Here is a 55,762-nt window from a genome sequence, read left to right as displayed (position 1 = left end):
TGGTCCAGCCGTGGTCGAGGCGCCCCACGGCGAGCGAGGAGGGCAGGAAGCCCGTGCCGGGGCGCCGCGGGTCCTGGATCGTCGCCATCGCCAGCCACAGCACGAAGGAGCGCACGACGGGGTGCTCGAAGCGCTCGTGCACCACGTCCCAGGCGCTGCGGCGCCGCAGCTCCAGGTAGCGCCGCGTGTCGTCGTCGTCGGGCTGCGGCAGGTGCGAGCTCCAGCGTCCGTGCGCCGCGCCCAGGCCGCCACGCCACTCGGCGACCATGAGCTCGAAGGCACGGGCGTCGGCGCTGGACCACCGCGCGAGCTCGGCGGTGGTCGCCGCGAGGTCCGGCCGCATGACCAGCAGGTCGCCGTCGTCCTGCGGCATCACCACGGCGGGGTCGGTGGTCAGGTAGCGCAGCCCCTGGTCGGCCACCAGCCCGAGCTCGTCGTCGCGCACGAGCGGGTTGTTCTGGATCAGCACGTGGGCGCTGCTGCACGAGTCGTGCGAGAAGCCCGGCAGCGTCAGCGCCTCGGTGCGGGTGTTGCCGCCGAGCGACGGCTCGGACTCCAGCACCACGACCTCGAGGCCCGCCCGCGCGAGGTACGCCGCGCAGACCAGCGAGTTGTGTCCCGCGCCCACCACCAGCACCTCGGCGCGCTGGGGCGTGTCGTGGGTGTCGCGTGGGTCGGCGGCTGGTGGGGTCGCGCTCGGGGTCATGGATCGTGAGCATCGCGGCTGCCACAACCGTTTGCAAGAGTCCGGCGCGCAACCGGTCTGATCCACCCCTGCCGCTGGGACGGCGTGATCGGTTCGTTGCGGTGTGACGCTTGACACGGTGTGGCGTCGTTCACAAGACTGCGAAGCCCGCAATCGTTTGCGGCACCACGAGGAGGAAAGATGTCCCACTCATTGTCCCGCCGGGGCGCGGCCCTGGCCATGACCGGTGTGCTGGCAGCCACGCTGGCCGCGTGCGGAAGCGGCGGCGACTCGGGCGGCTCGGACTCCGACGACCCCATCCGCATCGGCTCGTCGCTGCCGCTCACCGGTGAGTTCTCCCAGCCCGGCAAGGCCGCCAACGAGGGCTACGAGGTGTGGGTCGAGATGGTCAACGAGGCCGGCGGCCTGCTCGACCGCGAGGTCGAGCTCATCGTCAAGGACGACGCCTCCAACCAGAACACCATCGTCGCCGACTACAACGCGCTGATCAGCCAGGACAGGGTGGACCTCCTCCTCGGGACCTTCTCCTCGCTGCTCAACCTGCCCGCGTCGGCCGTCGCGGAGAAGAACCAGATGCTCTACGTCGAGCCGGCCGGTGGCTCGCCCGAGCTCTTCAGCCGTGGCTTCGAGTACCTCTTCTTCGCCCAGCAGTCCACGGCCGACCGCCAGGGCCTGCTCTTCGCCGAGTACATCGCCGGCCTGCCGGAGGCCGAGCGGCCCAAGACGGCGGCGTACCCCACGCTCGACGACCCCTTCGCGATGCCGGTGGTCGAGGGCATGCGGGAGATCCTCGAGGAGGCCGGCATCGAGACGGTCTACAGCGAGACCTACGCGATCGACACCAAGAACTTCGACTCGCTGGTCTCCTCGATGCGCAGCGCCGACCCCGACATGGTGGTGCACGGTGCGCAGTTCGAGGACGGCATCGGCATGACCCGCGCGATGCTCAAGGCCGACTTCACCCCCGACGTGCTCTTCCAGACCAATGCGCCGTCCTTCCGGCAGCAGTACGAGGAGTCCGTGGGCGCGGAGAACACCGAGGGCGTGACCTTCGGCGTGAGCCACTCGCCCGAGGCCGACAGCCCCGGCAACCAGGAGTTCGTCGACAAGTACGAGGAGATGTTCGGCACCCGCGAGGTCCCGGAGGACGCCGCCGACGGCTACGCCGCCGGTCAGGTGCTCCAGGCGGCCGTCGAGGCGGTCGGCAGCATCGACGACCAGACCGCGCTGGCCGACTGGCTGCGTGAGAACGAGGTCGAGACGATCCTCGGCGACCTGTCGTGGAACGACGACGGCTCGCCCACCGGTGACTTCCTGATCGGCCAGTGGCAGGACGGCGTCCCGGAGATCGTGCTGCCCGAGGACGTCGCCACCGCCGAGATCAAGCTGGGCTGGCAGCCGGGCGGCGCCGGCTGATGACCGAGCTGCTCCAGACCCTCGCCCTCGGCCTGCTGCTGGGGGGTGTCTACGCCCTCGCGGCCAGCGGGCTGACCCTGATCTTCGGGGTCATGAAGGTGATCAACATCGCGCACGGCGCGTTCGTGATCCTCGCGGCCTTCATCACCTACTGGGTGTGGGAGGCGTTCGGCATCGACCCGCTGCTGGGCATCTTCATCACCACCCCCATCGTGTTCGCGCTCGGCTGGCTCACCTACAAGGTGGTCGTCTCACCGATCCGGACGGCGCCGATGGCCTCGACCGTGCTGCTGACCTTCGGGCTGGCGCTCGTGCTCGAGGGGGCGATGGGCGAGATCTGGGGCAACAACTCGACCGCGATCCGGCCGTCGTACGTCGACCAGTCGTTCCTGGTGGGCGGGGTGTTCCTGCCCAAGGCCCAGGTGTACGGCGGCCTGATCGCGATCGTGGTGCTCGGCCTGCTGTGGCTGGTGCTGACCAAGTCGTGGCTGGGCCGGGCCATCCGCGCGGCCGCCAGCAATCCCGCCTCCGCGGAGCTCGTGGGCATCAAGGTGGCTGCCGTGGCCGCCCTGGTCTTCGCCCTGGGCATCGCGGCGGCGGGGGCGGCCGGTGCGATCACCGGCGTGCTCTACCCCTTCGTCCCGGGCTCGCACTACACCTGGATCGCCCGGCTGCTCGCGATCGTGGTGCTGGGCGGGCTGGGCAGCCTCAACGGCGCGGTGCTCGGCGCGGTGCTCTTCGGCCTGGCCGAGACCTTCACCGCGACCTACTGGTCGCCCGCCTGGGCGACTGCCGTGCCGTACGCCATCGTCTTCGCGGTGCTGCTCGTGCGCCCGCAGGGCCTGATGGGCACCCGACTCCGAGAGGACGCCGTCGCGACATGAGTGACACGACCACTGCCGACGCGGCACCGCAGACCTCGCCGAGCCGCGGCACCGACCCGCTGCTGTGGGTCGGCCGCGGGATCGCGGCCGTCGCCGGGCTGCTGCTGGTGGCCTTCCCGCTGCTCAGCGACGACGTCTACTACCAGAACATGATCATCCTGAGCCTGGTCTTCGCCGTCGGCGCGAGCGGGCTCAACATCATCAGCGGCTTCGCCGGCTACATCTCGCTCGGCCAGGGCGCCTTCATCGGCCTCGGCGGCTACACGATCGGCGTGATGTGCACCAAGCTGCCCGACTCCAACCCGTGGGTGTGGGTGCCGCTCGCCGGGCTGGTGGCCGCGGTCGTCGCCCTGGTGCTCGGGCTGGTCTCGCTGCGCTCGAGCGGCCCGGCCTTCGTGATCATCACGGTGGCCTTCCTCTTCCTGGTGCAGGTCATCGCGGTCAACTGGAAGTCGCTGACCAACGGCACCAACGGCCTGACGCTGCCGCTGCCCGACTGGGACCGCGACATCGCCAACCTGCCCTTCTACTACGTGCTGGTCGGCATCCTGGGGCTGCAGCTGCTGATGACCTGGCAGATCCGCCGGACCAAGCTGGGCATGGGCCTGATCGCGATCCGCGAGGACGAGAGCAAGGCCGCGACCATCGGCATCAACCTGCCGACCGAGAAGATCATCGCCTTCATGGCCAGCGCCGTCTTCGTCGGCATGGCCGGCGCCGTCTACGGCTACTACCTGACCTTCATCGACCCGCGCGGCATGTTCGGCATCCTGCTGAGCGTGCAGCTGGTGCTCTCCATGCTCATCGGCGGCAAGGGCACCCTGTGGGGACCGGTCCTCGGCGCCTTCCTCATCGAGTACCTCTCCGAGACCGCCAACAACGAGTGGGGCGGCGGCAACATCCGGCTCTTCCTCTTCGGCGGCCTGCTCGTCGCGGTCGTGATCTTCCTGCCCAAGGGCATCCTCCCGACCATCCGGTCGCTGGTGACCCGGCGGCGGGCGTCGGGCAAGGCGGGGCTCGTCGGGGCGCGCATCGGCACCGGCGGCAGCCTCGCCTCGATCACCGACCGCGTGCACCTCGTCGACCGCGCCGACATCCCGGACCGCGCGATCCTCGAGGTCAAGGGCCTCAAGCGCCACTTCGGCGGTGTCAAGGCGGTCGACGGGGCGTCGTTCGCGGTGCCCGAGGGCTCCATCACCGGGCTGATCGGGCCCAACGGGTCGGGCAAGACCACGATCTTCAACCTCATCGACGACACCATCAAGGCCGAGGACGGCGAGATCTGGCTCGACGGCCAGCGCATCGACGGGCTGCCGTCGTGGGAGCGGGCGCACCGCGGTCTCGGTCGCACCTTCCAGACCACCCGGCTCTTCCGCGAGATGACGGTGCTGGAGAACGTCGTGGCGGTGCAGCGCACCTTCTCGGTCCGCCAGCTCGGCAAGGTCGCCGTCAGCGGCGCCGAGGCGAGGGCGGCCGAGGAGCTGCTGGAGTTCGTCGGCATGCGGGCCTTCCGCGACCAGCAGGCCCACGCCCTCTCCTACGGCCAGCAGAAGCTGGTCGAGCTCGCCCAGATCCTGATGCTCGACCCGAAGGTGATCCTGCTCGACGAGCCGGCGGGCGGCATCAACCCGGTGCTGATCGAGCGGATGGGCGAGATGATCCGCGAGCTCAACTCCTACGGCAAGACCTTCCTGCTGGTGGAGCACAACATGCCCTTCGTGCTGGGTCTCTGCGACCCCGTGCACGTGTTGGCCCGCGGCCGCACCATGGCCTCGGGCACGCCGGAGGAGATCCAGCGCGACCCCGCCGTCATCGACGCCTACCTCGGCGACGACTTCGTGCTCGAGGAGAGGACCTCATGAGCGAGACCACGCCGATGCTGACCATGAAGGGCGTCATCGCCGGCTACGGCGGCGGCGACGTGCTCCAGGGGGTCGACATCTCGGTCGGGCACGGCTCGGTCGCCTGCATCGTCGGGCCCAACGGTGCCGGCAAGTCGACGGTGCTCAAGACCATCAGCGGCCTGCTGAGCCCGCGGCTCGGCGAGGTGCACCTGCAGGGCGAGCCGATCCACCAGTGCGGTGCCGCGGAGATCCTCGAGCGCGGCATCTCGCAGGTGCCGCAGTCCAACGCGCTCTTCCCCGGCATGACCGTGCGGGAGAACGTGCTGCTCGGCGCCTACATCATCCGGCGCGACAAGGTGCTCGTGCGCGAGCGCTACGACCAGGTGGCCGCACTCTTCCCGATCGTCGCGCAGCGCGCGGGCGACAACGCCGGCAACCTCTCCGGAGGACAGCGCCGGATGGTGGAGTTCGCCCGCTCGCTGATGCTCGACCCCGTCCTGCTGCTGCTCGACGAGCCGTCGCTCGGCCTGGACCCCAAGGCGCTGCAGACCCTCTACGACTCGGTGATGGTGCTCCAGCAGAGCGGCAAGACCATCCTCATCGTGGAGCAGAACGTGCGCTTCGGGATGCGCATGGCCACCGACGGCATCGTGATGGAGTCGGGCAAGGTCGTCACCCAGCGCGACGCCGCCTCGATCCTGGGTGACTCCGACATCGCGCAGATGTACTTCGGCGGCACCGTCTCCGGCTCCAACGCCGAGGTCACCCCCGCCGTCGCGCGAGACGTCACTCCCTGACGCCCGAGAGGTCACTCCCTGGCGCCGCGCGTGCCAGGGAGTGACGTCTCGGCGGTCCGCGAGTGACCTCTCGGCGGTCAGTCGCCGTGGGTGAAGGAGTGGTGCTCGTGGGCCACCTGCCAGCCTCCGTCGCTGTGCCGCAGGCCCAGGGTGAGGCGCAGCAGCCGGTCGGGCGTGTCGGTGAGCTCCTCGGGGGAGCCGCACCGCAGCAGCGCGACGGCGTACGCCACGTCCCGGCCGCTGGTGACCTGCAGCTCGTCGATCTCGAAGACCGCGCCCTGCCGCTGCCACGCGAAGAAGGGCGGCCACGTCGCCGCGTAGGCCTCCAGGCCACGGACGCCGCGCTGCGGGGGTGGTACGTCGAACATCACGAGGTCGTCGGCGTGGTCGGCCAGGACGCCGTCGAGGTCGCCGTCGTGCACGGCCCTCGCCCAGCGGCGTACCAGCGCGGTGATCTGCTGCTCGTCGCTCATGCCGGTGGAGACCCCTCCGCCTGCGCACACTCATCGCCCTCGCCGGCAGGTCACTCCCTGACCTCCGAGGAGTCACTCCCTGACGAGCCGGTGCCAGGGAGTGACCTCTCGATGGTCCGGGAGTGACCTCTGGGCGGTCAGGGAGTGACCTCTCGGCGGGGGTTGACAGGGGCGTGTGGCGCCGACAGGATCGGCTAAGTGGCTAAGCCACTTTGACGAGCAGGGGGATGGATGACGCTGGGGTGGCTGGGCACCGGACGCATGGGCTCCGCGATGGCGCGGCGGCTGGTCGACGCGGGCAACGAGGTGCTGGTCTGGAACCGGACCGCGAGCAAGACCGAGCCGCTCGTGCGGGCGGGTGCCACGGCCGTGCCCACGGTCGGCGACCTGGGCGCCGCCGAGGTCGTCTTCGTGATGGTCTCGCGGCCGGAGGACCTCGAGCAGGTGCTGGTCGGGCCCGACGGGCTGCTGCGGGCCGAGCGGCTGCCCGAGGTGGTCGTCGACTGCTCCACGGTGTCGGCGGAGACCTCGGCGCGGATGCGGGGCCTCGCGGCCGAGGTCGGGGTGGAGTTCCTCGCCTCGCCGATCAGCGGCAACCCGCACGTCGTGGCCGAGGGCGGGGCGTGCCTGGTCTGCTCGGGCCCGGAGGCGACCTTCCTGCGGGTGCAGCCCCACCTGCTGCAGATCGCGAAGGTCGCCGTGCACGCCGGGGAGGCCGAGCAGAGCCGGCTCGTCAAGCTGGCCCACAACCTCTACCTCGGGATGATGGTGCAGGCGCTGGTCGAGGTCACCGCCCTGGCCGAGAAGGCCGGGACCAGCCGCACGGCCTTCCTGGAGTTCCTCAACGGCACGGTCATCAGCTCCGACTGGGTGCGCAAGCGCACGCCCGACCTGCTGGCGCTCGACTGGACGCCGACCTTCACCACCGAGCTGCTGCGCAAGGACTTCGACCTCGGGCTCGCGGAGGCTCGCGCGCTCGAGGTGCCCATGCCCGTCGCCGCGGCGACCCACCAGCTGATCCAGGCCGCGATCGGCACCGGCCAGCGCGACGACGACTTCCTCTCGCTCTTCGTCCAGGAGGCCCGCGCCGCCGGCCTCACCCCCGTCCCCGAGACCCGCCCGGAGGTCTAGCGCCATGTCGCTGCAGGAGTTCGTCGACCCGCCCCGCTTCGAGGACTACCGCGAGCGCTTCGCGGAGTTCTTCACCATGGAGCGCCGCGACGACGGCGTCCTCCTCGTCGCCGGCCACACCGACGGTGGCCCGATCCAGCTCAGCGTGCAGAACCACCGCGCGCTCGGCCAGATGCTCAAGACGGTCGGCGCCGACCCCGACAACGAGCTGCTCATCCTCACCGGGACCGGCGAGGAGTTCATGATGGACTCCGACCCCGAGGGCTTCGCCCTCGAGGACGCCGACATGCCGCACTGGGCCTACGAGTACGCCTACAAGGACGGCCGCATCAACGTCAGCTCGCTGGTCAACGACCTCGAGATCCCGACGATCGGGATCATGAACGGCCCCGGCTTCCACTCCGAGATCGTGCTGATGTGCGACCTCACCCTGGCCGCCGACGACGCCACCATCTTCGACCTGCACTACGACATCGGCTCGGTGCCCGCCGACGGCATCCACACCTGCTTCCAGGAGCTGCTCGGCGTCAAGCGGGCGGCGTACGCCCTGCTGACCGGGGAGGCCTTCACCGCCCAGCAGGCGCTCGAGCTGGGCATGGTCAACGAGGTGCTGCCGCGCGACCAGCTGGTCGGCCGGGCCTACGCGATCGCCGACCACATCATGAGCCAGCCGCGCACCACGCGGCGCCTCACGACGCAGATCGTCCGGCGGCCGTGGCGCCAGCGCATCACCAGCGACCTCGACGGGGGCTTCGGCATCCAGATGTTCGGCCACGTGGCCAAGCAGAAGTCGATCCACGGTCGCGAGGGCATCGCCAGCGTCGTCGACTACGTGCGGCAGGGCCGGCGCAACAACTTCGACCCCGCGTGAGGAGCCCCACCGTGACCGAGCCCCCCACGGCGACCGCGACGGCCGACGAGCTGCAGCGCTTCGCCGACGGCGTCCGGCTGCACGCCGTGCGGATGGTGGCGCCCCACGGCATGGGCTACCTGGGGCAGGCGCTGTCGTCGGCGGAGGTGATGGCGGCGCTCTACCTCACGGCGTACCGCCCCGAGCACGACCGGATGGTCTGCTCGCCCGGTCACTACGTGATCGCCCACTTCGCCGCCGCGGCCCTCACCGGCCAGCTCGACGCCGCGCTGCTCGAGACCTACGGCCACGAGGACTCCGACCTCGAGGCGATCGGCACCGAGCGCTCACCGGCCCTCGACCTGACCTGCGGCACCCTCGGCACCGGGCTCTCGGGCGCGGTCGGCCTCGCCCTCGCCGACCGGATGCTGGGGCACGACGGCCGGGTCTTCGTGCTCACCAGCGACGGCGAGCTGCAGGAGGGGCAGACCTGGGAGGCGGCGATGTTCGCCGCCCACCACGGGCTGGGGCGGCTGGTCGCCCTGGTCGACGCCAACGACTCGCAGGTCGACGGCCCGGTCAGCTCGCTGACCACGGTCGAGCCGGTCGCCGACAAGTGGCGCGCCTTCGGCTGGGACGTGCACGACGTCGACGGCCACGACGCGCCGGCGGTGGCCGACGCGCTTGGCCGGGCCGCGGAGTCGCCGCTGCCGAGCGTGGTGGTGGCGCGCACCTCGACCTCGCACGGTCTCGACGTGCTGCCGCCGGACGCCGACGGACACTTCATCAAGCTGTCGCCCGAGCTCGCCGCGGCGGCCGTCGAGGAGCTGGAGGCCCGCCGTGGCTGAGCAGACCGCCCTGCCCCGCGGCGTGCGGCCCGCGCCGTACCCCACCGTGCTCAAGCCGTACGGCAATGCGCTGCTGGAGCTCGCGCGCGAGCGCGACGACGTGGTCTGCCTCTCCGGCGACCTGACGCGGCAGTGCGAGGTCGACCTCTTCCAGGACGAGCTGCCGGAGCGCTTCGTGCACGCGGGCATGGCCGAGGGCAACATGATGAGCATGGCCGGGGCGATGGCCCGGCGGGGGTTCAAGCCCTTCGTGCACACCTTCGGGGTCTTCGCGACGCGGCGGCCCTTCGACCAGGTGGTCAACTCGATCGCCTACCCGCGGCTGCCGGTGCGCATCGTCGGCTTCATGCCCGGGCTCTCCAGCCCCGGCGGCCCCAGCCACCAGGCGATCGAGGACGTCGCCATCATGCGAGCGATCCCGGGGATGACGGTCGTCGACGTCGCCGACGCCGTCGAGACCCGGCAGGCGGTGCGCGAGATCGTCGACGTGCCCGGCCCGGTCTACCTGCGGCTCAAGCGGGGCGAGATCCCGGTGGTCTTCGACGACACCCACCGCCTCGAGCTGGGGCAGGCGCAGGTCCTGCAGCAGGGTGGCGACGTCGCGCTCGTCGGCAGCGGCATGATGCTGACGAGCGTGCTCCAGGCCGCCGAGGTGCTCGCGGGAGCCGGCGTCCGTGCCACGATCGTCAACGTGCCGACGATCAAGCCGCTCGACGAGGAGACGATCGCCGCGGTGGTCGACACCGTCTCGGGCGTCGTCACGGCGGAGAACCACACGGTCGTCGGCGGCCTGGGCTCGGCCGTCGCCGAGGTGATCGCCGAGTGGGGCTACGCCTGCCCGCTGCGCCGCGTCGGCATCGCCGACACCTTCGGCGAGGGGGCGAAGTCGGGGCCCCACCTCTTCCGCAAGTACGGCCTCACCACGCAGGCGGTCGTCACGGCGGCGTGGGACGCGCTCGGCGCGGGCGGTCCGCCGCCGCAGGCACCGGACCTGCCGGTGGCGGCGGGGGAGTACGCCCCCGTATGACCCGGCCGCAGCTCGACGTCACCGCCCTCGGCCCGATCTCGGTGCCCCGGCTCTCCGACGCCATCGCCGAGCAGATCCGGGACCTCATCGAGGGCCAGGACCTGCAGGAGGGCACCAAGCTGCCCTCCGAGCGGGTGCTCGCCGAGCGCTTCGGCACCAGCCGCCCGACGGTCAGCCAGGCGATCCGCACGCTCGCCCTGCGGGGCCTCGTCGAGAGCCGCCGGGGCAGCGGTGCCTACGTGCTGCGCCGCCTCGACCCCGACGACGTGCCGCAGGTGCCGAGCCTGCTCTCGCCCGACGCCGGCAACCTCGACGCGCTCGTCGAGCTGCGGGGCTGGCTGGAGGGGCTCGGCGTCCAGCACGCGGGCGCCGCCGACCTGGGCGGCGTACGCCGCGCGCTCGAGCGGCTGGCCGAGAGCGTCGGCGAGACCTCCACCTGGATCGCCGCCGACACCGTCTTCCACGCCGCGGTGGTGCGGCTGGCCGGCAACCCGGTGCTCACCACGCTCTACGAGCGGGTGCACACCTCGCTGCTGGAGCACGAGTACCGAGCGTGGGTCGAGCGCGACGAGGTGCCGGCCTGGCTGGCGCCCTCCGAGGCCGGCTCGCAGATGGCGCTGCACGAGCCGATCGTCGCCGCCCTGGAGCGCGGCGACACCGCGGCCGCGCTGGTCGCGTGCGACCGCCACAACCAGGTGATGCGCGAGCACCTGCTGCGCAGCCCCCAGCCGTAGCCCCCGTCCTCAGGCCCGGCGATTCCGGTCAACCGGAATCTCGGTCGTCGGGAGCCGCGAGCCCGAGCAGGCGTCGCGTCTCCGACGTACGGCGCAGCACGGCGTCGAGGACGTCGGGGCGGGCGGCGTACCAGGCGCCCTGGGCCTCGGTCACCTCCGCGGCCGTGACCACGCGGCCGCCGACCTCCCAGTCGGCGCGGGGAGCGGCGTCCAGACCGTGCGCGGCGACGACCACGGGCTCCAGGGGTGCCCGCACCGAGGTCAGCAGCGGCCTGGTGGTGCCGGGCGGGCGCGGCTCCAGGCCCAGCGCGTGCCGCACCCGCGCCGCGAGCGGCGCCAGCACGTCGTTGCCGGGGTGGTTGACGGTGCGCACGGCCCCGGCCGTCGGGTGGTCCAGCAGGTCGCTGGCCGGTACGGCGCGTGCGCGCTGCTCGCGCCGCCGCAGCTCCTCGACCGAGGCCCGGGCGACGGCGCGCACCTGGTCGGCCGTCGTCGGCTCCGGGCGAGGGGGCAGGCGGCGGGCGCGTCGCCACGCGGCGGCGACGGCGGTGCGGACGTCGTGGTAGGGCACCACTGGCGGGTCGGGGTCCGGCAGCCCCGGCGGGTGGACCACCGCCTGCCAGGGGTGCAGGCCGGCGTACCTCACGGAGGGGACGACCGCGCTGCGGGCGTCGGGCGGCAGCAGCGCGCGCAGCTGGTCGGTGCCGACCGGGAGGTCGTGGTAGTCCGCCGTGACCGGCTGCGCGACGAGGAGGCGCGTGCGCGCGAGCAGCCGCTGCAGCGGCGCGACGTCACCCAGCCCGAGCTCGTGCACCGGCGGGGTGCGCACCGTGCGGACGTCGTCGCCGTCGAGCAGCAGCCGCAGCGACTCCGCCTGGCAGTTGCCCACCACGACGAGCAGTGGTCGTCCGTCGAGCGGTCCGTCGAGCGGGGAGTCGGAGTCGGCGTAGAAGTCGGCGTAGTGCGCCCGCTCGGCGGGGGTGCGGGCCGCCGTGCGCAGCGGCGGTGTGACGGAGCCGGTCACGCCCACCCTCCGAACCACGCCTGCAGGTGCGCGCCCTGCCACGGGCGCAGCCCGGCGTACGGCTGCGGGTGGGCGGCGGCCAGGTCGGGCCGGTCCCACCGCGCCGCCCGCCGCTGCAGGCGTACGTCGCGCAGCAGCCCGGCGCCCGGACCCACCTCGCGCACCCCCCAGCCCTGTGGCCCGTCGAGGCTGTGGACCAGGTCGTGCCAGGCGCCGGGCTCGCCGGTGACGCCGCGGTCGAGGCGCAGGTGCAGGCGGGTGCCGGGCGGGAGGCCGCCGTCGGGGCGCCGCACGCGCGGGTCGCCGCCGACCGTGCGCGCCTGTGCGTCGTCGAGCAGCAGGTGGGTGCGGGGGAGGGAAGCGGTGAGGCTGTCGAGGGTGGCCAGCAGGGCGGTGCCCTCCAGGTCGGCAGCGCAGGTGACCGCCAGCGGGAGCGGGCCGCGCAGCAGGCCGCGCCACCCGGTGCGGGGGGCGGCACCGCGGTCGGCGACCGCGACGGCCTCGCCCAGCCGCCCGTCGTCGTCGCGCGGCTCCAGGCCGGCGTCGGGACCGTCGTGCCAGGCGACGGCCCGGGGGCGGTGCGCGAGCAGCCCGCCGGCGAGGCGGGTCCGGTGGGCGAAGTCCCAGTCCTCGCCGCCGTACGCCGTGAAGGACGCGTCGAAGCCGCCCACCTCGTCGAAGAGCCACCGGCTGCACGCGAGCACGGCGCCCACCGCGTACCGGTGCGAGGAGGCGTCGGCGTGCAGCAGGTCGCCGCTGCGGGCGTGGGCGTCGAGCAGCCAGACGGGGTCGGGCAGCGCCCGCGGCGACGCCGCCTGCTCGATGGGTGCCTCGGCGGGCACGTCCGTGAGGTCGGCGTGCCGGCGCCGGCCGGTGGCCAGGAGCTCGGGCAGCACGGCGGGCAGGGCGGTGAGCTGCTCGACGTACGCCGGCTCGGGCGTGGTGTCGGCGTCGAGGAGCACCAGGACGTCGCTGGAGGTGGCGGCGACGCCGAGGTTGCGGACGGCCGCGAGCCGGAAGCCGTCGTCGGGCTGCCGCACCAGGCGTACGCCGGGGGGCACCTCGGGTGGCGTCGCGGAGCCGTCGTCGGCGACGACCACCTCGTCGGGCGGGCGCGTCTGGCGCGCGAGCGCGGCGAGGGTGCGGGCGAGCTGCTCGGGCTGCTCGTAGTGCGCCACCACGACGGCGATGCTGCGTGCCGGGTCGCCCGGCTCGACGAGGTCCCATCGGTTGCCCGGCACCGTGGTGCCGTACGGCGGGCGCCCGCTCACGCCGGCACGCCGTCGTCCGCGGCCCGGTCGCCCAGGTCGTCCACGTCGCCCAGGTGGCCCGCCAGGTCCGCCCACCAGGCGCGGTAGGCCGCCACGGTCTCGCGCGGCCCTGGACGCAGGTCGGTGCCCTGGTCCAGCCAGGTTCTGCCAGGGTCCGCGAGGGCGGCGGCCAGGGGCGCGACCAGCCGGCCGCTCTCGAAGGGCGTCGTCGTGCCGGGCCGCAGCCGCCCCATCTCACGGGTGTAGGTGCCGACGCGCACCAGTGGGCGCCGGCCGGCCGCGAGCCAGGAGTTGAGGCTGCCCGAGGCCGAGACGTTGCGGTGTCCGAGCACCGGCACCGCGACGGCCCGCAGCGCGGGCAGCACCTCTGCCTCCGGCAGGTGGCCGGTCACCTCCAGGGGGACGCCGAGGTGGTCGGCCCGCGCGGCCAGGGCGGCCAGGTCGCCGTCGTGCCCGGGGGCGGGACCGCCGAGCACGACCAGCCGGGCGCCCACCCCGCGCCGGCGCAGCAGCCCGAGCGCGTCGAGCACCGGCCGGTGGCCCTTGCCGGGGTAGTAGAAGCCGAAGACGCCGACCGTGCCCGCCTCCACCACGCGGGCGGAGGGCGGGACCGGCGGCGCGGGCCGCACCGGCAGCGGGATCACCGCCCCCGCGGTGGTCGGCCGGCACCACCGCGCGACCAGGTCGCGCTCGTGCTCGGAGCTGGTCACCCAGCCCGCTGCCTGCGCCACCACCGCCTGGTAGACCGCCCGCCGGCGCTGGAAGGCGGCGAGCCCGTCGGTCGGCTGCGGCACGTCGTGCAGGGTCACGCTCAGGCGGCACCGCCGGACGAGCCCGGCCACCACCCGGAGCAGCTCGTCGGGGTCGCCGAGCAGCCGGTCGGTGAGGTGCAGGTGCACCGCCCGGTCGCACGAGCGCGGGGTCGCGCACCACCTCGGCGCCCAGCCACCCCGCCACCTCCGCGGCGTGACGGGTGACGCCGTGGCGCGGGGCGCCCAGCACCAGCTGGGCGGGCAGGGACCTCCTCATGGGCGGCGGAGTACCCACCACCGCCCGTGCCCCGACGTGGGGCGGGCCACAAGACGGGCCAGGAGAACCGGGTCAGAAGAAGTCGGGGCTCCACGGGGCGCGGGTCCAGGAGAGGGCGGTGGCGGCCTCCGCGACCGCGCCCGGGGTGTGCTCGACGACGCGGCCGACCCGGTGCAGGTCGGCCAGCGAGGTGCCGCCGAGGTACGCCGTGCCGAGCTCGAGCACGCCGAGGGAGAGGTCGGGCTCGGCGTCGGTGCGCTCCACCGTGGTGCTCGACGCCTCGCCCTTGCTGGTCAGCCGCCAGCGGCCGGTGTTGGCCTCGAGCATCGGGTCGTCGACCTCGAGCACGACGTCGAGGGGGGCGGCGTACGCCCGGGCGCGCAGCGCGGCGGGCACGTCGACGACGCGCACGTAGAGCGCGTCGGTCACCTCGGTCTCGACGGCGCGGGCGTCGGTGACGAGCAGCCGGAGCGGCTCGTCGGCCGCCGCGCAGCGGTAGCGGAAGCGGCGGGCCAGGTCGAGGTCGAGCAGGTAGCGCCACAGCGACGCGTACGCCGCCGGGTCCTCGGCCCAGAGCTCCTGGAGGCGCACCTCGGAGTCCGGCTCGGCGTCGAAGTCGGCCTTGAAGCGGTAGAGCGCGAAGCCGTCGGGCTCGCCGTCGTCGGACCAGTGCACGACGTGGCGCTTCTCCGAGGCGCCGTCGCGGGCGTGGGGGAGGTCGTAGAGCGCGAACTCCCACCCGCTGCCCTCGTTGCGCACCATCGTCCCGGGCCGCTCCTCCCGGAGCTTGGCGTGCATCCGGCGCGCGAGCGGCTCGAACTGCTCGCGCGTCAGCTCGTCGACCGAGCCCGACGTGCGCACCCCGGGGAGGAACTGCAGCCGCCGGTTGGTGCCCTTGAGCAGGTGCCGGGTGACGGCGGGACCGAAGCCGTAGCGGCCGTAGATCAGCGACTCCGAGGCCCACAGCGTCGCGAGCGGCTCGCCGCGCGCGACGCAGTCGTCCAGCTGGTGCCGCATCATCGCCGTGAGCAGCCCGCGCCGGCGGTAGGGCGCGTGCACGGTGACCACGGTGATCGCGGCGTTGGCGACGTCGGCGCCACCGGGGACGCGGATCCGGCGGGTCAGGGCGCCGAAGGTGGCGACCCAGCGGCGTCCGACCTTGAAGCCGAAGGAGCGGTCGAGCTCGAGGACCTGCCGGTCGACCTCCTCGCCCTCGGGGCGGTGCTCCTCCTGGAAGCCGCGCGAGATCGCCTGCAGCCACGGGCGGAAGGTCGCCTCGGTGACCGGCTTGAGCCGCGGCTCGGTGAGGTGGGGCGGTGGCGGAGGGGTGGCGGCCATGCCTGCCATTGGAGCGCAGTCACGGGCGGGCGGCCAGCGAATTAGGATCAGGGTCCCGACCATCGCGCCGAGGAGCCCCTGGTGACTCTCGACGTCCACGATCTCGACCGGCTGCTGCTGGTCGGGGCCGGCGTGCTGCTGCTGGCGATCCTCGCGGTCCGGCTGAGCGTGCGCGCCGGCATGCCGAGCCTGCTGGTCTACCTGGCGATCGGTCTCGCGCTCGGGGAGGCCGGGCTGGGGTTCGACTTCGACGACGCCGAGGTGGCGCTCGCGCTGGGCTTCGGGGCCCTGGTGCTGATCCTGGCCGAGGGCGGCCTGACCACGCCCTGGCCGGAGATGAGACCGGTGCTGCGCATCGGCGTGGGGCTCGCCACCATCGGGGTCGCGGTCAGCGTGCTGGTGATCGCGCTCTTCGCCCACTACGTCCTCGGGCTGGACTGGCAGCTCGCGGTCCTGCTGGGCGCGGTGCTCTCGCCGACCGACGCCGCCGCCGTCTTCTCGGTGCTGCGCCGGGTGCCGCTGCCCCGGCGCATCACCGGCGCGCTCGAGGCCGAGTCGGGCCTCAACGACGCCCCCACCATCGTGCTGGTCACGCTCGTCACGGCCGGCGGCCACAGCGTCACCGGCTTCGCGCTCGACTTCGTCTACCAGCTCTCGGTCGGGGTGGCGGGCGGCCTCGCGATCGGCTGGCTCGGGGCCTGGATGCTGCGGCGCTCCGCGCTGCCCGCCTCGGGCCTCTACCCGCTCGCGGTGCTCTCGCTGTGCGTGCTGTCGTACGCCGCCGTGGCCCACGTGCACGCCTCCGGCTTCGCCGCCGTCTACGTCGCCGCGCTCGTGCTGGGCAACGCCGACCTGCCGCACCGCGCCGCCACGCGCTCCTTCGCCGAGGGGCTGGCGTGGCTGGCCCAGATCGGGCTCTTCGTGATGCTCGGGCTGCTGGCGTCGCCGGGGCGCATCTCCCTGGAGACGGTGGTCCTCGCCGTCGTCGTCGGCGTCGTGCTCGGGGTGGTGGCGCGGCCGCTGTCGGTGCTCGCGTCGTCGTCGGTGCAGCGCGTCTCGCTGCGGGAGGGCGCCTTCCTGTCGTGGGCGGGCCTGCGCGGTGCGGTGCCGATCGTCTTCACGACGATCCCGCTGGCCGGCGCCGTCGACGGCGCCCCCCAGCTCTTCGACATCGTCTTCGTCCTCGTCGTGCTCGACACCCTGGTCACCGCCACGACGCTGCCGTGGGCCTCACGGGTGCTGGGCGTGGCGCGGCGCCAGGAGCCGCGCGACCTCGAGGTCGAGGCGGCGCCCCTCGAGCGGGTGGCCGCCGACCTGCTGCAGGTGACGATCTCGACGCAGTCGCGGATGCACGGCGTCGAGGTCGGCGAGCTGCGGCTGCCGCCCGGCACGTCGGTCGCCCTGGTGGTCCGCGACGGTCACACGCTCGTGCCCGACCCCCGCACCGTGCTGCGGCACGGCGACGACCTGCTCGTGGTCACGCCGCGCGAGGAGCGCGAGGCCGCGGAGAAGCGGCTGCGGATGGTCTCCCTGGGCGGTCGCCTGGCCCAGTGGCTGAGCACGGACCCGCCCGCCTGACAGGCAGGCCGCTCGGGGACGGGGTCAGTCCACCTGGATGCACTGCTCGACGGGCTCGGGGAGCTCCAGGCGACGGGGGCCGTTGGGAGCCAGGCCGCCGAGCTCGTCGCCCACGAGCACGTCGACGCCGGGGCCGAGGTCGCGCTCGACGACGCGCACGCGCACGCCGCGGCCGAGGTTGCGGGCGACCAGCCTCGCGGCGGTGACGTCCTCGTCGGTGGTCCACACGACCGCACGGCGGATGCCGGCCCGCGGCGGCGCGTTGCCGGCGTTGCCGCCGACGAAGCCGCGGTCCTCGAGCTGGTCGAGCGTGCGTCCGGCGAGCCCGGAGGTGCTGCCGGCGTTGAAGACACTGACCTGCACGTCGCCGCGGTCGACGAAGCGCTTGACCTGCCGCTCCTCCTCGGCGCACTCCTCCCCGGCGCGTGCCGCGCTGCCCGGCAGCGGCTGCGTGGCGGCCCGGAAGCCGTACCAGGCCATGCCGCACAGCACGAGCAGCAGCACGACGAGGGTCGCGCCCGACACGACGGTGCGGCGGCGCATCAGCCCGGACCCTCCGACCCCTCGTCGGCCACGTGCACCCGCGCGTGCAGCACGTGGCGCTGCTGCAGCGCGGCGCGCAGCGCGCGGTGGAGGCCGTCCTCGAGGTAGAGCTCGTCGCGCCACTCGACGACGTGGGCGAAGAGGTCGCCGAAGAAGGTGGAGTCCTCGTCGAGCAGCGTCGCGAGGTGCAGCGTGTCCTTGGTCGTGACCAGCTCGTCGAGCCGGATCTGCCGAGGCGGGAGCGCCGCCCAGTCGCGCGGCTGCAGCGCGTGCGCGGGGTAGGGGCGGCTCGCACCCACGCGCTTGAAGATCACGCGGTCACGATAGAGCAGGCCCGGACTGCGCCTACTGTGCGTGCATGAGTGAGTCGATCGCTGACGTGGTCCGGCCTGGCTACGCGTTCGAGGGCCCGGCCCTCGAGCTCGGCGCGCTGATGGCGGACGCCACGACGGTGGTCGCCGACTGCCCGGTCCGCATCCCGCTGGCCATGCTCAACCGGCACGGGCTGGTCGCGGGCGCGACCGGCACCGGCAAGACCAAGACGCTGCAGCTGCTCGCCGAGCAGCTCTCGGCCGCCGGCGTGCCGGTCTTCGCCGCCGACATCAAGGGTGACCTTTCGGGTCTCGCGGTGCCGGGCCGGCCCGACGCCCGCCTGGAGGCGCGCGCGGCCTCGCTCGGGCAGCAGTGGCAGGCGACCGGCTACCCGGTGGAGTACTTCGCGATCGGCGGCGTCGGCACCGGGATCCCGCTGCGCGTCACCATGACGGCGTTCGGTCCGACGCTGCTCTCCAAGGTGCTCGGGCTCAACGACACCCAGGAGTCCTCGCTCGGGCTGGTCTTCCACTACGCCGACAAGGCGGGCCTGCCGCTGCTCGACCTCGCCGACCTGCGCGAGGTCGTCAAGCACCTGGTCTCCGACGAGGGCAAGGCCGAGCTGAAGGAGCTCGGTGGGCTCTCGCCCGCCACGGCCGGCGTCATCCTGCGCGAGCTGATCGCCTTCGAGGACCAGGGCGCCGGCGCCTTCTTCGGCGAGCCGGAGCTGGAGACCGCCGACCTGATGCGCGTGGCCCCCGACGGGCGCGGCGTGATCTCGCTGCTCGAGCTGCCGCGGCTGCAGGACCGCCCCGCCGTCTTCTCCACCTTCTTGATGTGGCTGCTCGCCGACCTCTTCAACGAGCTGCCCGAGGTCGGCGACGTCGACAAGCCCAAGCTGGTCTTCTTCTTCGACGAGGCCCACCTGCTCTTCGACGACGCCTCCGAGCCCTTCCTCGACGCCGTCGCCCGCACCGTGCGGCTGATCCGCTCCAAGGGCGTCGGCGTCTTCTTCGTGACCCAGCAGCCCACCGACGTGCCCGACGACGTGCTCGCCCAGCTCGGCTCCCGCATCCAGCACCAGCTGCGCGCCGCCACGCCCAAGGACGCCAAGGCGCTCAAGCAGACCGTGGCCACCTACCCCTTCTCCGCCTACGACGACCTCGGGCGCGTGATCCTCTCCCTCGGCATCGGCGAGGCGGTGGTCACCGTGATGGACGAGCGCGGCGCTCCCACGCCCGTCGCGTGGACCCGGCTGCCCGCCCCGCGCTCGCTGATGGGTCCCGCCGACCCGGCCGCCATGGAGCAGGCCGTCACGACCTCGCCGCTGCACCCTCGGTACGCCGCCACGGTCGACCGCGAGTCGGCCCGCGAGCTGCTGGCCGGCCGTCTCGAGCGCGGCGCCGAGAAGGCGGCGAGGGAGCACGCGAGCGACGAGACCGGTGACAAGGCAGGTGGCTCGCTGGAGGACCGGCTGCGCTCGGAGGCCGACCGCGCCACCCGCCCGACACGCACCAAGGCGCCGGCCCGGCCCCGGTCGACGGTGGAGGAGGTCGTGGGCTCGCCGCTCTTCAAGTCGCTGGCCCGCACGGCGGTGCGCGAGATCGCCCGCGGGATGCTGCGCACCGGACGACGTTGACTCCCGGCTGACGGGTACCCCCCGCCCATGGATGCCCTGCTGCGACCGGTCCAGCGACGCCTCGGGCTCGCGCTGCGCTCCAGGGTCGCGGGCGACGACGCCCCCGAGCGGGCGCAGCGCATCTGGGGGGCCGAGGGTGAGCGGTGGTTCACCCCCGACGACCCGGTCTGGCGCGTCAACGCCGACGCCGCGATGTTCCCCGGCGGAATCTGCGCGCTGCTGCTGCAGTCGCTGCACCCCGGCGCGATGGCCGGCGTCGCCGGGCACTCCGGCTACCAGGGCGACCCGTGGGGCAGGCTGCAGCGCACCAGCCACTACCTGGCCGTCACCACCTTCGGCACCGTGGCCGACGCCGAGCAGGCGATCGCGGTGGTGCGCGCGGTGCACCGCCGGGTGCGGGGCACCGACCACCGCGGCACGCCGTACGCCGCCGACGACCCGCACCTGCTCCGGTGGGTGCACGTCGCCGAGGTGTGGTCCTTCCTGCACGCCTACCAGCGCTACGCCGCCACCCCTCTGACGCCGGACGAGGCCGACCTCTTCGTGCGGCAGACCAACGAGGCGGCGTCTCGGTTGGGCGCGACCGGCCTGCCGGAGTCGGTGGCCGAGCTGGAGGCGCGGCTCGCGGCGTACCGACCCGAGCTCGAGGCCTCACCCGCGGCCCGCGAGGCGACGCGCTTCATGCTCCTCAACCCGCCCGTGCCGCTGCTGGCCCGCCCCGGCTACGGCCTGATCGCCGCCGGCGGCGTGGCCCTGCTCCCACCGTGGGCGCGCCGGATGCTGCGCCTCCCCGTCTGGGGCCCGGGCGTCGGCGCGGCAGCCCGTGCCGGCGCCGTCTCGACCGCCCTGGTGCGCTGGGGCATGGCCGGCCTCGCCGACCGCCGCCCCGGCGATCCCGCCTGAGCACGCGCCTGCACGTGCGGCCGGCGCCGCGCTTTCCGCGGGGAAAGCACCGATCCGGCGGCGAGCCGGGCGTTTCCGCCTCATCGGCACGCGACACGCCGTACGCCGACGGTCCGATCGCGCGGAAACGCAACGCGTCGGTCTTTCCGCGCGGAAAGCGCCGGCTGCCGCCGCCGAGCCCGAGACCTCAGCGCGCGCGCCCCAGGTCGTGGGCGAGCAGGGCGACGGCGAGGGAGGTGCGGGAGGCGGGGGTGTCGAGGGGGTGGCCGACGACCTGCTCCAGCCGCGCGAGGGCGGGGTAGAGCGAGGAGCGGTTGCGGTGGGTGGCCCGGGCGAGGGCGGTGACCTGACCGCCGGCGTCGAGGAGGGCGCGGAGCAGGCCGAGCAGGTCAGTGCCGTGACGGGCGTCGTGGGCCAGCACCCGGCCGAGCTCGGCCTCCACGAAGGCGGAGACGGCGGGCGAGTCGCCCAGCGAGGCGAGCAGGCCGTGCAGCCGCACGTCCGCGTGCCGTACGACGCCCGCGCGCGGCGGCAGGTCGCCGGCGACGCCCGCGACCACGCGCGCGGAGCGCCACGATCCCGGCACGTCGGTCAGCCGCCCGACCGGCTCGCCGGCGGCCAGCAGCAGGCCCTCGGGCCGGAGCCGGTCGAGCACGGCGTCGGGGTCGTCGGCCGCGAGCAGGACACCGACGTGCCGGTCGTCGAGGGGCGCGACCAGCCCCTCGACCCGGCTGTCACCGAGGAGCCGGCGCAGCCGCCCGACCAGCTCCGAGCCCGGGCCGCCGAGGGCGACGAGGCCGACGTACGCCCGGGCGGGCCGCAGGCCCACGGCGCGGAGGCGGGCGAGCGCGGCCGGCTCGTCGGGCAGACGACCCGAGACGAGGTCGGAGATCAGGGACCCGTGCAGCCGCAGCTCGGTCGCCGCGTCGTCGCGCTCGATCATCCGGCCGAGCTCGAGCGCCTGCGCGGCGCGCTCGAGCACCACGGCGGCGCGGGCGGTGTCGCCGGTCCGAGGCGCGACCAGCCGGGCCCACACCCGGCCCTGCACGCCGACGGTCGTGGTGAGCCAGTGCTCCGGACCGCCCACGGCGGTGCCGGCCCGCCACGTCACGAGCCGGGAGCGCGCCTCCCACTCCTCCAGCAGCGGGGCGGTGGCGCCCCCGAGGGCGGCCGAGCTGAGCACCCGGCGCCGCTGGTCCTCCAGCACCACCGGGCCCGGGAGCAGCCGTGCCGCGGCATCGAGGATGGCGCCGCGGTCGGCGCGGCGCAGGCCGAGCATGGTGAAGGTCGCGTGCACCTCCGCGGCGAAGGTCACCTGCTCCAGCTGCGCTGAGACCAGGCGGCGGTGCACCTGCTCGGTGATCTCCACGAAGCGCACCTGCTCGTGCAGCACGACCAGCGGGAAGTCGCGCTCGCGGGCGCGCGCGACGACGGCGGGGCTCGGGGGCGACCCGAGCTCGAGCACCACCCCGGCCGCGCCGCCGTCCACGACCCGGTCGAGCTCCGCGAGCGCGTCGGGGTCGGCCAGCTCGAGGAAGCCGCCGGTGGTCAGGAGCAGCTCGCCGCCGTCGATCAGCCCGGCCACCCGCGGCACGTCGCTGACGTGCACCCAGCGCACGTCGCCCTCCAGGGCACCGTGGCCGGCGAGCACCTCGGGAGCGCCCCGGCGCACGGGCTCGGAGTCCAGCACCTCGCGGACGGTCACCACGGCGACAGTATGTCGCTCATCGCCGCCGATCTGCGACGCAACGTCCCTGACGGCCGTCGAGGTATGCCGCCACGATGGGAGCATGACGCGCTCCATCGGGACCATCGGACACTGGATCGACGGCGCGGCCGTCGCGGGCAGCAGCGGTCAGCACGGCGAGGTCACCAACCCCGCCACGGGCGAGGTCGACGCACACGTGGCGCTCGCCTCCGCGCAGGAGGTCGGCGACGCGGTCGCCGCGGCCAAGGCGGCGTACCCCGGCTGGCGCGACACCTCGCTGAGCCAGCGCACGCAGGTCGTCTTCCGCTTCCGCGAGCTGCTCACCGCGCGCGCCGACGAGCTGGCCGCGCTGATCACGCGCGAGCACGGCAAGGTCCTCTCCGACGCGGCGGGCGAGGTGGCCCGCGGTCGCGAGGTCGTGGAGTTCGCCTGCGGCATCCCGCACCTGCTCAAGGGCGGCTTCACCGAGAGCGCCTCGACCGGCGTCGACGTGCACTCGGTGCGGCAGCCGCTGGGTCCCGTGGCCATCATCAGCCCCTTCAACTTCCCGGCGATGGTGCCGATGTGGTTCTTCCCGGTCGCCATCGCCGCCGGCAACACGGTGGTGCTCAAGCCGAGCGAGAAGGTCCCGAGCGCGGCGCTGTGGATGGCCGAGCTCTGGCGCGAGGCGGGCCTCCCCGACGGCGTCTTCAACGTCGTCAACGGCGACAAGGTCGCGGTCGACGCGCTGCTCGAGCACGACGACGTCAAGAGCATCAGCTTCGTCGGCTCCACCCCGATCGCGCAGTACATCTACGAGCAGGGCACCAAGCACGGCAAGCGCGTGCAGGCCCTGGGCGGCGCGAAGAACCACATGGTCGTGCTGCCCGACGCCGACCTCGACCTCGCCGCCGACCAGGCGGTCAACGCCGGCTACGGCTCGGCGGGCGAGCGCTGCATGGCGATCTCTGCCCTGGTCGCCGTCGGCGCGATCGCCGACACCCTGGTCGACAAGATCCGCGAGCGCACCGAGGGGCTGCGCACCGGCGACGGCACCCGGGGCGCCGACATGGGCCCGCTGGTCACCAGGGCGGCGCAGGAGCGCGTGACGTCGTACGTCGAGGCCGGCGAGGCGGCCGGTGCGAAGGTCGTCGTCGACGGCCGCGGCGTGCAGGCCGACGCCGACGGCGAGGGCTTCTTCGTCGGTCCCACGCTGCTCGACCACGTCACGCCCGAGATGAGGGTCTACACCGACGAGATCTTCGGCCCCGTGCTCAGCGTCCTGCGGGTCGGGACCTACGACGAGGCGCTGGCGCTGGTCAACGCCAACAAGTACGGCAACGGCACCGCGATCTTCACCAACGACGGCGGCGCCGCCCGGCGCTTCCAGAACGAGGTGGAGGTCGGGATGATCGGCATCAACGTGCCGATCCCGGTGCCGATGGCCTACTACTCCTTCGGCGGCTGGAAGAGCAGCCTCTTCGGCGACTCCCACGCCCACGGCACCGAGGGCGTCCACTTCTTCACCCGGGGCAAGGTCGTGACGACCCGCTGGCTGGACCCCAGCCACGGCGGCGTCGACCTCGGCTTCCCCACCAACGGCTGAGGAGCCCGACATGACCCGCGCCTACGAGCTCGACCGCGCCCACGTCTTCCACTCCTGGTCCGCTCAGGCCGAGATCACCCCGATGGAGGTGGTCAGCGCCGACGGCTCGACGATCTGGGACGCCGACGGCCGCTCCTACCTCGACTTCTCCTCCCAGCTGGTCTTCACCAACCTCGGGCACCAGCACCCCCGCATCGTCGAGGCGATCCAGCGGCAGGCCGCGACGCTGTGCACGGTCGCGCCCGCCCACGTCAACGACGCCCGCTCGGAGGCGGCCCGGCTGATCGCCGAGCGGATGCCGGAGGGTCTCGACAAGGTCTTCTTCACCAACGGCGGCGCCGACGCCAACGAGCACGCCGTGCGGATGGCGCGCCTGACCACCGGCCGCCACAAGGTGCTCACGACCTACCGCAGCTACCACGGCGGCACGCAGACCGCGATCAACCTGACGGGTGACCCGCGGCGCTACGCCAACGACCTGGGCACCGAGGGCGTGGCCCGCTTCTTCGGGCCCTTCCTCTACCGCTCGGAGTTTCACGCGACGACCGAGGCCGAGGAGTGCGAGCGCGCGCTGGCGCACCTGCGCCGCACCATCGAGATGGAGGGTCCGAGCACCATCGCCGCGATCCTGCTCGAGACCGTGCCCGGCACGGCCGGGGTGATGCCGCCGCCGCCCGGCTACCTGGCCGGCGTCCGGGAGCTGTGCGACGCCCACGGCATCAAGCTGATCCTCGACGAGGTCATGGCCGGCTTCGGCCGCACCGGCGCGTGGCTGGCGCTCGACCACTACGACGTGCGTCCCGACCTGGTCACCTTCGCCAAGGGCGTCAACTCCGGCTACGTGCCGATGGGCGGGGTCGCGATCAGCCACGAGATCGCGGCGCACTTCGACCACCGCGCCTACCCGGGGGGCCTCACCTACTCCGGTCACCCGCTGGCCGCGGCCGCGGCGGTCGCGACGATCACCGCCATGGCGGAGGACGGCGTCGTCGAGCACGCGGCCCGGCTCGGCAGCGACGTCTTCGGGCCGGCGCTGGCCGAGGTCGCCGAGCGGCACCCTGTCGTCGGCGAGGTACGCGGGCTCGGCGTCTTCTGGGCCGTCGAGCTGGTCGCCGACCGGCAGTCCCGCGAGCCGCTCCCGGTGGAGGCGACCGGCAAGGTCGCCGCGGCGTGCCGCGCGCTGGGGCTGCTGCCCTTCGCGACCGCCAACCGGATCCACCTGGTCCCGCCCTGCACCACGTCCGACGCCGAGGTCCGCGAGGGCCTCGACATCCTCGACCGCGCGCTCAAGACCGGCGACGAGCTGCTCGGGTGAGCCAGGCCCCGCCCGCGGGAGCGCCGCGGCGCAACGGCGAGGTCAGCCACTGGATGGCTGCCGACACGACGGCCGACCCGACGCCTGTCGAGGCTCCCGAGCCGCTGCCCGAGGACGCCGACCTGGTCGTCGTGGGCGGGGGCCTCACCGGGCTCTGGACGGCGTACTACGCCCGGCAGCGGCGTCCCGACGCGCGCATCGTGGTGCTGGAGGCCGCGCGCGTCGGCTACGGCGCCTCCGGGCGCAACGGCGGCTGGATGTCGACCCTGCTCCCCGGCAACCGCGCGGTCTACGCGCGGCGTGCCGGCGTGGCGCCGGTCGTGGCCTTCCAGCGCGCGCTGATCGAGACCATCGACGAGTGCCTCGCGGTGCTGGAGCGCGAGGGCATCGAGGCGCACCAGGTGCGCGGTGGCCAGCTCTCCGTGGCGCGCACCGAGGCCGGTCTCGCCCGCCTCCGCGCCGCCCGGGAGGGGCACCTGCGCTTCGGGTACACCCCGGAGGAGGTCGAGCTGCTCGACGGTGAGGGCTTCGGGGCGCGGGTCGCCGTCGACGGTGCGCTCGGTGGGCTGTACTTCCCCGCGACGGTGCGCGTCGACCCCGCCCGGCTCACCCGTGGTCTCGCCCGGGTGCTCCGCGCCCAGGGCGTGACCGTCTGCGAGGGCACCCGGGTCACCGGCGTCGCAGCGGGCGAGGTCACCACGACGCGTGGCGTCGTCCGCACGCGCGACACGGCGATCTGCGTGGAGGCCTACTCGGCGGCGCTGCTCGGGGGCCGCACCGTCATCCCCGTCAACTCCTCGGTGGTGGTCACCGAGCCCCTCCCCGCCGCCACCTGGGACCGGATCGGGTGGGCCGGCCAGGAGTGCCTCAACGACGCGGCCCACACCTTCGTCTACTGCCAGCGCACGGCCGACGGCCGGATCGCGATCGGCGGCCGGGGGGCGCCGTACCGCTACGCCTCGGGGCTCACCGGCGACGGCGAGGTGCCGCTGGCGACGGTGCGGGCGCTCGAGGGGAGGCTGCGGTCGTTCTTCCCCGGGGTCGAGCTGCCGCTCGCGCACGCCTGGCGCGGCTCGATCGGCGTCACGCGCGACTGGTGCGCCGGCGTGCACCACGACCCGGTGACCCGCGTCGCCGTCGTGCGGGGGTACGCCGGCCACGGCGTCACCGCGGCCAACCTCGCCGCGCGCACGGTGCTCGACCGCCTCGACGGGGTGGCCAGCCCCCTCACCGCGCTGCCGTGGAACGAGCACGACTCCGGACGCTGGGAGCCCGAGCCGCTGCGCTGGCTCGGGGTGCACGGCATGTACCGGCTCTTCGGCGCGGCCGACCGCTGGGAGGAGCGGCGTGGCTCGACGCGCACCTCGCTGCTGGCCCGGGTGGGCTCTCGCCTCGCCGGGCTGCACGAGTAGGGCTCGCCCAAGGCAGGAGAACGGCTCAGCCGAAGGGGTAGGGGCCGAAGCGGCCCCATGCCACCACGGCCGCCAGGACGCCGAGCACCAGCGGCGGCACCACCATCGGCGTCTCCCCGCGGCGCAGGTGCACCACGACGGCGCCGAGCATCGTCAGCAGCAGGCCCACGGCCGCCAGGGGAGCCAGCCAGGTGGCGACGTCGACGAGGGGCGGCAGCACCAGCCCGAGGGCGCCGGCGACCTCGGCCGTGCCGATCGCCTTGACGGCGCCGGGGGAGAAGTCGTCGACCCAGCCCATGCCGGCCTCGCGCAGCTGCTCGCGCGAGCGGGCGAGCTTCATGCCGCCGGCACCCAGCATGGCCAGGGCGAGCACGCCCGCGACGATCCACAGCACGACGTTCATGGCACTCCTCCGCTAAAACTTGACGTGTCAAGTAAAGCGCTCGATGGTTTCCCCGTCAAGTAACCTGGCGCGCATGAGTGCAGCCCCGGACCCGCGGTGGCTCGACGACGACGAGCGGGCGACCTGGGTCGCGCTGGCGAAGGTGCTCACGTGGCTGCCGCAGCGACTCGATGCCCAGCTGCAGCGTGACGCCGGTCTGAGCCACGCGGAGTACCAGGTGCTCTCGTGGCTCTCGATGTCGGAGGGGCGCAGCGCCCGGATGAGCCTGGTGGCCGCCCGTGCCACCGTGACCCTCTCGCACCTCTCGCGCGTGGTCGGCCGGATGGAGCGCCAGGGCTGGGTCGAGCGGCGCCCCGACCCCCACGACGGCCGGGCGACGCTCGCCGTGCTCACGCCGGCGGGCTGGGAGAAGGTCGTCGCGACGGCACCCGGCCACGTCGCCGAGGTGCGTCGCCTGGTCATCGACCGGCTCACGCCCGCCCAGGTCACCCAGCTCGGCGGCGCGCTCGACGAGCTGGTGCGGGGGCTGGCGCCGGGCGAGTGCTGACGCGCCGGCGTCAGTCGGTCGCCCGCTCCAGCTCGGCCAGCAGGGGGTCGCGCAGGCCGACGGTGTCGGTGCTCCAGAAGGCCTCGGGGTAGATCAGCCGCCCGGTCATCCAGGGCTCGTGCGCCGGGAGCAGCGTGACCTGGAAGGCGCGTCCGGGCACGCGGGCCGAGGGACGCTCGAAGCCGTGCGCGGAGCCCGGGTCGTAGCCACGGTCGCCGTAGTAGCGCCAGTCGCCCTCGAGGAAGACCGCGGGCGCGCCCTGCCGCACGGCCTCCTCGCGGGCGGCGGCGAGCAGCGCCGTCCCGAGACCGGCACGCTGGCGGGCGGGGGTGACCGAGAGCGGGCTCAGCACGAGCACCTCCACGAGGCGCTCCCGGGCGTCGACCCAGCCGCGGCTGAGGGCGACGTGCCCGAGCACGCCGGCCGTGTCGTCGTCCTCGTCGTCGACGGCGACCAGGCTCGCGCGCAGCGCGCCACTGCGGTGCAGCGCGCCCAGCAGGGAGACGACCTGGGGTCCCTCGTCGGCGAAGGCCTCCGTCACGAGGGCGTCGACGGCCCGCTGGTCGCGGTCTCGCTGGGCGCGGATCTGCACGTCCCGACGGTAGGGGGTGGCGAGGCCCACAGAAAAACGGTTTGAGACATCGCTGTCTCAGATGAGACACTGATGTCTCAGTCATGTCGAGCAGGAGGTGGAGATGAACCGGGAGGAGATCCTGGCGGCCGCGCAGCGGCAGCTCAACCACGACCCCCGCTCGTCGCTCGCCGACATCGCGACCGCCGCGGGCATCGGGCGCGCGACCCTGCACCGGCACTTCGCCTCGCGCGAGACCCTGCTCGAGGAGATCGGCACCCGCTCGCAGGACCGCTGGGAGCAGCGCCTCGACGACGTCGACGTCGAGGTCGTCGCCGCCTCCGGCGACGCCGCGGCAATCGAGGCCGCGCTGCGCGACCTGCTCGCGGCCTTCGTCGAGGACGCCGACGACTTCGGCTTCTCGCTGACCGACTCCTTCATCGCCGGCGAGCCCGAGCACGTCGAGCGCACCGAGCGGCTCTTCGCCCGCGAGGTCGCGCTGTACGCCGCCGCCCAGGAGGCCGGCGTGCTGCGCGGCGACGTCTCGGCCCGCTGGCTCGGGCACGCGGCGTACGGCCTGCTGGTCGCGGCGCGCGAGGCCATCCGCGCGGGCGACGTGCCTCGCCGCGACGTCGCCGAGCTCGTGATCACCACCTACCTGAGAGGAGGCCAGTCCCGATGACGCACACCCCCGTCCGCCCTGTCCCCACCCACGCCCCCGCGCCCGACCCGCGTCGCTGGGCCGGCCTCGCCGTGCTCGCCGCGAGCCTGCTCGTGGTCGTCATGGACATGACGATCCTCAACGTGGCGCTGCCCGACCTCGCCGCCGAGACCGGCGCGAGCGCGCTCCAGCAGCTCTGGATCGTCGACGCCTACCCGCTCGTCCTGGCCGGCCTGCTCGTGCCCGTGACCGCGCTCGCCGACCGCGTCGGCCGCAAGCGGATGCTGCTCACCGGCTTCTCGATCTTCGCCGTCGCCTCGGTCGCGGTGCTGTGGGTCGACACCGCCGAGACGGTCATCGCCCTCCGGGTCGCGCTCGGTCTCGGCGGCGCGATGATCATGCCCTCCACGCTGTCGCTGATCCGCACCCTCTTCACCGACCCGCGCGAGCGCGCCTACGCCCTCGGCATCTGGGCGGCGATGGCGTCGGTGGGCGCGGCCGTCGGACCCGTGGTCGGCGGAGCGCTGCTGCAGTTCTTCAGCTGGCACGCGGCCTTCCTGGTCAACGTGCCCCTGATGGTCGTCGCCATCGGCTTCGGCCTGCGGCTGCTGCCGGAGAGCCGCTCGGAGCGGCCCGGCCGCATCGACGCCACCGGCGTGGTGCTCTCCGTCGCCGGCATGGTCGCGCTGACCTTCGGCCTCAAGGGGCTGGGCAAGAGCGGCCTCGACCTGAGCGCGGTGGCGCCCCTGCTGCTCGGGGCGCTGCTGCTGGCGTGGTTCGTGCGCCGCAGCCTGCGCCAGCTCGACCCGATGCTCGCCGTCTCGCTCTTCGCCCTCCCGGTCTTCCGTGCTGGGGTGATCGCGGCGCTGGCCAGCAGCATCACGCTCATGGCGCTGCTCTTCGTGGGCTCGCAGTGGCTGCAGCTCGTGCACGGCTGGGGCCCGCTGATGGCAGGTGTCGCCCTGCTGCCGCTGGCCCTCGGGGGACTCATCGGCTCGCCGGTCGCGCCCGCGATCGCCGAGCGCCTGGGCGCGCGGCGCACCGTCGTCGGCGGGCTGCTGCTGCTCGCGGCCGGTCCGCTGCTCCTCTTCGCCATGCCGCGCCCGATGACCTACGTGTGGGTCGCCGCCGCCTTCCTGCTGGTCGGCTTCGGCACGGCCGCGCTCGGGCTCGCGTCCGCGCTCATCGTGGGCAGCGCCCCGCGTCACCAGGTCGGCTCGGCGTCGGCCGTCGAGGAGATCTGCTACGAGCTCGGTGCCGTGCTCAGCATCAGCGTGCTCGGCGGGCTCACCGCCGCCGTCTACCGCAGCCACCTGCCCGCCGACGCCGGAGCCGGGGCGAGGGAGTCGCTCGCGCTGGCGCTCGACACGCCCTTCGCGGCGGCCGCGCAGGCGGCGTACACCGACGCCTTCGCCGTGGTGGGCCTCGCCGGTGGCGTACTGATGCTCCTGGCCGCCTGGCTGGTACGCCGCCAGCTCCCCGCCGACCTGCAGCTCGCCGACCTCGAGCACTGAGGCCCAGCGGGGGCCCAGCGGCGGTCCAGGGGGGCGCTCGTCAGGTCTCGCGCGAGATCGCCCGCGCGGCCACGGCGCGGGCGACGGCGCCGAGGGCGCGCGGCCGCGCGCTGTGGGGCTGGTGCGCCGGGTCGAGGGCCGCCAGCAGCAGCCAGAGCGGACCCCGGAGGTCGGCCACGTCGTCGTGCGTGATCGGCGCGCCGTCACCGTGCGCCCAGCCGAGGGCGTCGAGGGCGTGCACGACCAGGCCGGTGTCGTCGCCCGTGCTGCCCGAGGCCAGGCACAGCGTCAGCAGCAGGCGCGCCTGCTCCTCGAAGTCACCGGCCGCGCCGAGCAGCCGGCGACCCAGGTGGTGCAGCAGGAAGTCGCCGTCGCGCCGGGCGCGGGTGCCGGCCGCCGTCACCTCGAGGTGGCCGGACACCACGCGCAGCAGGCCGGCGTCCTGCAGCGCCGTGCGGAAGGGGAGCACCGGTCGCGCATCGACCTCGCGGCGTACCGGAGCGGGCCAGCCGCGCATCGTCGGCAGCCGGGCGGCGAGCGCCGCGGCGTCGGCGGGCCTGAGGTAGCCCGCTGCGGTCAGCGGCAGGCCGCGCTCGGCGGCCCGGTCGAGCAGCCAGCGCACGGGCGCGAAGGCGGGGGCCAGCTCCTCGAGCTCGGGCTCGCTGGTGAGCGCGGCCGAGCGCACCAGCACGGTGATCTCCTCGCCGAGCGGGCTGGGCAGCAGCTGCGTCACCAGGCCCGCGAGACGGGGGTCGAGGTGGCCGAGGTCGCGCCCCTCGGCCGCCGCCACGACGGCGCCGTCGACCGTCGCGGCGTCGAAGGGCACCCAGCCCAGGTGCGGCGACGGCGCGGAGCGGGAGTCCTCGGGAGGCGCGGCGCCCGTGCCTCCGAGGCAGCGAGCCGGCGTGGGGACCTCGTCGTGCTCGAGCGGCTCGGAGCTGCGCACGGTGAGCCGCACCGACCAGGCCTCGCCGTAGTCGTAGAGGTAGTGCAGCACGTCGCCGCGGTCCTGCAGCGTCTCGCCGAGGAGCACGGCGTCGACCGGGGTGCCGTCCTCCTCGCCCTCCTCGACGTCGAAGGGGCACAGGAACCACTCGGCGCGGATGTCGAAGGCGTCGCCCGCCAGCGAGAAGCGGTAGAGGTGGCGGTCCTCCCAGCCGAAGGCCGCCTGCAGCACCGCGTGCAGCGCCTCCAGCGAGAGGTCGGAGCTCAGCTGCAGGTCGCGCCAGACGGTCCCGGCGTGGTCCTCGAGCTCCGCGCGGACCACCAGCACGAGGTCGCCCTCGTGGCGCCGCCGCCGGCGCGGGTCGGTGAGGTCGTCGGGGTCGCGGTCGTCGAGCAGCGGCTCCAGCCCGCGCCGGTCGTCGAAGGCGGGGTCGCTGACCAGCGCGTCGAAGAGGGCGTGCAGGTCGGCGTCCGGCTGCTGGTCGTCACGGTCGGCCACGACACCACCGTAGGCCCGACCCCCGACGTCCTCGTCCGTCCCGGGTGGTCGAGGAGGTTGCGCAGCAACCGTCTCGAGACCTCGTACGCCGCTCGCCGGGTCTCGAGACAGGCGCTGCGCGCCTTCCTCGACCCCCCGAGGATCCGGCGCGCCCTCGCGGCAGCGCGGACCCGTGCGCAGCGGGGTGGTCCGTGGGAGCCTCGGCGGCATGGGTCTGCTCACGCACACCGAGCTACGCGCCCGCTTCGCCGCGCGGCTCTCGGCGCTCTACGGCACCGAGGTGCCGGCGTACACGACGCTGGTGGAGGTCTCGCAGGAGGTCAACGAGCGCGTGCTGGCCCGGGAGGGCAGCGACGCGGAGCGGCTCGGCAGCATCGAGCGGGTGACGGCCGAGCGCCACGGGGCGATCCGGGTCGGCTCGCCGGCCGAGCTCGCGCAGGTCGGGCGCGTCTTCGGCGCCCTGGGGATGTCGCCGTGCGGCTTCTACGACCTGCGCGACGTGCAGCCCGCACCCGTGCCGGTGGTCTCCACGGCCTTCCGTCCGCTGGAGCGCGACGAGCTGGCCGCCAACCCCTTCCGGGTCTTCACCTCGGTGCTGGTGCCCGAGGACCGGCGCTTCTTCGACGCCGACCTGGAGCAGCGGCTGCGGGCCTTCGTCGACGCCCGCCGGCTCTTCCCCGACGAGCTGCTCTCGCTCGCCGACCGCGCGGTCGCCGAGGGCGGGCTGGAGGAGCGCGACGCCGAGACCTTCCTCGCGCTCGCGACGGGCGCCTTCGCGCTCTCGCCGGAGCCCGTCGACCGCGGCTGGTACGACGAGCTCGCCCGCGTCTCCGGCGTCGCGGCCGACATCGGCGGCGTCACCTCGACCCACGTCAACCACCTGACCCCGCGGGTGCTCGACATCGACGACCTCTACGCCTCCATGGAGGCCCGGGGCGTCGCGATGATCGACCGGATCCAGGGGCCGCCCCGCTGGGAGGGACCTGACGTGCTGCTGCGCCAGACCTCATTCCGCGCGCTCGACGAGCCCCGCCGCTTCCGGCTCGCCGACGGGGCTGTGGTCGAGGGCGACCTGCGGGTGCGCTTCGGGGAGGTGGAGGCGCGGGGCATCGCGCTGACCCCCCAGGGCCGCGAGCTCTACGACCGGATGCTCGCGGAGGTCGACGCCCGCGCGGCCGAGGGCGGCGACCGCGACGAGGTGGCCCGCGCCGTCTGGGCCGAGCACCTGCCCGCGACCGAGGAGGAGCTCTGCCTGCAGGGGCTGGGCTTCTTCACCTTCCGCCTGGTCGGCGACGCGACCGCCGGCACCGACCTCGCCGAGCTCGTGCGCAGCGGCGCGGTGGTGCCCGAGCCGATCGTCTACGAGGACTTCCTGCCGCGCTCCGCGGCCGGCATCTTCGCCTCCAACCTCACCTCGGGCGGCACCCACGACGCCACCGAGGGAGGCGCCCCGCGCGACCTCGACTGGATGTCCGACGTGCTCGGCACCCGCGTGGCCGTGCCCGAGGAGGTGTACGCCGCCGAGTCGGCGGCCTCCTGGGTGGAGGTGCAGCGGCGGCTGGCCTCGTGACCGCGGAGCTGCCGGAGGGCGCCGACGTCGTCGTGGTGGGCGGCGGCGTGATGGGGCTGTCGGCGGCCTACCAGCTCGCTGCCTCCGGCGTGCGCCGGGTGCTGGTGCTGGAGCGCGACGAGCTCGGCAGCGGGTCGACGAGCCGCGCCGCGGGCGGGGTGCGGGCGAACTTCTCCGACGCCGTCAACGTCGAGCTCGGCTGGCGCAGCCTGGCGACCTTCGAGCGCTTCGAGGAGCTCTTCGGCCACGAGATCGACCTGCACCGCGTCGGCTACCTCTTCCTGCTCGACTCGGCTGCCGACGTGGCCCGCTTCGAGCGCGACGTCGCGCTGCAGAACGAGCTCGGGGTGCCCAGCCGGATGATCGATGTCGCGGAGGCACAGCGGCTCTCCCCGCTCGTCGCGACCGAGGGCCTGCTCGCCGCCACGTGGTCGCCCGACGCGGGGCACTGCACGCCCGAGGCCGTGGTGCAGGGGTACGCCGCCGCGGCGCGGCGTGCCGGCGCGACCGTGCTCACCCACACGGAGGTGCTCGGCGTGGAGCACGACGCCGGCACCGTCCGCGGCGTCCGCACGTCGCAGGGCACGGTGCGCACCGACACCGTGGTCTGCGCGGCCGGCGTGTGGTCGGCCGCCGTGGGGGAGATGGTCGGCGTCGACCTGCCGGTGGTGGCCCAGCCGCGCCAGGTCGTGACCACCGAGGCCATCCCCGGGCTGGCTCCCGACACGCCCTTCACCATCGACTTCGGCACCGGCTTCTACTTCCACAACGAGGGCCCCGGCCTGCTGATGGGCACGGGCGACGCCGAGCGCTGGGGCGAGGTGGTGCAGCGCCGGGCGCCCCGGCTCGCCGAGGTGGGGCTGGCCGGAGGCTGGACCGGGCTCTACGAGAGCACCCCCGACCACAACGCGCTCGTCGGCGAGGCCGAGGGCGTCTCGCGCCTCCTCTACGCCACGGGCTTCTCGGGCCACGGCTTCCTGATGGGACCCGCCGTCGGGGAGGTGGTGCGCGACCTGTACCACGGGCACGAGCCCGTCATCGACGTGAGCGGCCTCGACGTACGCCGCTTCGCCGGGCCGGGCGCCCGCCCCGAGCTCACCATCGTCTGACCCCGAGGAGACCCGTGCCAGAGGACCGCCACCAGATCCCGTCGCCCACCGAGCTCGCGCGGCTCGCCCGCGAGACCGCCGAGCGCTGCGGTGCCGTGCTCCCCGCCACGGGGCACGAGGCTCCCTCGCCCGTCAACGGCGCCCCGCTCCCTGCCACGGCGTGGAGCGACGCCGCCGGGGTCGGCGCGGCGGTCGCGCGGGCGCGCGAGGCCTTCGCCGCGTGGCGCGCGGTGCCCGCCCCCGCCCGCGGCGCGACCGTCAAGCGCCTCGGCGAGCTGCTCGTCGAGCACCACGACGACCTCGCCACGCTCGTCAGCCTCGAGGCCGGCAAGATCACCTCCGAGGCGCGCGGGGAGATCCAGGAGATGGTCGACATCTGCGACTTCGCCGTCGGCCTCTCGCGCCAGCTCTACGGCCGCACCATGCCCTCCGAGCGTCCCGGTCACCGGCTCGCCGAGACCTGGCACCCGCTCGGCGTGGTGGCGGTGATCAGCGCCTTCAACTTCCCGGCCGCCGTGTGGTCGTGGAACACCGCGGTGGCGCTCGTGTGCGGCGACCCGGTGATCTGGAAGCCGAGCGAGCAGACGCCGCTGACCTCGCTGGCCTGCGCCGCCGTGCTCGACCGGGCCATCGCGGAGACGGGCGGTCCCGCCCACCTGTCCCAGGTGCTGCTCGGCGGCGCCGAGGTGGGGGAGGCGCTGGCCCGGCACGACGGGGTCGCGCTCGTCAGCGCGACCGGGTCGACCCGGATGGGCCGCGCCGTCGGCCCGCTCGTCGCCGAGCGCTTCGGTCGCTCGCTGCTCGAGCTGGGCGGCAACAACGCCGCCGTCGTCACCGGCAGCGCCGACCTCGACCTCGCCGTGCGCGGCATCGTCTTCTCCGCCGCCGGCACCGCCGGGCAGCGCTGCACCACGATGCGTCGCGTCATCGCGCACACCTCGGTGGTCGACGAGCTGACCTCACGGCTCGCGGCGGCGTACGACCGGCTGCCCGTCGGCAACCCGATGGCCGAGGGCACGCTGGTCGGCCCGCTCGTGGGCGGGACGGCGTACGGCGCCATGACCGCCGCCGTCGAGGAGGCCGTCGCGGCCGGCGGCGAGGTGGTGGTCGGCGGCGAGCGGGTGCTGGCCGACGAGGCTCCCGACGCCTACTACGTCCGCCCTGCCGTGGTGCGGATGCCGGAGCACGCCGCCGTGATGCACCGCGAGACCTTCGCGCCGCTGCTCTACGTCGTCGCCTACGACGACTTCGCCGACGCGATCACGCTCAACAACGCCGTGCCGCAGGGGCTCTCGTCGTCGGTCTTCACCTCCGACCAGGCCGAGGCCGAGCTCTTCTGCTCCGACGAGGGCTCCGACTGCGGCATCGTCAACGTCAACATCGGCACCTCGGGCGCCGAGATCGGCGGCGCCTTCGGTGGCGAGAAGGAGACCGGCGGCGGCCGGGAGTCGGGGTCCGACGCCTGGCGCGCCTACATGCGGCGGGCCACCAACACCGTCAACTACTCCGGGGAGCTCCCGCTCGCGCAGGGCGTCGACTTCTCGGTGTGAATGGACCCCTGGTGTGGGTCGAGTGGCGGAGGATAGGGGATTCGAACCCCTGAGGGCGTTAACCCAACCCGCTTTCCAAGCGAGCGCCATAGGCCACTAGGCGAATCCTCCGCGGAGGAGGCTACCCGCTCGCTCCGGGCGGCGCCCAATCGCGGTCCCCGCATGATCGCGGGAGGGGCCCCGCGGGTTCGCGGCGCGCGGCGCCGTCTCCTAGGATCGGGGTCAACCCCCCGTGCGGCGGTACCTCACTGAACTCCCCCAGGGCCGGAAGGCAGCAAGGGCAGGTGGGCTCTTCCGGGTGCACGGGGGGCCTTCGCTTCCCGCGGGGCTCTCGACCGGTGCAGGGGCCGGTGGGGCTGTGCCGACGGTGCACGGGGGGCCTTTCGCGTCCCCGCGACGACCCACCCCCTCGCGCGGCGGCCGGAGCGGGGTCCCACGGCGTACGCCCTGTGACCGGCGCCGTCTAGGGTGCGTGGTGTGGAGCCCTCCCTCGCCCTCTACCGGCGCTACCGCCCGGAGACCTTCGCCGAGGTGATCGGGCAGGACCACGTGACCGCGCCGCTGCGGGCCGCGCTGGCGGCCAACCGCGTCAACCACGCCTACCTCTTCTCCGGTCCTCGCGGGTGCGGCAAGACCACCAGCGCGCGCATCCTGGCGCGGGCGCTCAACTGCGAGCAGGCGCCGGTCGCCGACCCCTGCGGCGAGTGCCAGAGCTGCCGCGACCTGGCACGTGGCGGGTCCGGCTCGGTCGACGTCATCGAGATCGACGCTGCCAGCCACGGCGGTGTCGACGACGCCCGCGACCTGCGCGAGCGGGCCTTCTTCGCGCCGGTCTCCAGCCGCTACAAGGTCTACATCATCGACGAGGCCCACATGGTCTCCTCGCAGGGCTTCAACGCGCTGCTCAAGCTGGTCGAGGAGCCGCCGGAGCACCTGAAGTTCATCTTCGCCACGACCGAGCCGGAGAAGGTCATCGCGACCATCCGCTCGCGGACCCACCACTACCCCTTCCGGCTGATCCCGCCGCGGGTGCTCTCCGACCACCTCGCGGAGCTGTGCGAGCGCGAGGGCGTGAGCATCGACCCGGCGGCGCTGCCGCTGGTGGTCCGGGCGGGGGCCGGCTCGGCCCGCGACTCGCTCTCGGTGCTCGACCAGCTCCTCGGCGGCGCCGGTCCCGACGGCGTGACCTACGAGGTCGCCACCGGGCTGCTCGGCTACACCCCCGACAACCTGCTCGACGAGGTGGTCGACGCCTTCGCGGCCCACGACGGCGCCGGCGTCTTCGGCGTGGTCGACAAGGTCATCGAGACCGGGCAGGACCCCCGCCGCTTCACCGAGGACGTGCTGCGCCGGCTGCGCGACCTCGTCATCGTCTCCGCCGTGCCGGGCGCCCACGCCTCCGGCCTGGTCGACGCCCCGGAGGAGCAGGCCGAGCGGCTGGTCGCCCAGGCCGCCCGCTTCGGCCGGGCCGGGCTGGTGCGGGCCGCCGACATCGTCGCGGCCGGGCTCACCGAGATGCGCGGCGCCACCACGCCGCGGCTGCTGCTCGAGCTGCTGTGCGCTCGGGTGCTGCTGCCTGCCGCCGAGGCTGGGGAGCTGGGCTTCCAGGCGCGGCTCGAGCGGGTCGAGCGGCGGCTCGAGGTCGCCGGGCCCGAGTCCGAGCAGCCGTCGGCCGGCGCCGTCGCCCGCACCCGTGCGGCCGCCGCCCCGCCCGGTCCGGTGCCGCGCCCCGCCGCCGACGAGGTCGCCGTGGCGACGTCGCCCCCCAGCGCGCCCGATGCGGTGCGCGAGCGGCCGGCTCCCGAGCGCACCGAGCCGACGACCGAGCGAGCGCCGGCGCAGTCCGGTGAGCCGGCCGTCTCCGCGAAGCAGGCCCCGACGCAGCCGTCGCGCCCCGCGCCCCAACAGTCCGCGCCGCAGCAGCCCGTGCCGGAGCGGTCCGCGCCGCAGGAGGTTGTGCCCCCGCAGTCCTCGCCTGAGCCCGCCCCGAGCGGCGAGCCCGGTCGGCTCGGGCTGGCGGAGGTGCGCCGGCTCTGGCCCGACCTGCTCGAGAAGGTCAAGACGATGCGGCGCTTCACCTGGATCCTGTTGAGCCAGAACGCCCAGGTGCTCGCGGTCGACGACAGCACGCTCACCGTCGGCTTCAAGACCTCCGGCGCCCGCGAGTCCTTCGTCGGCGGCGGCAGCGAGGAGGTGCTGCGACAGGCGGCCATCGAGGTGGTGGGTGCCGACTGGCGCATCGAGACCGCGGTCGACCCGTCCTCCGAGGGCTCCCGCGGTCCCGCGGGCCGGGCCCCGGAGCCCCCTGTGCCCGACCCCGGCCCGGCGCCGACGGCGCCGGCGCGGCCCGCTGCGGCCGAGCAGGCGCGCGCCTCGCTGGCGGCCTCGGCCGCGCAGGAGAGCTCCCCGCCGCCCGACCTCGACGCCGACGCCCACCCCGACGACCCCACCAGCGCCGACGACGGGCTCGACAGCGCGGAGCTGCTCGCGCGCGAGCTGGGGGCCACCGTGATCGACGAGACCCCCCGATCCTGAGCTTCCCCCCACCAGACCCTGGAGACGACGTGACCGACAGCAGCAACCCCTTCGGCGGCCTCGACCTGGGCGCCATGCTCGAGCAGGCCCAGCAGATGCAGGAGCAGCTCGTGCAGGCGCAGGGGGAGCTGGCCCGGACCACGGTCGACGGCACGGCCGGTGGTGTCACCGTCACGCTCGACGGCACCGGCGGGCTCAGCGCCGTCACCGTGCGCCCCGGCACCTTCGACGGTGCCGACGCCGAGTCGCTCGCCGACCTCGGCGACCTCGTGGTCGCCGCCTACCGCGACGCCAAGGGCCGGGTCGACGACCTGGCCGCCCAGGCGCTCGGTCCTCTCGCCGGGGGTGCGGGCGGTCTCGACCTCGGTGGCGCGCTGGGTGGCCTGGGCGAGCTCGGCGGTGCGCCCGGCGGCGACCCCGGCGACGAGCCTCGCCGCTCCGGATTCTGACGAGGGCCCGATGTACGAAGGCGTCCTGCAGGACCTCATCGACGAGCTGGCCCGGCTGCCCGGCGTCGGCCCGAAGGGCGCGCAGCGGATCGCGTTCCACCTGCTGGCGGCCGACCCCGCCGACGTCCGCCGGCTGGCCGAGACCATGCAGGAGATGAAGGCGAAGGCGACCTTCTGCCAGACCTGTGGCAACGTCTCGCAGGCCGAGCGGTGCCGCATCTGCGCCGACCCGCGCCGCGACCCCACGTCGATCTGCGTGGTCGAGGAGCCCAAGGACGTCGTCGCGATCGAGCGCACGCGGGAGTTCCGCGGGCGCTACCACGTGCTCGGCGGGGCCATCTCCCCGCTCGCCGGCATCGGCCCCGACCAGCTCCGCATCCGCGAGCTGATGGGGCGGCTCGCCGACGGCGAGGTCACCGAGGTGATCCTCGCCATGGACCCCAACATCGAGGGTGACGCCACGGCGGCGTACCTCTCACGACTGCTCCGGTCGATGGAGCTGTCGGTGACCCGCCTCGCCAGCGGGTTGCCGGTGGGCGGCGACCTGGAGTACGCCGACGAGGTGACGCTCGGGAGGGCGTTCGCAGGAAGGAGATCGACCGGTGACTGAGACCCAGCTCGACCAGGAGATCCAGGAGCTCGCCCAGCAGGTCGCCGACGCCACGGAGGCCTTCCTTGTGGGGCTCCAGGCGATCTCCCGAGGGGCTGCCGAGTCGGCCTCGGTGCCGCTGCTGCTGCTCGAGGTCAGCCAGCTGCAGCTCGCCGGCGCGAGGCTGGGGGTGCAGGTCGACTTCACCCCCGAGCACCAGTACCAGCCCGACGTCGGGCCCGACCCCGACCTCGACGCCATGCGGCTGCGGCTGGCCCACGTGCTCGGTGGGATCGACACCTACGCGCTCAACTTCGAGCCCTACGACCCCGAGACGGTGCCGAGCCAGATCTCCGACGACCTCACCGCGATCGCGTCCGACGTCGCCAACGGGCTGCGCCACTTCCGGCGCGGCGACGTGCTCGAGGCGCTGTGGTGGTGGCAGTACTCCTACCTCGCCTCGTGGGGCACGCAGGCGTGCGGTGTGCTCAGCGCGCTGCACTCGGTGGTCGCGCACGACCGGCTCGACCTCGACATCGCGGGCGAGACCGAGCAGATCGCCGCGGCGGCCCAGCTGGACGCCCCCGACGTGGACGCCGGTCGGCTCCAGGACTGACCCGCCGTAGAATCGCAGGCGGTCCGGAAGCCGGACCGCCTGTCCGCCCACCGAGCAGCGAGGTCCTCCCGTGGTCGCAACCGCCACGTCCACCGCCGAGCGCCGGGGCATCGTCGTGCAGAAGTACGGCGGCTCCTCCCTGGCCGATGCGGCCGCCGTCAAGCGCGTCGCCCGCCGCATCGTCGAGGCCAAGAAGCAGGGCAACGACGTGGTGGTCGCCGTCTCCGCCATGGGGGACACCACCGACGACCTGCTCGACAAGGCGCAGGCGGTCAGCCCGGTGCCGCCGGCCCGCGAGCTCGACATGCTGCTCACCGCCGGCGAGCGGATCTCGATGGCGCTGGTCGCGATGGCGATCTCCGACCTCGGCTTCACCGCCCGCTCCTTCACCGGCTCCCAGGCCGGCGTGATCACCGACTCGGTGCACGGCAAGGCCAAGATCATCGACGTGACGCCGGGCCGCATCAGCACCGCGCTCGACGAGGGCCACATCGTGATCGTGGCCGGCTTCCAGGGCGTCAGCCAGGACACCAAGGAGATCACCACCCTCGGTCGTGGCGGCACCGACACCACCGCGGTGGCCCTGGCCGCCGCGCTGCGCGCCGACGTCTGCGAGATCTACACCGACGTCGACGGCGTCTTCACCGCCGACCCGCGCATCGTGCCGACGGCCAAGAAGCTCGACCGCGTCACCTACGAGGAGATGCTCGAGCTCGCCGCCTGCGGCGCGAAGATCCTGCACCTGCGGTGCGTCGAGTACGCCCGCCGCTACGACATCCCGATCCACGTCCGCTCGTCCTTCAGCCAGCTCCGCGGCACCGTCGTCGCCGGCAGCATCGAGGACGACGCCCACCAGGAGGCCACCATGGAGCAGGCGATCATCGCCGGCGTCGCGCACGACCGCAGCGAGGCCAAGATCACCGTCGTCGGGGTCCCCGACAAGGTCGGCGAGGCCGCGCGCATCTTCGACGCGCTCTCCAAGGCGCAGATCAACCTCGACATGATCGTGCAGAACGTGTCGGCCGCGGCGACCAACCTGACCGACATCTCCTTCACGCTGCCGCGCACCGACGGCCAGACCGCGATGCAGGCGCTGCACAGCCTCAAGGGCGCGATCGGCTACGACTCGCTGATCTACGACGACAAGATCGGCAAGGTCTCGCTGATCGGCGCGGGCATGCGCTCCCACCCCGGCGTGACGGCGAAGTTCTTCAACTCCCTGGCCGAGGCGGGCGTCAACATCGGCATGATCTCCACCTCCGAGATCCGGATCTCGGTCGTGGTCGACGAGGGCGATGTCGACGCGGCCGTCGCCGCCACCCACACGGCGTTCGAGCTCGACGCCGACGAGGTCGAGGCCGTCGTCTACGGCGGCACCGGAAGGTAGGAGGACCCCATGGCTCGCATCGGCATCGTCGGCGCCACCGGACAGGTGGGCGTCGCCATGCGTCAGATCCTCCTCGAGCGCGACTTCCCGGCCGAGGAGATCCGCTTCTTCGCCTCCGCCCGGTCCGCCGGCACGGTGCTCCCGTACGGCGACCGCGAGGTCACCGTCGAGGACGCCGCCACGGCCGACCCGACCGGCCTCGACATCGCGCTCTTCTCCGCGGGCGCCTCGACCTCGCGCGCCCAGGCCGCGCGCTTCGCCGACGCCGGCGTCGTCGTGGTCGACAACTCCTCGGCCTTCCGGCGCGACGCCGACGTGCCGCTCGTCGTCAGCGAGGTCAACCCCGAGGCGCTGGCCAGCATCCCGCGCGGCATCGTCGCCAACCCCAACTGCACCACCATGGCCGCGATGCCGGTGCTCAAGCCGCTGCACGACGAGGCGGGGCTCACGCGGCTCATCGCCTCGACCTACCAGGCCGTCTCCGGCTCGGGGGTCAAGGGCGTCGAGGAGCTCGTCTCGCAGGTCGAGGCGGCCGGCGACAAGGCGCGCGAGCTGGCCTACGACGGCGACGCGATCGCCTTCCCCCCGCCCGCGGCGTACGCCCGCACGATCGCCTACAACGTGCTGCCCTTCGCCGGGTCGCTGGTGCGCGACGGTCTCGCCGAGACCGACGAGGAGCAGAAGCTGCGCCACGAGTCGCGCAAGATCCTCGGCATCCCCGACCTGCTGGTCTCCGGGATCTGCGTGCGGGTGCCCGTGGTCACGGGCCACTCGCTGGCGATCAACGCGGAGTTCGCCCGGTCGCTGCCCGTCGAGCACGCGCGCGAGCTGCTCTCCGGGGCTCCCGGGGTCGAGCTCGTCGACATCCCCACGCCGCTCGCGGCCGCGGGCAAGGACCCGTCGTACGTCGGGCGCCTCCGGCAGGACGAGGGCGTGCCCGACGAGCGTGGCCTGGCGCTCTTCGTCAGCAACGACAACCTCCGCAAGGGCGCCGCCCTCAACACCGTGCAGATCGCCGAGCTGCTGGCTGCCCGCGAGGGCTGACCCCCGCGGCTCCTAGTCGCGCAGCACGAAGGAGGAGCCGGTGACGCGTGCCGCGACGACGTACGCCGGCGCGGCGAGCACCAGCAGCACGAGCGCGACGACGAGCGTCGGCGCCGAGGCGTAGCCCAGCACCAGCGTGAGGCAGCTGAGCAGCCCGACGCCGAGCACCGCCGTGCTGCGGGGCTCCGTGACGTGGAAGGCCGCGAGCAGCGTCGCCCCGACGAGCACCTGGACCAGCACCACGACGAGGACGCCGAGCAGGCCGATCCCGCCGCAGCTGCTGACGCCGCGCACCGCCGTGCAGCCCTGCAGGATCAGCCAGGTCAGGCCCACGCCGGTGAGCGCGACCACGAGCCCCGTCACGGCCGCCGCCGGCAGTGGCGGCAGCCGCGGCAGCGCGAGCGAGACGGAGGGGATCCTGCGGGCGCGCGCCACGTCGGGGTCGTCGGACGCGGGCGGGTCGGCGACCGCGACGAGGGTCTGCTCGGCCGCGTGCTCCGGGGTGGGCTCGGCACGCGTCTCGACGGCCCGGGCGGGAGGCGGGTCGTAGCGCAGCTCGGGACCACGTCGCTCCGGCTCGGGTTCCGGCTCGGGCTCCGGCTCGGGCTCCGGCTCCGGCTCCGGCTCCACTGCGGGACGCGCACTGGGGGGTGGCGTCGGCGGGACCCGCTTGGCCGCGCCGGTGGCACGCAGGGGACGGGTGTGCTCGGGGGCCTGCTCGGGGGCTCGCTCCGGCGGTGGGTCGGCTGCGGCCCGCTTGCGGCGGCGGCCGAAGAGCGAGGGCAGCTCGAGGTCGGGCCCCTCGCGGTCGTCACCAGCCATGGCAGGCATGGTGCCACGCGGTCAGGTCAGGTGCGGGGGACTCGGCGACGAAAAGTGCGGCTGCGGCAACTACTTAGGCTTGCCTTACCTTATGCCTGTCGCGGCTCCAGCCCACCGCGGTGCCTCGCTCGCGGACCTGACCCCGAGCACGGACCTACTCAAGGAGCACCTCCGATGACCCTGCGCCGCCCCTACCACCTGTCCCTCGTCGCGGTCTGCGCCGCGCTCGCCCTCTCCGGGTGCGGCGGCTCCGACGCCGGCTCCGGCGAGGAGGCGGACGACGGTCCGGCCTTCACGCTCTACTCCGGGCGCGACGAGGAGCTGGTGCGGCCGCTCATCGACCAGTACGCCGAGGAGGCCGGCGTCGAGATCGAGGTCCGCTACGGCGACTCCGCCGAGATGGCGGCGCAGCTGCTCGAGGAGGGCGACGGGACGCCCGCCGACGTCTTCTACTCCCAGGAGGTCGGCGCCGTCGGCGCCCTGGCGAAGGCCGACCTGCTCGGCTCCCTGCCGCAGGAGGTCGTCGACCGCGCCGACGAGCGCTTCCGGCCCGCCGAGGGCACCGACTGGGTCGGGGTGACCGGCCGCTCGCGCGTCATCGTCTACAACCCCGACCTGGTGGAGACGCCCCCGACGGGTGTGCTCGACCTGACCGACCCCGCCTACCGCGGCCAGGTGGCCTGGGTGCCCGGCAACGCCGGCTTCCAGGCCTTCATGACCGGCTTCCGGGTCAGCCAGGGCGAGGACGCCGCCGCGGCCTGGCTCGAGGAGATGCAGGCCAACGACGCCACCGTCTACGAGGGCAACTCGGAGGTGCTGGAGGCGGTCGAGGCGGGCGACCAGCCGATCGGCCTGATCAACCACTACTACTGGGCGCGCACGGCGCCCGAGGTCGGCGGGGTGGAGGAGATGGCCAGCGAGCTGGTCTTCCCGGCCGGGGACGACCCCGGCGGCCTGGTCAACGCCACGGCCGTCGGCGTCACGCCGCAGGGCGCGGACAACGCGGAGGCACAGGCCTTCGTGGAGTACCTGCTCTCCGAGGAGGGTCAGCAGTACTTCGTGGAGGAGACCTACGAGTACCCCGTCGTCGACGGCGTCGCCGACCCCGAGGGGGTGCCGGCGCTCGACGAGCTCGAGGGTCCGCAGCTCGACCTCTCCGACCTCGACTCGCTCCAGGAGACGCAGGCGCTGCTGACCGAGGCGGGGCTGCTGAGCTGAGCGCGCTGCGGCAGTCGCTCGTCCGGGCGCCGGTGCTGAGCCTGGTCACCCTCGTGGTGACCGGGCTCGCACTGGTGCCCCTCGGCTACCTCCTGGTCCGCGCCACCGAGCGAGGCTGGGACGGCGTCGCCGCGACGCTGTGGCGGCCCCGCACGCTGACGCTGGTGCTGCGCTCGGTCGAGCTCGCCGGCACCGTGACGCTGCTGTGCCTGGTGCTGGGCCTCGGGCTGGCGCTGCTCGTGACCCGCACCGACCTGCCCGGCCGCCGGGTGCTGCGGGTGGCGCTCGCGCTGCCGCTGGCGCTGCCGTCGTACGTCGCGGCGTGGAGCTGGATCGGGGTGGCGCCCGACGTCGCGGGCCGGCTCGGCTCGGTGGTCGTGCTGACGACGATCTCCTACCCCTACGTCTACCTGCCCGCCCTGGCGGCGCTGCGCCGCTGCGACCCGGCGCTGGAGGACGTCGCCCGCGGCCTGGGCACCCGACCGGCCGGGGTGCTGTGGCGGGTGACCCTGCCGCAGCTGCGCCCGGCGGCGGCCGGTGGGGGCCTGCTCGTCGGGCTCTACGTGCTCAGCGACTTCGGGGCCGTGGCCACGATGCGGCACGAGGTGCTCACCACCAGCATCTTCCGCTCCTACCGTGCCTCCTTCGACCGGACGCCGGCCGCGGTGCTGGGGTGCGTGCTCGCCCTCCTGGCGCTGCTCGTGGTCGCGGTCGAGGGCCGCTCGCGCCGCCGCGTGGCCAAGGTGGGGGGCGGGGCGGTCCGGCCGCAGCGGGTGCTCCCCCTGGGTCGTGGCCGGTGGTGGGCGAGCCTGGTCCCGGTCGCCGTGCTGGTCGCGGCGCTGGGCGTCCCGGCCTACGGCATGGGGCGCTGGCTGGTGCGCGGCACCTCGGCGGCCGACCCCGCCCAGCTCGTGGCCGCGCTCGGCAACACCGCACTGGTCGCCGCCCTCGGGGCGCTCGTGGTGGTCGCGCTGGCCTTCCCGCTCGCCTGGCTCGCGGCGCGGCACCCGAGCGGGCTGAGCGCGGCGGGCATCGGGGCGGCGTACGCCGGTCACGCCCTGCCCGGCGTGGTGGTCGGGCTCGCCCTGGTCTTCTTCGGGGTGCGGGTGACCCCGGGGCTCTACCAGGAGCTGCCGCTGCTGGTGGCGGCGTACGCCGTGCTCTTCCTCTCCCTGGGGCTGGCCGCGATCATCGCCTCCGTGGCCACCGTCGCTCCCGGGCTCGAGGACGTCGCCCGCTCGCTGGGCCGCTCGCGCGCCGGCGTGTGGCGCGACGTGGTGCTGCCGCTGACCGCTCCCGGGGCCGGTGCGGCCGCGACGCTGGTCTTCCTCACGATCATGAAGGAGCTGCCGGCGACGCTCTTCCTCCGCCCGACCGGCTTCGACACCCTCGCGACGCGGCTGTGGGGCCACGTGAGTGCGGCGTCCTACGCCGCCGCGGCGCCGTACGCCGTGGTCATCGTGCTCGCGGCCGCCGTGCCGACCGCGATGCTGGCCACCGGACGCCGGGAGGTCGCCACGTGACCACGATCGAGGTCGCGGGGCTCGCGCTGACCTACCCCGGCCCGCCGGCAGTGCCTGCGCTGCGCGGGGTCGACCTGCGGGCCGAGGGTGGGCTGCTCGCGGTCGTCGGTCCCTCGGGGTGCGGCAAGACCACCCTGCTGCGCGCGCTCGCCGGCACCGAGCGCCCGGAGGCGGGGAGCATCTCCCTCGGTGGCGAGCGCGTCGAGGGCCCGGGGCTGCACCTTCCCGCCGAGGCCCGCGCGGTCACGCTGGTGCCCCAGGAGGGTGCGCTCTTCCCGCACCTCGACGTCGCGGGCAACGTGGGCTTCGGGCTGCGCGGCCTCCCCCGGGACGCCCGGCGGCAGCGGGTCGCCGAGCTGCTCGACCTCGTCGGCCTGCCGGGGAGCGAGCGCCGCCGCCCCCACCAGCTCTCCGGGGGGCAGCAGCAGCGGGTGGCGCTGGCGCGGGCGCTCGCGCCGCGACCGCGCGCCGTCCTGCTCGACGAGCCCTTCAGCGCGCTCGACGCGACGCTGCGCGTCTCGATGCGCGAGGAGGTGGTCGCGCTGCTGCGCGAGGCGAGCACCACCGCGGTGCTGGTCACCCACGACCGCGACGAGGCGTTGAGCCTGGCCGACCGCGTCGCGGTGATGCACGAGGGCCGGGTGCTGCAGGTGGGGGAGCCGAGCGAGGTCTACCGCCGCCCGTCGAGCCTGTGGGTGGCGCGCCTGCTGGGCGAGACGGTCGAGATCGCCGGGGAGGTCGCCGAGGGGGTCGCCGCGACGGTGCTCGGGCGGATCCCCGTCGCTGGAGACGGCGAGCGGCTCGTGCTGCGGCCCGAGCAGGTGGTGCCCACGCGCGAGGGGGTGCCGGCCGTGGTCGAGGGGGTGCGCTTCCGGGGCCCGGAGGCGTCGGTGGCGCTGCGAGTGGGCGACACCGCGCTCACGGCACGGTGGGCCTCCACCGAGCTGCCCGCGGTCGGCGACCTGGTGCGCGTCGGTGTGCGCGGCCCGGCCATCGCGGTCGACTAGCGCCACCGTCTCGCGCGCGCCGGTCGCCGGTTCGGTCGGGAAGCACGACAGCCGGACCCCTGCTGGGATCCGGCTGTCGACTGGTCGGGGTGACAGGATTTGAACCTGCGGCCTCGTCGTCCCGAACGACGCGCGCTACCAAGCTGCGCCACACCCCGGAGAGCCTGGGCGAGCATACCGGCGCGGCTCGGGGGAGCCGAAATCGGGTCAGCGCGGCAGCAGCGTCAGCAGCGTCGCCTCGGGTCGGCAGCACAGCCTGACCGGGGCGTACGGCGAGGTGCCCGCCCCCGCGGAGACGTGCAGCCACGAGGTGCCGGGCTGGCCCGGACGCGAGTCGGCGGGATGGCGGTGCAGCCCCTTGGCGCGAGCGGGCTCGAGGTCGCAGTTGGTCACCAGCGCGCCCTTGAAGGGCAGGCAGACCTGGCCGCCGTGGGTGTGGCCGGCCAGCACGAGCTCGTAGCCGTCGGCGGCGTACTGGTCGAGCACGCGCAGGTACGGCGCGTGGGTGACCCCGAGGCGCAGGTCGACGTCCGCAGGGGCGGGACCCGCGACGGCGGGGAGGTCGTCGTACTCCAGGTGGGGGTCGTCGACGCCGACGAGGGCGATCGAGGTGTCGCCCACCTGCAGCCGGGCGGAGGTGTTGGTGAGGTCGAGCCAGCCGTGGTCGGTGAGTGCGGCGCGGAGCTCGCGGTGCGGCAGCTGGGGGGTGTGGGTCTGCCGCCGGCCGTCGTCGGGGAAGAGATACCACAGCGGGTTGCGGGCCGTGGGCGCGAAGTAGTCGTTGGAGCCCATGACGAAGGCGCCGGGCCGGTCGAGCAGGCCACCGAGCCCCTCCAGCACCGGGTCCACGGCGTCGCGGTGGGCGAGGTTGTCGCCGGTGTCGACGACCAGGTCGGGCTCGAGCGCGGCCAGCGACGCCAGCCAGGCGCGCTTGCGGCCCTGCGAGGGCGTCAGGTGCAGGTCGCTGAGGTGCAGCACGCGCAGCGGCCGGTGCCCGGGCGGCAGCACCCGCGCCTCCACGCGGCGTACGACGAAGGCGCGCACCTCGACCCCCGCCGACCAGGCCAGCGTGGCGGCGCCCAGCGCCGTCACCCCGCCAGCGCCCACGGCCGCGGCGCGCAGCGCCCGGGAAACTCGCTGCGACGCCATGCGGCAAGGCTGCCACAATCGGGGGCATGAGCCTCAAGGAGCAGCTGCGCACCGACCTGACCGCGGCGATGAAGGCCCGCGACGAGCTGCGGTCCTCGACGCTGCGGATGGTGCTGACCGCCGTGACCAACGCCGAGGTGGCTGGCAAGGAGGCCAAGCAGCTCAGCGACGACGAGGTGCTCGGCGTGCTCACCAGCGAGGCCAAGAAGCGCCGGGAGGCGGCCGAGGCCTTCGCCGACGCCGGGCGCGAGGAGTCGGCGGCCAAGGAGCAGGCCGAGGCGGCCGTGATCGCGACGTACCTGCCCGAGCAGCTGAGCCAGTCCGAGATCGAGGAGCTGGTCACCCGCACCATCGACGAGCTCGGCGTGCGCGGCGACGGTCCCCGCGCCATGGGCCGGGTGATGGGCGTGCTGACCCCGCAGACCAAGGGCCGCGCCGACGGCGGCGCCGTCGCCGCCGTGGTGAAGCAGCAGCTCGCCGCCGGCTGAGCACGTCGCGGCGGACGGACGTCCCGCCGGCCGGCCTCAGCCCGCCGAGAGGGTGACGGTGGAGCCGCGGGTGAGGCCGCTGCCGGGAGCGGGGCTCACCGAGGTGACGCGGGACTCCTCGTCACCGCTGACGTAGACCTGGAACCCCCGGCCGGTGAGCAGCTCGACGGCGCGGTCGGCGCGCATGCCCTCGACGTCGTCGACGGGGACCTCGATGGGGGCGTCGCCGGGGGTGGGGCTGGTGAAGGTCTCGTAGGGCAGCTCGCCGGAGACCGCGCGCATCGCCTCGGCCCACATGGGGCCGGCCAGGGTGGAGCCCGACGCGGTGCCGATGCCGGTGCCGCCGACGACCTGGCCGTTGAGTGTCACCCAGTTGCCGTCCTGGTTGGCTCCCGCGACCATCGCGGCAGTCGACATCGTGGGGGTGTAGCCGTTGAACCACACCGCCATCTGGCTGTTGATCGTGCCGGTCTTGCCGGCCGCCGGCTTGTCGAGGGCCAGGGCGGAGCCGAAGCCGCCGTTGATGACGCCCTCGAGGATCCGGTTGACCTCGTCGGCCGTCGACTGCCGGATCACCTGGCTGCACTCGGCGGGGTAGTCCTTGAAGATCTCGCCCTCGGCGTTGCGGATCTCGGTGACCGGGCGGGGCTCGCAGAACTGGCCGCGCGCCGCGAAGGTGGCGTAGGCGCCCGCCATCTCCAGCGGGCTCACGTCGGCGACGCCGAGGGTGAAGGACGGCACCCGCTCGCGCCCGGGGTCGGTGAGCTCGACGCCCATCGCCTTGGCCAGGGCGTAGGGCTCGCAGAGCCCGGTCTCACGCTCGAGCTGGGCGAAGAAGGTGTTGACCGACTCGCGGGTGCCGGTCACCAGGTCCTTGCGGCCGCTGGTGGTGCTGTTGCCGACGGGCCAGGTGTCGGTGCTGGGGTAGCTGCCGGTGCAGTCGGCGAAGTCACCCATCGGGAAGTCCATCTCCTCCGGGGAGCGGAACGCCGTCGACGGCGAGATGCCCTGCTCGAGGGCGGCGGCGAGCACGAAGACCTTGAAGGTCGAGCCGGCCTGGAAGCCGTTGGCGTCGCCGTACTTGCTGTTGACGGTGTAGTTGAGGAAGGTCTCGCCCTGCTCCTTCTCGCGTCCCATCGGTCGCGACTGCGAGATCGCGCGCACCTCGCCGGTGCCGGGCTCGACCATGGCCAGGCCGCCGATGGCCTGGTCGGTCGGGTCGACGGCGTTGCGGGTCGCGGTGTCGGCGGCGCGCTGGAAGTCCTGGTCGATCGTGGTGCTGATCGTCAGGCCGCCCTCGTTGAGCAGCTGCGCGCGGTCCTGCACGGTCTCGCCGAGCGCGGGGTCCTCGAGCAGGTAGCGGCGCACGTAGTCGCAGAAGAACGGCGCCTCGGAGCTGAGGCAGCCGTTGCGCGACGGGGTGACCTGGAGGCCGAGACGGCGGCCGGCGACGAGGTCGGCGCGCTCCTGGGAGATCACGCCCAGCTCGGCCATCCGGTTGACCACGACGTTGCGCCGGGCCTCCGCGCGCTCGGGGTAGGTGGTGGGGTCGAAGCCGACCGGGTTCTTGACCAGGCCGGCCAGGGTCGCGGCCTGGCGGAGGTTGAGCTCGCTGGCGTCGACGGAGAAGTAGTGCCGCGAGGCCGCCTGGATGCCGTAGGCGCCGTCGCCGAAGTAGGCGAGGTTGAGGTAGCGCTCGAGGATCCAGTTCTTGGAGTAGTTCTTCTCGAAGGCGATCGCGTGGCGCAGCTCCTGCAGCTTGCGCTGGTAGGTGTTGGCCGTGGCGGCCGCGCGCTCCTCCTCGGTCTGGGCCTGCGTGACCAGGGTCATCTTGGCCATCTGCTGGGTGATGGAGGAGCCGCCCTGGGTGGAGTTGCCGGCCTGGTTGTTGACGAAGGCCCGCAGGGTGCCGCGCAGGTCGAGCGCGCCGTGCTCGTAGAAGCGGTAGTCCTCGATGGCCACGATCGCCCGGCGCATCACCGGGGCGACCTCGCCCAGGCGGATGTTGACCCTGTTCTCGTCGTAGAAGGTCGCCAGCCAGTTGCCGTCGCTGTCGACGACCCGGGAGCGCTGGGCCAGCGGCTCGGCCTCCAGCTCCTCGGGGAGGTTCTCCAGCGACCCGGCCGTGGCCTTGGCGCCGTAGCCGAGGGCGCCGACGACGGGGACGGCGAGCCCCGCGACCAGCACACCGAGCACCGCCGAGACCACGACGATGACGCCGAGATGGGAGAGGACGGAGCCGAAGGAGACGTGGGAACGGCGTCGCGACATAGCACAACCTTACGAGTGGGGTGATGAAACCCGCCGTGCGGCGCGACCGATCTAGTCCATTCGGACTATGCGAGATTGGACCCTCTGTGTCTGTTTCGATCCTCTCCGCCTCTTTAGTCTGATTCCTGGGTCGATAAGCGGACGTATGGGGCGACCGCGACCCGGGACTCTGACCTTTGGAGGGGATCATGTCCTGGAACGAGATGTGGGCCAACGCGGCTCTCTGCCAAACCACCAAGCCCGACGAGCTCTTCGTGCGCGGCGCCGAGCAGCACAAGGCCAAGGTCGTGTGCGGGGCGTGCCCGGTGCGGGCGGAGTGCCTGGCCGAGGCGCTCGACAACGAGATCGAGTGGGGCGTGTGGGGCGGTCTGACCGAGCGTGAGCGCCGGGCGCTGCTGCGCAAGCGGCCCAACGTGACCTCGTGGCGCTCCCTGCTCGAGACCGCCAAGGCCGAGCACGAGCGTCAGGTCGCGGCCCCCGAGGTGGTCGTCTCCGCCTGAGCCGCGCGCGGGTCTCCCGCGAGTGGGCTCAGGCCCGCTGCGACGACAGCAGCTCGCCGATCCGGCGCAGACCGGCGAGATCGTGCACGTCGGTCGACAGCGCGGGCAGCACGGCCGTCGGCACGTCGGGATGGCTGGTCGCGAAGCGACCGGTCAGCCGGCGCTCGCGCGCCACGAGGGTGACCCGGTCGGCGTGCAGCCGCAGCAGACCCGCGGCCAGGGCGTCGCCCTCGCCGCGCAGCCGCTCCGCGGCCGCCGTCGCGGCGCCGGCCGAGAGCGACTCGACGGGTGCCGGGCTCGCCCGGTTGACCACCAGGCCCGCGAGCGGCATCTGCTCGGCCCGCAGCCGCTCGACGAAGTACGCCGCCTCCCGCAGCGCGTCGGGCTCCGGCGCCGCCACCACCACGAAGGCCGTGCGCGGGTCCTGCAGCAGCTCGTAGGTGCGCTGCGCGCGTGTCCGGAAGCCGCCGAAGAGGGTGTCGAAGGCCGCGACGAAGGCCTTCACGTCCTGCAGCACCTGGGCGCCGATGATCTTGGTGACCGCTCCGGTGACCAGTCCCACGCCCGCGGTCATGAAGCGGGCCGGCCCCTTGGCCGGGGCGAGCAGCAGCCGCATGAAGCGACCGTCGAGGAAGCTGGAGAGCCGCTCCGGCGCGTCGAGGAAGTCCAGCGCGCTGCGCGACGGCGGGGTGTCGACCACGATCAGGTCGTAGCGCCCGGTGCGCCGCGCCTCGGCGTCGAGCTGGCCGAGCTTCTCCATCGCCATGTACTCCTGCGTGCCGGCGAAGGAGCTCGACACGGCGACGTAGAACGGGTTGGCCAGGATCTGCGCCGCCTTCTCCGGGCTCGCCTGGCTCTGCACCACCTCGTCGAAGGTGCGCTTCATGTCGAGCATCATCGCGTCGAGCGAGCCACCGCTCTGCGTCTCGAGACCCTCGACGGGGCGCGGGGTGTTGTCGAGACGCTCGATCCCCAGGGCCTGCGCCAGCCGACGCGCGGGGTCGATGGTGAGCACGCAGACCTTGCGGCCGCGCTCGGCGGCGCGCAGGGCGAGCGCGGCCGAGGTGGTGGTCTTGCCGACGCCGCCGGAGCCGCAGCACACCAGGACGTGCCGGTCGGGATCGTCGAGCAGGGCGTCGACGTCGAGCACCTCCGCCGACTCCTCGCCGGCCACGAGCGGACCGACACGGGGCACGGCACGGGTGTGCCTCATCCGAGCCCCTCCTCGCACAGTCGCTCGGCGAGCTCGTAGAGCCCACCCATGTCGACGCCGCCCGGCAGCAGCGGCAGCTCGACGACCGGGACGCCGAGGCCGGTCACGACCGCGCGCTGCTCGTCCTCGAGCCGGCGGCGCTCGGCGTGGTGGCGCCCCTCCTCGAGCAGCCCGTCGAGCAGCTCCGGGGTCGGCTCGACCCCGGCCGCGCCGAGGCTGGCGGCGAGGGCGTCGCGGTCGGCCCGACCGCCGGCCAGCGCCTCACGGTCGGTGGCGTCGAGGTCCTGGGGACGCAGCAGGTTGACCACCACCGCCCCCACGGGCAGGCCGATGTCGCGCAGCTCGGCGATGCCGTCGCCGGTCTCCTGGACGGGCATCTCCTCGAGCACCGTGACCAGGTGGATCGCCGTGCGCGGGGAGTGGAGCAGCGTCGAGACCACCTCGGCCTGACCCTTGACGGGGCCGACCTTGGCCAGCCCGGCGAGCTCCTGGTTGACGTTGAGGAACTGCGCGATGCGACCCGTGGGCGGCGCGTCGAGCACGATCGCGTCGTAGTGGCGGGCGCCCTTGTTGCGCCGGTTGCGGTTGGCCGCCTCGTACACCTTGCCCGTGAGCAGCACGTCGCGCACCCCCGGCGCGATCGTGGTGGCGAACTCGACCACCCCGAAGCGGTCGAGCGCCTTCCCGGCCCGCCCGAGGCGGTAGTACATGTCGAGGTACTCCAGCAGCGCCGACTCCGGGTCGATCGCCAGCGCGTAGACGTCGCCCGCGCCGGCCTGGGGCCGCACCAGCAGCCGCTCCTCGTAGGGCAGCGGCGCCACGTCGAAGATCTGGGCGATGCCCTGGCGCCCCTCCACCTCGCAGAGCAGCACGGTCTGGCCGCGCGAGGCCAGCGCCAGCGCGAGCGCCGCGGCCACCGTCGACTTCCCGGTGCCGCCCTTGCCCGTGACGACGTGCAGCTGCGCGTCGGGGAAGAGGGTCGCGGACACGGGACGAGCGTAGGGCGACGACCGAGGCGCCGGTTTCCCAGGTTCACCTGGCAAACCCGCACCTCACACGGATTGCAACCCGTGTGAGGTGACACTTCCCCAGGTGCACCTGGGAAACCGACGAGACCCCGCAGCCCTCAGCGGCCCGTCGCCCGGATGGCCCGCGTCAGCTCGTGCGCCTCGTGCAGCAGCAGCGCGCCGAGCTCGCGACGCCGCGGGGGCGAGAAGCGCTGCTCGATGCCCGTGAGGCTCAGCGCCCAGCGCGGTCGCTCGGCGGCGTCGAAGACCGCGGCGCCGAGGCCCCAGCTGCCGGGCACCAGCAGGCCCGGGTTGACGGCGTACCCCTGCGCGCGGGTCTCGCGGAGCCGCCGCTGCAGTGCCCGCGGCGCGTGCGCGGCGCCGTACGCCGTCGCCAGGTCGCGCGAGGCGACGTAGGCCCGCGCCTCGGGCTCCGGCAGGTGGGCCAGGATCGCGAGCCCGGCCGAGGCGACCCCGAGTGGGAAGCGGATGCCCTCGTGCAGCACGTGCGAGCGGATCGGGAAGCTGCCGTCCTCGCGGAGCAGGCAGATCGTCTCTTCTCCGCGCAGCGCGGAGAAGAAGGCGCTCTCGCCGGTGGCCACGGAGAGGCGTCGCACGACGGGCTGGGCGACGGCCGTGACGTCGTAGCGCGCGGCGGCGGCGCTGCCGAGCAGGTAGAGCTCGGGACCGAGCACCCAGCCGGCGCCGTCCGGGGCACGCTCGACGAGTCCCTCCCGCTCCAGCGAGGTGAGCAGGCGGTGGACGGTGGGCCGGGGGAGGCCGGTGACACGGGCGACGTCGGTGGTGCCGGCGCCGTCGGGCTCGGCTGCCGCGACCGCCCGCAGCACCGCGCCGGCTCGTCCGAGCACGTCGACAGGGGTGTCCACTCAGTGAACGCTACCGCCACTCGGGGTCCACTCGGCGAGTGATCCACGGGCGTCGTCGCCGCAGTGGTTGACGGGCCCTCCGCGGTGAGACTTGGATCACTGCATGGACAAGGTGGTGACGAGCGCGGCCGAGGCCGTGGCGGACATCCCCGACGGCGCCACGCTCGCCGTCGGGGGATTCGGGCTCTGCGGGATCCCCTCGGTGCTGATCCAGGCGCTGCTGGAGGCCGGGACGACGGACCTCGAGGCGGTCTCCAACAACTGCGGCGTCGACGACTGGGGTCTCGGCCTGCTGCTGGAGGCCAAGCGGCTGCGGCGGATGGTGTCGTCGTACGTCGGGGAGAACAAGGAGTTCGCCCGGCAGTACCTCAGCGGTGAGCTCGAGGTCGAGCTGACCCCGCAGGGCACGCTCGCCGAGCGGATGCGCGCCGGAGGGTCGGGCATCCCCGCCTTCTTCGCCGCGACGGGCGGCGGCACGCAGGTCGCCGAGGGCGGGCTGCCGTGGCGCTACGACGCCGACGGCGGCGTCGCGATCGCCTCGCCCCCGAAGGAGACCCGGCAGTTCGGCGATCGCGAGTACGTGCTCGAGGAGGCCATCGTGGCCGACTTCGGCCTGGTGCGCGCGTGGCGGGGCGACCGCCACGGCAACCTCGTCTACCGCGACTCCGCCCGCAACTTCAACCCGCTGGCCGCCATGAGCGGCCGGCTCACGATCGCCGAGGTCGAGGAGCTGGTCGAGCCCGGCGAGCTCGACCCCAACCACGTGCACACCCCCGGTGTCTTCGTGCAACGCGTCGTGGCGCTGACCCCCGAGCAGGCCGCCGACAAGCGGATCGAGCGCACCACCACCCGTCCCCGCCCGTCGGGCGGGGACGTCGAGACCACCACCGGAGGTGCCTGAGATGCCGTGGAGTCGTGAGGAGATGGCCGCGAGGGCGGCCTCGGAGCTGGAGGACGGCTCCTACGTCAACCTCGGCATCGGCCTGCCGACGCTGGTGCCCAACTACGTCGACGACGACGTCGAGCTGGTGCTGCAGAGCGAGAACGGCATCCTCGGCGTCGGGGCCTACCCCTACGAGGGCGAGGAGGACCCCGACCTCATCAACGCGGGCAAGGAGACCGTCACGCTGCGGCGCGGGGCGTCGTTCTTCGACAGCGCGACCAGCTTCGGGATGATCCGCGGCGGCAAGATCGACGCCGCCATCCTCGGCGCGATGCAGGTCTCCGCGCAGGGTGACATCGCCAACTGGATGATCCCCGGCAAGATGGTCAAGGGCATGGGCGGGGCGATGGACCTGGTCCACGGCGCCAAGCGCGTGAT

At 74.0% G+C, this 55,762-nt stretch carries 51 protein-coding genes, 2 tRNA genes, 1 other RNA gene and 1 pseudogene (2 of these 55 only partly in view); 35 read left to right on the top strand and 20 right to left on the bottom strand.

Features of this window, described 5'->3' with window-relative positions:
- A protein-coding gene (locus tag IG63_RS0105540; protein ID WP_030483384.1) for a phytoene desaturase family protein crosses the window boundary here: on the bottom strand, positions 1-706 show its start. It extends 899 nt beyond the left edge of the window; 706 of the gene's 1,605 nt are visible here — the first part of the coding sequence; its start codon is at positions 704-706; the stop codon falls past the left edge of the window.
- A 180-nt stretch (positions 707-886) separates the two neighbouring features.
- Here IG63_RS0105540 and IG63_RS0105535 point away from each other — a divergent pair, with 180 nt between their 5' ends.
- Genes IG63_RS0105535 through IG63_RS0105520 form a run of 4 tightly spaced genes read left to right on the top strand, consistent with a single transcriptional unit; the run spans position 887 to position 5,647 of the window.
- Complete coding sequence (locus IG63_RS0105535) at positions 887-2,122, top strand: amino acid ABC transporter substrate-binding protein (RefSeq protein ID WP_030483383.1); 1,236 nt, start codon at positions 887-889, stop codon at positions 2,120-2,122.
- Positions 2,122-3,006: a branched-chain amino acid ABC transporter permease gene (locus IG63_RS0105530; protein WP_030483382.1), complete on the top strand. Its 885-nt coding sequence runs from the start codon at positions 2,122-2,124 to the stop codon at positions 3,004-3,006. The genes IG63_RS0105535 and IG63_RS0105530 overlap by 1 nt, the downstream gene beginning before the upstream one ends.
- A complete protein-coding gene (locus tag IG63_RS0105525) occupies positions 3,003-4,868 on the top strand; it encodes a branched-chain amino acid ABC transporter ATP-binding protein/permease (protein ID WP_084596668.1) in 1,866 nt (621 codons plus the stop codon). The genes IG63_RS0105530 and IG63_RS0105525 overlap by 4 nt, the downstream gene beginning before the upstream one ends.
- A complete protein-coding gene (locus tag IG63_RS0105520) occupies positions 4,865-5,647 on the top strand; it encodes an ABC transporter ATP-binding protein (RefSeq protein WP_211249197.1) in 783 nt (260 codons plus the stop codon). Before IG63_RS0105525 ends, IG63_RS0105520 begins: the two co-directional genes overlap by 4 nt.
- Before the next feature lie 77 nt (positions 5,648-5,724).
- On the opposite strand, the gene IG63_RS0105515 is transcribed toward IG63_RS0105520, so the two are convergent.
- Complete coding sequence (locus IG63_RS0105515; RefSeq protein WP_030483379.1) at positions 5,725-6,120, bottom strand: YybH family protein; 396 nt, start codon at positions 6,118-6,120, stop codon at positions 5,725-5,727.
- Between the two features lie 231 nt (positions 6,121-6,351).
- Here IG63_RS0105515 and IG63_RS0105510 point away from each other — a divergent pair, with 231 nt between their 5' ends.
- From IG63_RS0105510 to IG63_RS0105490, 5 genes are read left to right on the top strand one after another with little or no spacing between them, the layout of a single operon-like run.
- Positions 6,352-7,251, top strand: coding sequence for an NAD(P)-dependent oxidoreductase (locus IG63_RS0105510; RefSeq protein WP_030483378.1), 900 nt, complete (start codon positions 6,352-6,354; stop codon positions 7,249-7,251).
- 4 nt (positions 7,252-7,255) lie between these two features.
- The gene (locus IG63_RS0105505) at positions 7,256-8,122 is read left to right on the top strand and encodes an enoyl-CoA hydratase/isomerase family protein (protein ID WP_030483377.1); all 867 of its coding nucleotides are present in this window, start codon (positions 7,256-7,258) and stop codon (positions 8,120-8,122) included.
- Positions 8,123-8,133: 11 nt separating this feature from the next.
- Positions 8,134-8,949, top strand: a complete 816-nt coding sequence (locus IG63_RS0105500; protein WP_051706177.1) for a 1-deoxy-D-xylulose-5-phosphate synthase N-terminal domain-containing protein — start codon at positions 8,134-8,136, stop codon at positions 8,947-8,949.
- The gene (locus tag IG63_RS0105495; RefSeq protein WP_211249196.1) at positions 8,942-9,976 is read left to right on the top strand and encodes a transketolase family protein; all 1,035 of its coding nucleotides are present in this window, start codon (positions 8,942-8,944) and stop codon (positions 9,974-9,976) included. The genes IG63_RS0105500 and IG63_RS0105495 overlap by 8 nt, the downstream gene beginning before the upstream one ends.
- Positions 9,973-10,710, top strand: a complete 738-nt coding sequence (locus IG63_RS0105490) for a FadR/GntR family transcriptional regulator (protein ID WP_030483374.1) — start codon at positions 9,973-9,975, stop codon at positions 10,708-10,710. The genes IG63_RS0105495 and IG63_RS0105490 overlap by 4 nt, the downstream gene beginning before the upstream one ends.
- Before the next feature lie 28 nt (positions 10,711-10,738).
- Here IG63_RS0105490 and IG63_RS0105485 read toward each other — a convergent pair whose 3' ends face one another.
- From IG63_RS0105485 to IG63_RS0105470, 4 genes are all read right to left on the bottom strand, one after another.
- Positions 10,739-11,734 carry a WcbI family polysaccharide biosynthesis putative acetyltransferase gene (locus IG63_RS0105485; RefSeq protein ID WP_157210039.1) on the bottom strand — a complete coding sequence of 332 codons (996 nt, stop codon included), beginning with the start codon at positions 11,732-11,734 and terminating at the stop codon, positions 10,739-10,741.
- On the bottom strand, positions 11,731-13,005 hold the full coding sequence (locus tag IG63_RS0105480) for a glycosyltransferase (RefSeq protein WP_030483372.1): 1,275 nt from the start codon (positions 13,003-13,005) through the stop codon (positions 11,731-11,733). The genes IG63_RS0105485 and IG63_RS0105480 overlap by 4 nt, the downstream gene beginning before the upstream one ends.
- Positions 13,002-13,904 (bottom strand): glycosyltransferase family protein, encoded by a 903-nt coding sequence (locus tag IG63_RS0105475; RefSeq protein ID WP_051706175.1) that lies wholly within the window; start codon positions 13,902-13,904, stop codon positions 13,002-13,004. The genes IG63_RS0105480 and IG63_RS0105475 overlap by 4 nt, the downstream gene beginning before the upstream one ends.
- Before the next feature lie 202 nt (positions 13,905-14,106).
- Positions 14,107-15,372 carry a GNAT family N-acetyltransferase gene (locus IG63_RS0105470; RefSeq protein WP_030483370.1) on the bottom strand — a complete coding sequence of 422 codons (1,266 nt, stop codon included), beginning with the start codon at positions 15,370-15,372 and terminating at the stop codon, positions 14,107-14,109.
- A gap of 81 nt (positions 15,373-15,453) precedes the next feature.
- Here IG63_RS0105470 and IG63_RS0105465 point away from each other — a divergent pair, with 81 nt between their 5' ends.
- Positions 15,454-16,950, top strand: a complete 1,497-nt coding sequence (locus IG63_RS0105465) for a potassium/proton antiporter (protein WP_030483369.1) — start codon at positions 15,454-15,456, stop codon at positions 16,948-16,950.
- A gap of 24 nt (positions 16,951-16,974) precedes the next feature.
- Here the strand turns inward: IG63_RS0105465 and IG63_RS21345 are convergent, their stop codons facing one another.
- Positions 16,975-17,493, bottom strand: coding sequence for a LytR C-terminal domain-containing protein (locus tag IG63_RS21345; protein ID WP_051706174.1), 519 nt, complete (start codon positions 17,491-17,493; stop codon positions 16,975-16,977).
- The gene (locus IG63_RS0105455; RefSeq protein ID WP_030483367.1) at positions 17,493-17,807 is read right to left on the bottom strand and encodes a type II toxin-antitoxin system VapB family antitoxin; all 315 of its coding nucleotides are present in this window, start codon (positions 17,805-17,807) and stop codon (positions 17,493-17,495) included. The genes IG63_RS21345 and IG63_RS0105455 overlap by 1 nt, the downstream gene beginning before the upstream one ends.
- 44 nt (positions 17,808-17,851) lie before the next feature.
- Between IG63_RS0105455 and IG63_RS0105450 the strand changes: the two genes are divergently transcribed.
- Entirely contained in the window at positions 17,852-19,444 is a 1,593-nt protein-coding gene (locus IG63_RS0105450; protein ID WP_030483366.1) for a helicase HerA-like domain-containing protein, read from the top strand.
- Positions 19,445-19,471: 27 nt separating this feature from the next.
- The gene (locus IG63_RS0105445; protein WP_036194420.1) at positions 19,472-20,347 is read left to right on the top strand and encodes an oxygenase MpaB family protein; all 876 of its coding nucleotides are present in this window, start codon (positions 19,472-19,474) and stop codon (positions 20,345-20,347) included.
- A gap of 187 nt (positions 20,348-20,534) precedes the next feature.
- On the opposite strand, the gene IG63_RS0105440 is transcribed toward IG63_RS0105445, so the two are convergent.
- The gene (locus IG63_RS0105440) at positions 20,535-22,052 is read right to left on the bottom strand and encodes a PucR family transcriptional regulator (protein ID WP_030483364.1); all 1,518 of its coding nucleotides are present in this window, start codon (positions 22,050-22,052) and stop codon (positions 20,535-20,537) included.
- An 85-nt stretch (positions 22,053-22,137) separates the two neighbouring features.
- On the opposite strand from IG63_RS0105440, the gene IG63_RS0105435 reads away from it, so the two are divergent.
- From IG63_RS0105435 to IG63_RS0105425, 3 genes are read left to right on the top strand one after another with little or no spacing between them, the layout of a single operon-like run.
- On the top strand, positions 22,138-23,640 hold the full coding sequence (locus IG63_RS0105435; protein ID WP_030483363.1) for a CoA-acylating methylmalonate-semialdehyde dehydrogenase: 1,503 nt from the start codon (positions 22,138-22,140) through the stop codon (positions 23,638-23,640).
- A 10-nt stretch (positions 23,641-23,650) separates the two neighbouring features.
- Entirely contained in the window at positions 23,651-24,955 is a 1,305-nt protein-coding gene (locus tag IG63_RS0105430) for an aspartate aminotransferase family protein (RefSeq protein WP_030483362.1), read from the top strand.
- Positions 24,952-26,367 carry an NAD(P)/FAD-dependent oxidoreductase gene (locus IG63_RS0105425; protein WP_030483361.1) on the top strand — a complete coding sequence of 472 codons (1,416 nt, stop codon included), beginning with the start codon at positions 24,952-24,954 and terminating at the stop codon, positions 26,365-26,367. The genes IG63_RS0105430 and IG63_RS0105425 overlap by 4 nt, the downstream gene beginning before the upstream one ends.
- Positions 26,368-26,392: 25 nt before the next feature.
- Here IG63_RS0105425 and IG63_RS0105420 read toward each other — a convergent pair whose 3' ends face one another.
- Positions 26,393-26,770, bottom strand: coding sequence for a DoxX family protein (locus tag IG63_RS0105420; RefSeq protein ID WP_030483360.1), 378 nt, complete (start codon positions 26,768-26,770; stop codon positions 26,393-26,395).
- A 73-nt stretch (positions 26,771-26,843) separates the two neighbouring features.
- On the opposite strand from IG63_RS0105420, the gene IG63_RS0105415 reads away from it, so the two are divergent.
- On the top strand, positions 26,844-27,317 hold the full coding sequence (locus IG63_RS0105415; protein ID WP_030483359.1) for a MarR family winged helix-turn-helix transcriptional regulator: 474 nt from the start codon (positions 26,844-26,846) through the stop codon (positions 27,315-27,317).
- 10 nt (positions 27,318-27,327) lie between these two features.
- On the opposite strand, the gene IG63_RS0105410 is transcribed toward IG63_RS0105415, so the two are convergent.
- Positions 27,328-27,909 carry a GNAT family N-acetyltransferase gene (locus IG63_RS0105410; protein WP_030483358.1) on the bottom strand — a complete coding sequence of 194 codons (582 nt, stop codon included), beginning with the start codon at positions 27,907-27,909 and terminating at the stop codon, positions 27,328-27,330.
- Between the two features lie 103 nt (positions 27,910-28,012).
- Here IG63_RS0105410 and IG63_RS0105405 point away from each other — a divergent pair, with 103 nt between their 5' ends.
- Positions 28,013-28,570, top strand: coding sequence for a TetR/AcrR family transcriptional regulator (locus IG63_RS0105405; RefSeq protein WP_030483357.1), 558 nt, complete (start codon positions 28,013-28,015; stop codon positions 28,568-28,570).
- On the top strand, positions 28,567-30,063 hold the full coding sequence (locus IG63_RS0105400; RefSeq protein ID WP_030483356.1) for an MFS transporter: 1,497 nt from the start codon (positions 28,567-28,569) through the stop codon (positions 30,061-30,063). Before IG63_RS0105405 ends, IG63_RS0105400 begins: the two co-directional genes overlap by 4 nt.
- A gap of 40 nt (positions 30,064-30,103) precedes the next feature.
- Here the strand turns inward: IG63_RS0105400 and IG63_RS0105395 are convergent, their stop codons facing one another.
- Positions 30,104-31,507, bottom strand: coding sequence for a plasmid pRiA4b ORF-3 family protein (locus tag IG63_RS0105395; protein WP_051706172.1), 1,404 nt, complete (start codon positions 31,505-31,507; stop codon positions 30,104-30,106).
- A 208-nt stretch (positions 31,508-31,715) separates the two neighbouring features.
- Between IG63_RS0105395 and hglS the strand changes: the two genes are divergently transcribed.
- The 3 genes from hglS to amaB are packed head-to-tail and all read left to right on the top strand — an operon-like array spanning position 31,716 to position 35,736.
- Positions 31,716-33,077: a 2-oxoadipate dioxygenase/decarboxylase gene (gene hglS, locus IG63_RS0105390; RefSeq protein ID WP_051706273.1), complete on the top strand. Its 1,362-nt coding sequence runs from the start codon at positions 31,716-31,718 to the stop codon at positions 33,075-33,077.
- On the top strand, positions 33,074-34,186 hold the full coding sequence (locus tag IG63_RS0105385) for an NAD(P)/FAD-dependent oxidoreductase (protein ID WP_030483353.1): 1,113 nt from the start codon (positions 33,074-33,076) through the stop codon (positions 34,184-34,186). The genes hglS and IG63_RS0105385 overlap by 4 nt, the downstream gene beginning before the upstream one ends.
- A 14-nt stretch (positions 34,187-34,200) precedes the next feature.
- The gene (amaB, locus tag IG63_RS0105380; RefSeq protein ID WP_030483352.1) at positions 34,201-35,736 is read left to right on the top strand and encodes an L-piperidine-6-carboxylate dehydrogenase; all 1,536 of its coding nucleotides are present in this window, start codon (positions 34,201-34,203) and stop codon (positions 35,734-35,736) included.
- 23 nt (positions 35,737-35,759) lie between these two features.
- On the opposite strand, the gene IG63_RS0105375 is transcribed toward amaB, so the two are convergent.
- Positions 35,760-35,847 (bottom strand) — tRNA-Ser (locus tag IG63_RS0105375).
- Positions 35,848-35,960: 113 nt separating this feature from the next.
- Here IG63_RS0105375 and ffs point away from each other — a divergent pair.
- The 7 genes and pseudogenes from ffs (at position 35,961) to IG63_RS0105345 (ending at position 42,356) form a co-directional block, all read left to right on the top strand.
- Positions 35,961-36,051: signal recognition particle sRNA small type (ffs, locus tag IG63_RS22030), an RNA gene on the top strand.
- A 165-nt stretch (positions 36,052-36,216) separates the two neighbouring features.
- Positions 36,217-37,854, top strand: a pseudogene (locus tag IG63_RS0105370) (DNA polymerase III subunit gamma and tau); the annotation flags it as partial.
- 446 nt (positions 37,855-38,300) lie between these two features.
- Positions 38,301-38,720, top strand: a complete 420-nt coding sequence (locus tag IG63_RS0105365; RefSeq protein ID WP_030483350.1) for a YbaB/EbfC family nucleoid-associated protein — start codon at positions 38,301-38,303, stop codon at positions 38,718-38,720.
- 10 nt (positions 38,721-38,730) lie between these two features.
- Positions 38,731-39,330 (top strand): recombination mediator RecR, encoded by a 600-nt coding sequence (gene recR / locus IG63_RS0105360; RefSeq protein ID WP_030483349.1) that lies wholly within the window; start codon positions 38,731-38,733, stop codon positions 39,328-39,330.
- Positions 39,323-39,925, top strand: coding sequence for a DUF5063 domain-containing protein (locus tag IG63_RS0105355; protein WP_051706171.1), 603 nt, complete (start codon positions 39,323-39,325; stop codon positions 39,923-39,925). Before recR ends, IG63_RS0105355 begins: the two co-directional genes overlap by 8 nt.
- Positions 39,926-40,034: 109 nt before the next feature.
- Positions 40,035-41,312, top strand: coding sequence for an aspartate kinase (locus IG63_RS0105350; protein ID WP_211249224.1), 1,278 nt, complete (start codon positions 40,035-40,037; stop codon positions 41,310-41,312).
- Positions 41,313-41,321: 9 nt separating this feature from the next.
- Positions 41,322-42,356 (top strand): aspartate-semialdehyde dehydrogenase, encoded by a 1,035-nt coding sequence (locus IG63_RS0105345; protein ID WP_030483346.1) that lies wholly within the window; start codon positions 41,322-41,324, stop codon positions 42,354-42,356.
- Positions 42,357-42,368: 12 nt separating this feature from the next.
- Here IG63_RS0105345 and IG63_RS23210 read toward each other — a convergent pair whose 3' ends face one another.
- A complete protein-coding gene (locus tag IG63_RS23210) occupies positions 42,369-43,178 on the bottom strand; it encodes a hypothetical protein (protein WP_030483345.1) in 810 nt (269 codons plus the stop codon).
- Positions 43,179-43,352: 174 nt separating this feature from the next.
- On the opposite strand from IG63_RS23210, the gene IG63_RS0105335 reads away from it, so the two are divergent.
- From IG63_RS0105335 to IG63_RS0105325, 3 genes are read left to right on the top strand one after another with little or no spacing between them, the layout of a single operon-like run.
- Positions 43,353-44,396 (top strand): extracellular solute-binding protein, encoded by a 1,044-nt coding sequence (locus IG63_RS0105335; protein ID WP_030483344.1) that lies wholly within the window; start codon positions 43,353-43,355, stop codon positions 44,394-44,396.
- A 56-nt stretch (positions 44,397-44,452) separates the two neighbouring features.
- Positions 44,453-45,919 (top strand): ABC transporter permease, encoded by a 1,467-nt coding sequence (locus IG63_RS23795; RefSeq protein WP_211249195.1) that lies wholly within the window; start codon positions 44,453-44,455, stop codon positions 45,917-45,919.
- A complete protein-coding gene (locus tag IG63_RS0105325) occupies positions 45,916-46,926 on the top strand; it encodes an ABC transporter ATP-binding protein (RefSeq protein ID WP_030483342.1) in 1,011 nt (336 codons plus the stop codon). Before IG63_RS23795 ends, IG63_RS0105325 begins: the two co-directional genes overlap by 4 nt.
- A gap of 81 nt (positions 46,927-47,007) precedes the next feature.
- On the opposite strand, the gene IG63_RS0105320 is transcribed toward IG63_RS0105325, so the two are convergent.
- Positions 47,008-47,084: transfer RNA gene (locus IG63_RS0105320), tRNA-Pro, on the bottom strand.
- 49 nt (positions 47,085-47,133) lie between these two features.
- A complete protein-coding gene (locus IG63_RS0105315; RefSeq protein WP_030483341.1) occupies positions 47,134-48,075 on the bottom strand; it encodes a metallophosphoesterase in 942 nt (313 codons plus the stop codon).
- Between the two features lie 26 nt (positions 48,076-48,101).
- Between IG63_RS0105315 and IG63_RS0105310 the strand changes: the two genes are divergently transcribed.
- Complete coding sequence (locus tag IG63_RS0105310; RefSeq protein ID WP_030483340.1) at positions 48,102-48,563, top strand: GatB/YqeY domain-containing protein; 462 nt, start codon at positions 48,102-48,104, stop codon at positions 48,561-48,563.
- A 36-nt stretch (positions 48,564-48,599) separates the two neighbouring features.
- On the opposite strand, the gene IG63_RS0105305 is transcribed toward IG63_RS0105310, so the two are convergent.
- Positions 48,600-50,834, bottom strand: a complete 2,235-nt coding sequence (locus IG63_RS0105305; RefSeq protein WP_030483339.1) for a transglycosylase domain-containing protein — start codon at positions 50,832-50,834, stop codon at positions 48,600-48,602.
- 188 nt (positions 50,835-51,022) lie between these two features.
- Between IG63_RS0105305 and IG63_RS0105300 the strand changes: the two genes are divergently transcribed.
- Positions 51,023-51,334 (top strand): WhiB family transcriptional regulator, encoded by a 312-nt coding sequence (locus tag IG63_RS0105300; protein ID WP_030483338.1) that lies wholly within the window; start codon positions 51,023-51,025, stop codon positions 51,332-51,334.
- A 28-nt stretch (positions 51,335-51,362) separates the two neighbouring features.
- Here IG63_RS0105300 and bagB read toward each other — a convergent pair whose 3' ends face one another.
- The 3 genes from bagB to IG63_RS0105285 form a co-directional block, all read right to left on the bottom strand.
- Entirely contained in the window at positions 51,363-52,547 is a 1,185-nt protein-coding gene (bagB, locus tag IG63_RS0105295; protein WP_084596632.1) for an ArsA family ATPase, read from the bottom strand.
- Positions 52,544-53,536: an ATPase BagA gene (gene bagA, locus IG63_RS0105290; protein WP_030483336.1), complete on the bottom strand. Its 993-nt coding sequence runs from the start codon at positions 53,534-53,536 to the stop codon at positions 52,544-52,546. The genes bagB and bagA overlap by 4 nt, the downstream gene beginning before the upstream one ends.
- A 137-nt stretch (positions 53,537-53,673) precedes the next feature.
- Positions 53,674-54,441, bottom strand: coding sequence for an IclR family transcriptional regulator (locus IG63_RS0105285; protein ID WP_030483335.1), 768 nt, complete (start codon positions 54,439-54,441; stop codon positions 53,674-53,676).
- Between the two features lie 103 nt (positions 54,442-54,544).
- Here IG63_RS0105285 and IG63_RS0105280 point away from each other — a divergent pair, with 103 nt between their 5' ends.
- Both IG63_RS0105280 and IG63_RS0105275 read left to right on the top strand, forming a co-directional pair.
- Entirely contained in the window at positions 54,545-55,342 is a 798-nt protein-coding gene (locus tag IG63_RS0105280; RefSeq protein WP_030483334.1) for a CoA transferase subunit A, read from the top strand.
- 1 nt (position 55,343) lies between these two features.
- Positions 55,344-55,762, top strand: partial view of a CoA transferase subunit B gene (locus IG63_RS0105275; RefSeq protein WP_030483333.1) — the 5' portion only. 214 nt of this gene lie beyond the right edge of the window; only the first 419 of its 633 coding nucleotides appear in the window; the start codon lies at positions 55,344-55,346; the stop codon falls past the right edge of the window.

Source organism: Nocardioides aequoreus (assembly GCF_000720335.1).
Taxonomy (GTDB): Bacteria; Actinomycetota; Actinomycetes; order Propionibacteriales; family Nocardioidaceae; genus Marmoricola; species Marmoricola aequoreus.
The sequence above is the reverse complement of the archived record's forward strand: the minus strand, read 5'-3'. Positions and strand labels throughout refer to the sequence as shown.

Excerpts from the sequence above, each read along its gene's own strand:
- IG63_RS0105470 (WP_030483370.1), bottom strand. The coding sequence starts at position 15,372 with ATGGCCGCCACCCCTCCGCCACCGCCCCACCTCACCGAGCCGCGGCTC.
- bagB (WP_084596632.1), bottom strand. The coding sequence starts at position 52,547 with ATGAGGCACACCCGTGCCGTGCCCCGTGTCGGTCCGCTCGTGGCCGGC.
- IG63_RS0105405 (WP_030483357.1), top strand. The coding sequence starts at position 28,013 with ATGAACCGGGAGGAGATCCTGGCGGCCGCGCAGCGGCAGCTCAACCAC.
- IG63_RS0105525 (WP_084596668.1), top strand. The coding sequence starts at position 3,003 with ATGAGTGACACGACCACTGCCGACGCGGCACCGCAGACCTCGCCGAGC.
- IG63_RS0105400 (WP_030483356.1), top strand. The coding sequence starts at position 28,567 with ATGACGCACACCCCCGTCCGCCCTGTCCCCACCCACGCCCCCGCGCCC.
- IG63_RS0105535 (WP_030483383.1), top strand. The coding sequence starts at position 887 with ATGTCCCACTCATTGTCCCGCCGGGGCGCGGCCCTGGCCATGACCGGT.
- IG63_RS0105300 (WP_030483338.1), top strand. The coding sequence starts at position 51,023 with ATGTCCTGGAACGAGATGTGGGCCAACGCGGCTCTCTGCCAAACCACC.
- IG63_RS0105445 (WP_036194420.1), top strand. The coding sequence starts at position 19,472 with ATGGATGCCCTGCTGCGACCGGTCCAGCGACGCCTCGGGCTCGCGCTG.
- IG63_RS23210 (WP_030483345.1), bottom strand. The coding sequence starts at position 43,178 with ATGGCTGGTGACGACCGCGAGGGGCCCGACCTCGAGCTGCCCTCGCTC.
- IG63_RS0105505 (WP_030483377.1), top strand. The coding sequence starts at position 7,256 with ATGTCGCTGCAGGAGTTCGTCGACCCGCCCCGCTTCGAGGACTACCGC.
- IG63_RS0105280 (WP_030483334.1), top strand. The coding sequence starts at position 54,545 with ATGGACAAGGTGGTGACGAGCGCGGCCGAGGCCGTGGCGGACATCCCC.
- IG63_RS0105420 (WP_030483360.1), bottom strand. The coding sequence starts at position 26,770 with ATGAACGTCGTGCTGTGGATCGTCGCGGGCGTGCTCGCCCTGGCCATG.
- IG63_RS0105510 (WP_030483378.1), top strand. The coding sequence starts at position 6,352 with ATGACGCTGGGGTGGCTGGGCACCGGACGCATGGGCTCCGCGATGGCG.
- IG63_RS0105315 (WP_030483341.1), bottom strand. The coding sequence starts at position 48,075 with ATGGCGTCGCAGCGAGTTTCCCGGGCGCTGCGCGCCGCGGCCGTGGGC.
- IG63_RS0105345 (WP_030483346.1), top strand. The coding sequence starts at position 41,322 with ATGGCTCGCATCGGCATCGTCGGCGCCACCGGACAGGTGGGCGTCGCC.
- recR (WP_030483349.1), top strand. The coding sequence starts at position 38,731 with ATGTACGAAGGCGTCCTGCAGGACCTCATCGACGAGCTGGCCCGGCTG.
- IG63_RS0105310 (WP_030483340.1), top strand. The coding sequence starts at position 48,102 with ATGAGCCTCAAGGAGCAGCTGCGCACCGACCTGACCGCGGCGATGAAG.
- IG63_RS0105520 (WP_211249197.1), top strand. The coding sequence starts at position 4,865 with ATGAGCGAGACCACGCCGATGCTGACCATGAAGGGCGTCATCGCCGGC.
- IG63_RS0105435 (WP_030483363.1), top strand. The coding sequence starts at position 22,138 with ATGACGCGCTCCATCGGGACCATCGGACACTGGATCGACGGCGCGGCC.
- IG63_RS0105430 (WP_030483362.1), top strand. The coding sequence starts at position 23,651 with ATGACCCGCGCCTACGAGCTCGACCGCGCCCACGTCTTCCACTCCTGG.
- IG63_RS0105450 (WP_030483366.1), top strand. The coding sequence starts at position 17,852 with ATGAGTGAGTCGATCGCTGACGTGGTCCGGCCTGGCTACGCGTTCGAG.
- hglS (WP_051706273.1), top strand. The coding sequence starts at position 31,716 with ATGGGTCTGCTCACGCACACCGAGCTACGCGCCCGCTTCGCCGCGCGG.
- IG63_RS0105305 (WP_030483339.1), bottom strand. The coding sequence starts at position 50,834 with ATGTCGCGACGCCGTTCCCACGTCTCCTTCGGCTCCGTCCTCTCCCAT.
- IG63_RS0105515 (WP_030483379.1), bottom strand. The coding sequence starts at position 6,120 with ATGAGCGACGAGCAGCAGATCACCGCGCTGGTACGCCGCTGGGCGAGG.
- IG63_RS21345 (WP_051706174.1), bottom strand. The coding sequence starts at position 17,493 with ATGCGCCGCCGCACCGTCGTGTCGGGCGCGACCCTCGTCGTGCTGCTG.
- IG63_RS0105530 (WP_030483382.1), top strand. The coding sequence starts at position 2,122 with ATGACCGAGCTGCTCCAGACCCTCGCCCTCGGCCTGCTGCTGGGGGGT.
- IG63_RS0105490 (WP_030483374.1), top strand. The coding sequence starts at position 9,973 with ATGACCCGGCCGCAGCTCGACGTCACCGCCCTCGGCCCGATCTCGGTG.
- IG63_RS0105415 (WP_030483359.1), top strand. The coding sequence starts at position 26,844 with ATGAGTGCAGCCCCGGACCCGCGGTGGCTCGACGACGACGAGCGGGCG.
- IG63_RS0105335 (WP_030483344.1), top strand. The coding sequence starts at position 43,353 with ATGACCCTGCGCCGCCCCTACCACCTGTCCCTCGTCGCGGTCTGCGCC.